The 43,630-nt window shown below is 60.2% G+C and carries 41 protein-coding genes and 1 pseudogene; 21 read left to right on the top strand and 21 right to left on the bottom strand.

Annotated features, from left to right (window positions below):
* Positions 1–88 precede the first annotated feature (88 nt).
* Together rimK and rimB are read right to left on the bottom strand one after the other, a co-directional pair.
* Positions 89–994, bottom strand: a complete 906-nt coding sequence (rimK, locus tag PMI32_RS25755) for a 30S ribosomal protein S6--L-glutamate ligase (RefSeq protein WP_007949201.1) — start codon at positions 992–994, stop codon at positions 89–91.
* Positions 991–1,470, bottom strand: coding sequence for a retropepsin-like aspartic endopeptidase RimB (gene rimB / locus PMI32_RS25760; RefSeq protein WP_008025065.1), 480 nt, complete (start codon positions 1,468–1,470; stop codon positions 991–993). The genes rimK and rimB overlap by 4 nt, the downstream gene beginning before the upstream one ends.
* Before the next feature lie 214 nt (positions 1,471–1,684).
* Here rimB and PMI32_RS25765 point away from each other — a divergent pair, with 214 nt between their 5' ends.
* Positions 1,685–2,092 (top strand): RNA-binding S4 domain-containing protein, encoded by a 408-nt coding sequence (locus PMI32_RS25765; RefSeq protein WP_008025063.1) that lies wholly within the window; start codon positions 1,685–1,687, stop codon positions 2,090–2,092.
* Positions 2,093–2,279: 187 nt separating this feature from the next.
* On the opposite strand, the pseudogene PMI32_RS30555 reads toward PMI32_RS25765, so the two are convergent.
* Positions 2,280–2,508: pseudogene (locus PMI32_RS30555) on the bottom strand (phosphatase PAP2 family protein); the annotation flags it as partial.
* A gap of 103 nt (positions 2,509–2,611) precedes the next feature.
* Between PMI32_RS30555 and hslO the strand changes: the two are divergent.
* A complete protein-coding gene (gene hslO / locus PMI32_RS25770; RefSeq protein WP_008025061.1) occupies positions 2,612–3,514 on the top strand; it encodes an Hsp33 family molecular chaperone HslO in 903 nt (300 codons plus the stop codon).
* 179 nt (positions 3,515–3,693) lie between these two features.
* Positions 3,694–5,235 (top strand): phosphoenolpyruvate carboxykinase, encoded by a 1,542-nt coding sequence (locus PMI32_RS25775; protein ID WP_008025058.1) that lies wholly within the window; start codon positions 3,694–3,696, stop codon positions 5,233–5,235.
* Positions 5,236–5,439: 204 nt separating this feature from the next.
* Here PMI32_RS25775 and PMI32_RS25780 read toward each other — a convergent pair whose 3' ends face one another.
* The 5 genes from PMI32_RS25780 to PMI32_RS25795 all read right to left on the bottom strand — a co-directional run bounded on the left by PMI32_RS25780 (position 5,440) and on the right by PMI32_RS25795 (position 8,050).
* Positions 5,440–6,294, bottom strand: a complete 855-nt coding sequence (locus PMI32_RS25780) for a DMT family transporter (protein ID WP_008025056.1) — start codon at positions 6,292–6,294, stop codon at positions 5,440–5,442.
* A 43-nt stretch (positions 6,295–6,337) separates the two neighbouring features.
* Positions 6,338–6,691 carry a DUF1493 family protein gene (locus PMI32_RS25785; RefSeq protein WP_008025055.1) on the bottom strand — a complete coding sequence of 118 codons (354 nt, stop codon included), beginning with the start codon at positions 6,689–6,691 and terminating at the stop codon, positions 6,338–6,340.
* A 219-nt stretch (positions 6,692–6,910) separates the two neighbouring features.
* Positions 6,911–7,207 (bottom strand): hypothetical protein, encoded by a 297-nt coding sequence (locus PMI32_RS25790; protein WP_008025053.1) that lies wholly within the window; start codon positions 7,205–7,207, stop codon positions 6,911–6,913.
* Positions 7,208–7,541: 334 nt separating this feature from the next.
* Complete coding sequence (gene relB / locus PMI32_RS29510; protein WP_081501747.1) at positions 7,542–7,742, bottom strand: type II toxin-antitoxin system RelB family antitoxin; 201 nt, start codon at positions 7,740–7,742, stop codon at positions 7,542–7,544.
* A gap of 32 nt (positions 7,743–7,774) precedes the next feature.
* Positions 7,775–8,050 carry a hypothetical protein gene (locus PMI32_RS25795; RefSeq protein WP_008025051.1) on the bottom strand — a complete coding sequence of 92 codons (276 nt, stop codon included), beginning with the start codon at positions 8,048–8,050 and terminating at the stop codon, positions 7,775–7,777.
* Between the two features lie 297 nt (positions 8,051–8,347).
* Here PMI32_RS25795 and PMI32_RS25800 point away from each other — a divergent pair, with 297 nt between their 5' ends.
* The 4 genes from PMI32_RS25800 (at position 8,348) to PMI32_RS25815 (ending at position 13,077) form a co-directional block, all read left to right on the top strand.
* Entirely contained in the window at positions 8,348–8,851 is a 504-nt protein-coding gene (locus PMI32_RS25800) for a hypothetical protein (protein WP_008025049.1), read from the top strand.
* A gap of 287 nt (positions 8,852–9,138) precedes the next feature.
* Positions 9,139–11,073 carry a RecQ family ATP-dependent DNA helicase gene (locus PMI32_RS25805; protein ID WP_008025048.1) on the top strand — a complete coding sequence of 645 codons (1,935 nt, stop codon included), beginning with the start codon at positions 9,139–9,141 and terminating at the stop codon, positions 11,071–11,073.
* Positions 11,074–11,296: 223 nt separating this feature from the next.
* The gene (locus PMI32_RS25810; RefSeq protein WP_008025046.1) at positions 11,297–12,523 is read left to right on the top strand and encodes a 3-hydroxyacyl-CoA dehydrogenase; all 1,227 of its coding nucleotides are present in this window, start codon (positions 11,297–11,299) and stop codon (positions 12,521–12,523) included.
* 134 nt (positions 12,524–12,657) lie between these two features.
* Positions 12,658–13,077: an acyl-CoA thioesterase gene (locus tag PMI32_RS25815; RefSeq protein WP_008025044.1), complete on the top strand. Its 420-nt coding sequence runs from the start codon at positions 12,658–12,660 to the stop codon at positions 13,075–13,077.
* A 70-nt stretch (positions 13,078–13,147) separates the two neighbouring features.
* Here the strand turns inward: PMI32_RS25815 and PMI32_RS25820 are convergent, their stop codons facing one another.
* From PMI32_RS25820 to PMI32_RS25835, 4 genes are all read right to left on the bottom strand, one after another.
* Complete coding sequence (locus PMI32_RS25820; protein WP_008025043.1) at positions 13,148–13,633, bottom strand: glycine zipper domain-containing protein; 486 nt, start codon at positions 13,631–13,633, stop codon at positions 13,148–13,150.
* A 348-nt stretch (positions 13,634–13,981) separates the two neighbouring features.
* Entirely contained in the window at positions 13,982–16,330 is a 2,349-nt protein-coding gene (locus PMI32_RS25825; protein WP_008025041.1) for an FdhF/YdeP family oxidoreductase, read from the bottom strand.
* Positions 16,327–17,166, bottom strand: coding sequence for a formate dehydrogenase accessory sulfurtransferase FdhD (gene fdhD, locus PMI32_RS25830; RefSeq protein ID WP_008025040.1), 840 nt, complete (start codon positions 17,164–17,166; stop codon positions 16,327–16,329). The genes PMI32_RS25825 and fdhD overlap by 4 nt, the downstream gene beginning before the upstream one ends.
* Positions 17,167–17,261: 95 nt before the next feature.
* Complete coding sequence (locus PMI32_RS25835) at positions 17,262–18,149, bottom strand: LysR family transcriptional regulator (RefSeq protein WP_008025038.1); 888 nt, start codon at positions 18,147–18,149, stop codon at positions 17,262–17,264.
* Between the two features lie 135 nt (positions 18,150–18,284).
* Here PMI32_RS25835 and lysM point away from each other — a divergent pair, with 135 nt between their 5' ends.
* A complete protein-coding gene (gene lysM / locus PMI32_RS25840; protein WP_008025037.1) occupies positions 18,285–18,725 on the top strand; it encodes a peptidoglycan-binding protein LysM in 441 nt (146 codons plus the stop codon).
* A 124-nt stretch (positions 18,726–18,849) separates the two neighbouring features.
* Here the strand turns inward: lysM and yrfG are convergent, their stop codons facing one another.
* Positions 18,850–19,512 (bottom strand): GMP/IMP nucleotidase, encoded by a 663-nt coding sequence (yrfG, locus tag PMI32_RS25845; protein WP_008025036.1) that lies wholly within the window; start codon positions 19,510–19,512, stop codon positions 18,850–18,852.
* 90 nt (positions 19,513–19,602) lie between these two features.
* On the opposite strand from yrfG, the gene nudE reads away from it, so the two are divergent.
* Both nudE and cysQ read left to right on the top strand, forming a co-directional pair.
* A complete protein-coding gene (gene nudE, locus PMI32_RS25850; protein WP_008025035.1) occupies positions 19,603–20,169 on the top strand; it encodes an ADP compounds hydrolase NudE in 567 nt (188 codons plus the stop codon).
* Positions 20,166–20,993 (top strand): 3'(2'),5'-bisphosphate nucleotidase CysQ, encoded by an 828-nt coding sequence (cysQ, locus tag PMI32_RS25855; RefSeq protein ID WP_008025034.1) that lies wholly within the window; start codon positions 20,166–20,168, stop codon positions 20,991–20,993. The genes nudE and cysQ overlap by 4 nt, the downstream gene beginning before the upstream one ends.
* 122 nt (positions 20,994–21,115) lie before the next feature.
* Here cysQ and PMI32_RS25860 read toward each other — a convergent pair whose 3' ends face one another.
* Genes PMI32_RS25860 through rfbB form a run of 7 tightly spaced genes read right to left on the bottom strand, consistent with a single transcriptional unit; the run spans position 21,116 to position 28,201 of the window.
* On the bottom strand, positions 21,116–21,571 hold the full coding sequence (locus tag PMI32_RS25860; RefSeq protein WP_008025033.1) for a thioesterase domain-containing protein: 456 nt from the start codon (positions 21,569–21,571) through the stop codon (positions 21,116–21,118).
* 31 nt (positions 21,572–21,602) lie between these two features.
* Complete coding sequence (locus PMI32_RS25865) at positions 21,603–22,997, bottom strand: sigma-54-dependent transcriptional regulator (protein WP_008025032.1); 1,395 nt, start codon at positions 22,995–22,997, stop codon at positions 21,603–21,605.
* Complete coding sequence (locus tag PMI32_RS25870) at positions 22,994–24,802, bottom strand: sensor histidine kinase (RefSeq protein WP_032828580.1); 1,809 nt, start codon at positions 24,800–24,802, stop codon at positions 22,994–22,996. Before PMI32_RS25870 ends, PMI32_RS25865 begins: the two co-directional genes overlap by 4 nt.
* Positions 24,803–24,838: 36 nt before the next feature.
* Positions 24,839–25,708, bottom strand: a complete 870-nt coding sequence (gene rfbD, locus PMI32_RS25875) for a dTDP-4-dehydrorhamnose reductase (RefSeq protein WP_008025030.1) — start codon at positions 25,706–25,708, stop codon at positions 24,839–24,841.
* The gene (rfbC, locus tag PMI32_RS25880; protein ID WP_008025028.1) at positions 25,705–26,250 is read right to left on the bottom strand and encodes a dTDP-4-dehydrorhamnose 3,5-epimerase; all 546 of its coding nucleotides are present in this window, start codon (positions 26,248–26,250) and stop codon (positions 25,705–25,707) included. Before rfbC ends, rfbD begins: the two co-directional genes overlap by 4 nt.
* A complete protein-coding gene (gene rfbA / locus PMI32_RS25885; protein ID WP_008025026.1) occupies positions 26,247–27,122 on the bottom strand; it encodes a glucose-1-phosphate thymidylyltransferase RfbA in 876 nt (291 codons plus the stop codon). The genes rfbC and rfbA overlap by 4 nt, the downstream gene beginning before the upstream one ends.
* The gene (gene rfbB, locus PMI32_RS25890; protein ID WP_008025025.1) at positions 27,119–28,201 is read right to left on the bottom strand and encodes a dTDP-glucose 4,6-dehydratase; all 1,083 of its coding nucleotides are present in this window, start codon (positions 28,199–28,201) and stop codon (positions 27,119–27,121) included. The genes rfbA and rfbB overlap by 4 nt, the downstream gene beginning before the upstream one ends.
* A 177-nt stretch (positions 28,202–28,378) precedes the next feature.
* Between rfbB and PMI32_RS25895 the strand changes: the two genes are divergently transcribed.
* The 4 genes from PMI32_RS25895 (at position 28,379) to PMI32_RS25910 (ending at position 34,029) form a co-directional block, all read left to right on the top strand.
* Entirely contained in the window at positions 28,379–31,291 is a 2,913-nt protein-coding gene (locus PMI32_RS25895; RefSeq protein ID WP_008025023.1) for an aminotransferase, read from the top strand.
* A 287-nt stretch (positions 31,292–31,578) separates the two neighbouring features.
* A complete protein-coding gene (gene aguB / locus PMI32_RS25900; RefSeq protein WP_008025021.1) occupies positions 31,579–32,457 on the top strand; it encodes an N-carbamoylputrescine amidase in 879 nt (292 codons plus the stop codon).
* Between the two features lie 4 nt (positions 32,458–32,461).
* Positions 32,462–33,568, top strand: coding sequence for an agmatine deiminase (aguA, locus tag PMI32_RS25905; protein WP_008025020.1), 1,107 nt, complete (start codon positions 32,462–32,464; stop codon positions 33,566–33,568).
* Positions 33,569–33,813: 245 nt separating this feature from the next.
* Positions 33,814–34,029, top strand: a complete 216-nt coding sequence (locus PMI32_RS25910; protein ID WP_008025019.1) for a hypothetical protein — start codon at positions 33,814–33,816, stop codon at positions 34,027–34,029.
* Positions 34,030–34,239: 210 nt separating this feature from the next.
* Here PMI32_RS25910 and PMI32_RS25915 read toward each other — a convergent pair whose 3' ends face one another.
* Positions 34,240–36,333 carry a TonB-dependent receptor gene (locus PMI32_RS25915; RefSeq protein WP_008025017.1) on the bottom strand — a complete coding sequence of 698 codons (2,094 nt, stop codon included), beginning with the start codon at positions 36,331–36,333 and terminating at the stop codon, positions 34,240–34,242.
* Positions 36,334–36,591: 258 nt separating this feature from the next.
* Between PMI32_RS25915 and PMI32_RS25920 the strand changes: the two genes are divergently transcribed.
* The 7 genes from PMI32_RS25920 (at position 36,592) to PMI32_RS25950 (ending at position 43,617) form a co-directional block, all read left to right on the top strand.
* Entirely contained in the window at positions 36,592–37,263 is a 672-nt protein-coding gene (locus PMI32_RS25920; RefSeq protein WP_008025015.1) for a DsbA family protein, read from the top strand.
* Positions 37,264–37,281: 18 nt separating this feature from the next.
* On the top strand, positions 37,282–37,677 hold the full coding sequence (locus PMI32_RS25925; protein WP_008025013.1) for a nuclear transport factor 2 family protein: 396 nt from the start codon (positions 37,282–37,284) through the stop codon (positions 37,675–37,677).
* A gap of 240 nt (positions 37,678–37,917) precedes the next feature.
* Positions 37,918–39,204: an OprD family porin gene (locus PMI32_RS25930; protein ID WP_008025011.1), complete on the top strand. Its 1,287-nt coding sequence runs from the start codon at positions 37,918–37,920 to the stop codon at positions 39,202–39,204.
* A 286-nt stretch (positions 39,205–39,490) separates the two neighbouring features.
* The gene (locus PMI32_RS25935; RefSeq protein ID WP_008025009.1) at positions 39,491–40,504 is read left to right on the top strand and encodes a 2-keto-3-deoxygluconate permease; all 1,014 of its coding nucleotides are present in this window, start codon (positions 39,491–39,493) and stop codon (positions 40,502–40,504) included.
* Positions 40,501–41,781, top strand: coding sequence for a four-carbon acid sugar kinase family protein (locus tag PMI32_RS25940; protein ID WP_008025007.1), 1,281 nt, complete (start codon positions 40,501–40,503; stop codon positions 41,779–41,781). Before PMI32_RS25935 ends, PMI32_RS25940 begins: the two co-directional genes overlap by 4 nt.
* A gap of 5 nt (positions 41,782–41,786) precedes the next feature.
* The gene (gene pdxA / locus PMI32_RS25945) at positions 41,787–42,788 is read left to right on the top strand and encodes a 4-hydroxythreonine-4-phosphate dehydrogenase PdxA (protein WP_032828579.1); all 1,002 of its coding nucleotides are present in this window, start codon (positions 41,787–41,789) and stop codon (positions 42,786–42,788) included.
* Positions 42,789–42,843: 55 nt separating this feature from the next.
* Positions 42,844–43,617: a DeoR/GlpR family DNA-binding transcription regulator gene (locus PMI32_RS25950; protein ID WP_008025004.1), complete on the top strand. Its 774-nt coding sequence runs from the start codon at positions 42,844–42,846 to the stop codon at positions 43,615–43,617.
* Positions 43,618–43,630 lie beyond the last annotated feature (13 nt).

Genomic DNA, 43,630 nt, shown 5'->3' with positions numbered 1-43,630 from the left:
CAAGCCCGCTCCCACATTGGAATGCGTTTCCCCTGTGGGAGCGGGCTTGCTCGCGAAGGCGGCATCCCTGCCACCGCAAAGCTTAAGTTCAGCCCTTACCCTTGGTCCGAGTCATATTCGGCCCACCATTCTTCTCAAGATGCTCAATGATGATCCCCGCCACATTCTTCCCGGTGGTGGTTTCAATCCCTTCCAGCCCCGGCGACGAATTCACTTCCATCACCAACGGCCCGTGATTCGAACGCAGAATATCCACACCCGCCACCGCCAGCCCCATCACCTTCGCAGCGCGTAATGCAGTCATGCGTTCTTCCGGCGTGATCTTGATCAGGCTGGCGCTGCCACCGCGATGCAGGTTGGAGCGAAACTCCCCAGGCTTGGCCTGACGCTTCATCGCTGCAATCACCTTGTCGCCGACCACGAAGCAGCGAATGTCCGCACCGCCGGCTTCCTTGATGTACTCCTGAACCATGATGTTCTGCTTGAGGCCCATGAACGCCTCGATCACCGATTCCGCCGCCGTCGCGGTTTCGCACAGCACCACGCCGATGCCCTGGGTGCCTTCCAGCACCTTGATCACCAGCGGCGCGCCGTTGACCATGTCGATCAGGTCGGGGATGTCATCCGGAGAGTGGGCAAACCCGGTGACTGGCAAACCGATCCCGCGGCGCGAGAGCAATTGCAGCGAACGCAGTTTGTCCCGCGAGCGGGCAATGGCCACCGATTCGTTAAGCGGGAACACCCCCATCATTTCAAACTGACGCAGCACCGCGCAGCCATAGAACGTTACCGACGCACCGATCCGGGGGATCACCGCGTCGAAACCTTCCAGCGGCTTGCCGCGGTAGTGGATCTGCGGCTTGTGGCTGGCAATGTTCATGTAGGCGCGCAGGGTGTCGATCACCACCATTTCATGGCCACGCTCGGTACCGGCTTCGACCAGACGACGAGTGGAATACAGACGCGGGTTCCGCGACAGCACAGCGATCTTCATGCAACACCTGTGGAGGAGGTAGATACCGGGAACACCGGCTTGTCTTGTACATATTTAATGCCCGGATTGACCACCAGTTGGCCGTCGATCAGGGCTTTGGAACCGAGAAGCAGGCGATAACGCATGGACTTGCGGCAGGCGAGGGTGAACTCGACCCGCCAGACCCGATCACCGAGGGCCAGGGTAGTGCTGACCACGTAACGCTTCTGCGCCTGGCCGTTGGAGCTTTTGATGGATTTCATCGTCACCAGTGGTGCTTCACAGCGCCGGTGTCGCAACTGCACTACCGTGCCCAGGTGCGCGGTGAAACGCACCCACTGTTCGCCGTCGCGCTCGAACGGTTCGATGTCAGTGGCATGCAGGCTGGAGGTGCTGGCACCGGTGTCGATTTTTGCCCGCAGGCCCGCGACTCCCAAACCCGGGAGCGCCACCCACTCGCGCAGACCGACAACGGTCAAATGGTCAAATGTCTTCAAAGGTACTCAACCGGTGGATACCGCTGGGGCCGCACGCGGCCGGATTCGCGGTATTCACGCAGAATAATGGTTAAAAGGCGACAGATATCTACAGCCCGGAATTCCACCCCTGCAAGCGAGGTGTGGCGTGCGCATTGTAGTACGGGTCGGTGGAAATCCTGGCACGACAGAAACGGTAGTACAGTTCACCAATATTTCAGAATGAGGAAATTCCATGGCACAAAAAAGCGAAGAGGACGACAAGGTCCGTCTCGATAAGTGGTTGTGGGCCGCGCGTTTTTATAAGACACGTGCCTTGGCGAAAGCGGCGATTGAAAGTGGCAAGGTGCATTGCCGGGGTGAGCGTTGCAAGCCGGGCAAAGAGCCGCGGATCGGCGACGAGTTTCAGATTCGCGCAGGGTTCGAAGAGCGCACGGTGGTAGTCCAGGCGTTATCGATCGTGCGCCGTGGTGCGCCGGAAGCTCAGACCTTGTACGCCGAAACTGAAGCCAGCATCGCCAAGCGCGAAGCGGCTGCGGCGATGCGCAAGGCGGGCTCGCTGGGCGTGAGCACTGACGGCAAACCAAGCAAGAAGCAGCGGCGGGATCTGTTTAAATTTCGTGGGAGCAGCAACGACGAGTGAGTCGGTTGTTTCTGCGTTGTCTGGGCTGACGCTATCGCTGGCAAGCCAGCTCCTACAGGAGATTGCGTTACGTTTGAACGACGCGGTCACTGTAGGAGCTGGCTTGCCGGCGATCGAGTGCGCAGCACTCGCCCTCCAACGAAAAAATCGGGCGCTACGCACCATATTTCTCCGACGACTAGCATCCCCCAACCACCGCATCGAACGGTCGCAGACTTGCAATTACCCGAGTGCGCAGCCATATCGGGTGAATCGCCAGCGGCGAATCGAGTGGATGGAAAGCCACTCGTCGAAAATCGCACACAGCCTCTGACCTGTAGGCCATAACCAGAAGGCCAGCAGCGCCAGCGGCACAAAATTGCACAACGCCGCCGGCGGACGTTCCACCTTGCTTGGAACAAAACCGGATTGTTCATAAAATGCCTCCCATGGCTGAACAGTGCGCACCAAAACGGTGCTACAGAGGCGCGATTTTCTCGTTTGTAACCTTTTTATCATTTACTTCAGATACCCAGACCTATGACCGATCTACCGGATACCGACTACACCCAACGCTTCATCTTCGATGACAGCGACACCCGCGGCGAGCTGGTTTCGTTGGAGCGCAGCTACGCCGAGGTCCTTGCCAAACACCCGTATCCGGAGCCGGTCGCGCAACTGCTTGGCGAACTGATGGCCGCGGCATCGTTGCTGGTCGGCACCTTGAAGTTTGATGGTCTGCTGATTCTTCAGGCGCGGTCCGACGGCCCGATCCCGTTGCTGATGATCGAATGCTCCAGCGAACGTGACATCCGTGGTCTGGCCCGTTACGAGGCCGACCAGATCGCCCCCGACGCCACCCTCGCCGACCTGATGCCAAACGGCGTATTGGCGCTGACCGTCGACCCGACCGTGGGCCAGCGTTATCAGGGTATCGTCGACCTGGATGGCGAAACCCTCTCGGAATGCTTCACTAACTACTTCGTGATGTCGCAACAGGTGGGCACACGTTTCTGGCTGTACGCCGATGGCCGTCGCGCCCGCGGCCTGTTGCTGCAGCAACTGCCCGCCGATCGCCTGAAAGACGAAGAAGAACGCGCCGCCAGCTGGCAGCACATCACCGCGCTGGGCAGTACCCTGACCGCCGATGAATTGCTCGGCCTGGACAACGAAACCGTGCTCCATCGCCTCTACCACGAAGAGCAGGTCCGGCTGTTCGATGTGCAGAAATTGCGCTTCCGTTGCAGCTGCTCGCGCGAACGTTCTGCCAATGCTCTGGTCAGTTTGGGTCTGGAAGATGCGCAGAGCCTGGTCGTCGAACACGGTGGCAACATCGAGGTCGACTGTCAGTTCTGCAATGAACGTTACCTGTTCGACGCCGCCGATATCGTTCAATTATTCGCCGGTGCGGGCGTCGACACGCCGTCAGATACCCGTCACTAAAACGGTTCAGCGCAGGTAAATTCACTGGAAAGTGCCGGAATAACGCCGTTACGACGGGAGGGCCCTACTTTTTTTGGGCGTTTCTGGCATAATCCGGCCCACTTTTTTCGCGGTAGTAGTGCACGACTTTCTACTACAAAACGTTTGGAGCACTCGGCCACTGGCCGACGGGGAACCTCATGACGCAAGCCAATAACGCCGTGTACACCGATCTGAGTGTTGATGATCTGGTTAAAGAAGCCCTGAATCGCGGTGAAGGCGAGCTTGCCGATACCGGCGCGCTGGTTGTTCGCACCGGTCACCGTACCGGTCGCTCGCCAGTCGATCGTTTCATCGTTGAAGAGCCGACCACCCAGGCCGCTATCGCCTGGGGCCCGATCAACCGCAAGTTCCCGGCCGACAAGTTCGATGCCCTGTGGGCTCGCGTCGAGGCGTTCAACAACGCGCAAGATCATTTCGTTTCCCACGTGCATGTAGGCGCGGCCGAAGATCACTACCTGGCCGTGAAGATGACCACCCAGACTGCCTGGCAGAACCTGTTCGGTCGTTGCCTGTTCATCAACCCGGCCCAGTACAACCCGGCGGGTCGTGCTGAGTGGCAAGTGCTCAACGTTGCCAACTTCGAGTGCGTGCCAGAGCGTGACGGCACCAACTCCGACGGTTGCGTGATTATCAACTTCGCACAGAAGAAAGTGCTGATCGCCGGCATGCGTTACGCCGGTGAAATGAAGAAAGCCATGTTCTCGGTGCAGAACTTCCTGCTGCCGGCCGCTGACGTACTGCCGATGCACTGCGCCGCCAACATCGGCGAAGCGGGCGACGTGACCCTGTTCTTCGGCCTGTCCGGCACCGGTAAAACCACCCTGTCGGCCGACGAAAGCCGTTACCTGATCGGTGACGACGAACACGGCTGGGGCGAAGGCGTTGTCTTCAACATCGAAGGCGGTTGCTATGCCAAGTGCATCGACCTGTCCGAGAAGAACGAGCCGGTCATCTGGAAAGCCATCAAGCACGGCGCAGTCCTGGAAAACGTCGTGATCGACGACGCCAAGCACGCCGACTACGCCGATGTCAGCCTGACCCAGAACAGCCGCGCCGCCTACCCGCTGGAGCACGTTGCCAAGCGTTCCGAGAAGAACCTCGGTGGCGAGCCAAACGCTGTGATCTTCCTGACCTGCGACCTGACCGGCGTACTGCCACCAGTGTCGATCCTCAGCGAAGAACAAGCGGCCTACCACTTCCTGTCCGGCTACACCGCACTGGTGGGCTCGACCGAAATGGGTTCCGGCAGCGGCATCAAGTCGACCTTCTCCACCTGCTTCGGCGCACCGTTCTTCCCGCGTCCGGCCGGCGAATACGCAGAGCTGCTGATCAAGCGCATCCGCGGCTTCGGCTCCAAGGTCTACCTGGTCAACACCGGCTGGACCGGCGGCGGCTATGGCGTCGGCAAACGCTTCAACATCCCGACCACTCGCGGCGTCATCGCTGCGATCCAGAGCGGCGCGTTGATCGGTGCTGAAACCGAACACCTCGACACCATCAACCTCGACGTGCCACTGGCCGTACCGGGCGTTGAAACTGGCCTGTTGAACCCACGTAACACCTGGGCTGACAAGGCTGCTTACGATGAAGCGGCTAAAGCACTGGCCGGGTTGTTCGTTGAGAACTTCAAGAAGTTCGAAGTGAGCGACGCGATCAAGGCTGCTGGGCCGAAGTTGTAAGATTGGTTTGATGTAATGAAAAAGCCGCCCTTTGGGGCGGCTTTTTTGTGGCTCACGCATTACCTGTAGGAGCCAGCTTGCTGGCGATAAACTCAAGTGCGCCGCGTTTATCCAGACAGCACGCGTTATCGTTAAGGGCCATCGCCAGCAAGCTGGCTCCTACAGGTATTGGATTCCGTAAGGTGCCTTTTTTGTGAGGGCGGCTCAGGTTTTCAGGTGCAAAAAGAACGCGCCCACCAACACCAGAACCACGCCAAGTACCTGTAACTTTGCCAGCCTTTCCTTGAAAAATACGTACCCCAGAATCGCCGCAATCCCTCCAGACAACGTACTGATCACGGTCACCACCGAAACCGATCCTGCCACCGCGCCCCAGGCGAACGAAGAAAACCCACCCAGGTTCATCAAGCTGGCGCCGGTCAGCGTCATGCAGTTTTTCAACGGTGGAATTTTCAGCCCGTCCTCGATCCTCAGGACGATAACCACCAGCACGATCAGACCAACCAGATAGGCGAGCCAAAGCATCGTTACCGGACCAAGTACCGGAAGCACGAAGTGGCCTTGCAGCCAGAAACTGGTGCCGTAAAAAACGGCGGCCAGCAGCGCATAGGCAATCGAACTGCTGGCTTGAGTGGTGTGTGGGATTTTCGAGTCGGAATGAATGCTGGAGAGAATCACCCCGATCACGCACAGAGCAATGCAAAGCAGCTGAATCAGGCTGATCTGCTCACCTCCGGCCCAGGACAGCAACGTCGTCACAACGCCATAAGAAGTTACCAGCGGCGCAACGATGGACGCTTTACCGAGGGCAAAGGCTTTGGACAACGCGAGGGCACCAGACACCGTCAGCACGGCGGCGACAACGCCGAACAGCCAGACAGTGAGTGACGCCGACATCGACTTAAGGATGAACGCGGGGAAGGCGACCAACAGCAGGCTCATGATGCTGAACCCCAGCGCCTGACCGAAATACACCGCGCGTTTTACGCCCACTGCGCGGGCATTCAAACCCACCAGAAAATCCGTGCCGCCCCACAGTAAGGCGGCGAGTAAACCCATCAGTACGTCCACGCTATGTCCTTATAGGTGTGTGCTGCGGACGTTAGAAGCCTTCCAGCGTCTGAGTGTCCCAGCGTCGGGCCTTAATGGCCTGGTAGAGCATGCCGATGGTAAGCGGGACTTTGTCGCCACGCCCCTTGGCCCTGCGTTTGAGGAAGACATCGTAGCCTTCGGGTTGGAAGTAGCGATAGGCGTCGTAATCGATGAGGTCGATGGCGAACTGTTCTTCCAGTGCTTCCATCAGGTTTTGAGCATCGGCACCGTCGCAGCCCAGGTCGAAGTTGATCGAGGTGGTGAGGCTGATGGTTTTGCGTTCGGGCAGGCCGAGTTCCTCGTGCAGCAGCTGCATGAGCAGGTGCATGGTTTGGTCGTCGGGGAAATTGGAGGCGAGGTTCATTTGGGGACGTCCGGTTGGGCTTGGGCGGATCTTATTGGTCGTCAGGTTTGGTGGGAAGGGCATGAGCAGATTGTGACGGATTGTCTTCCCGGTATTTGGCGAGCACTCCCTCTCGCGCAGGAAGTGGAGTGAGGATGTCCTCTGGCGACGTGTCGAATCCTGCGAGGCGCAGGCAAGCCGGCTCCCACAAGGGTGCGGCTTACCTGTTAGCGCTTAGCGTCAGGCAGGCGCTTTCCAGCCCATCATGCGTTGTTGGGCGACTTTTAGCAGGTCGCAGCCGTCTTGGGTCAGTAGGTAGAGCGCGTGGGTGATGTGGGGGATGTCTTCTAGATCGCCTTGCTCGAAGGATTGGCAATGCAGGGTTCGGAGTAGTTCGCTGGAGGCTCGGATGCGCTGGAGGGCGGCTTCGAGGATGTCTTGCGGGTTGGCTTCTGTGTCGATGATCAGGGGTGGGGAATCGGTGAGGTTGGTTTGGAGTGGGCGGTAGCGATCGGTGAGCGGGTTCCAGGTATTCATTTGAATTTTCTCTTTTATGTAGCTGAAGACCCGCCACTATCGTGACCAAACGATGGGTGGCGGACTGTGTTCAGGTTGGTCAACCAGGGAGAGAAAACCCGGGTACGCAGAAGCGTCCCAAACACAGCCGCCATAAAGCGTGCCGACACAAAAGAAGTCGGCAGCATACAAGGGCATGCATAAGTTTTCTCTCAAATTCAGGTGACCAAACCTGAGTCGCTGAATTGGCAGCGACGGTCCGACTATAGATTCGAGCCACCGGTTGGCGATAGGCGACAAGGTGTCTTGTGTTGTAGGACCGGGATGAAGCTTTGATAGGGCGTTGCCTACGGACTTATCTTTTGCGTAATTTTTCGCGTTTGACTGCCATCAGTTGTCTGGCTTCTTCGTCGGGAATGCTTGGGCGTGGGTCGTCGAGACTGGCTTGTACCTGTGCTCTGAACCATGCGTCGTAGGCTGCTTTTTCTCGAGATGATTGGGTTTCGGGGATTTTGGTTTTCATCAGATTCACCGCGTTATCGTTCTTCGCGGGCAAGCCTCGCTCCTACAGGGAGGGGGTGGTGGGCATTAGCCGGCGGTGAGTTTTGGGAGGCGTTGGCGGGCGATGTCGAGGAGTTCGTTGCCGTCCTGGGTCAACAGGTAGAGGGCGTTGACGATGTTGGGGATGTCGCTTGCGTCTGCCTGTTTGAAGCACAGGCAATACAGGGTTTCGAGCAGGTCGCTGGCGGCGTGGATGCGTTGGCGGGCGGCGTCGAGGATTTCGTGTGGGTCGGCCTCGGTGTCGATGACCAGGACCGGGGTGTCGCTGTAGCTGCTTTTGAGGGGGCGGTAGCGGTCTTGCATCGGGGGCAGTCCTTTGGGAAGTCGGGCAGGCCGACACACTGTTTCAGCCGCGCCGAAAACTATGAAGGGGACGGCGTGCTGCGGCAATACAGCCGCAATCGACAGAATGTGTAGGGGATTTACTGGTCTTCGGGCATTGGCCCTACGCGTTTCCCGAGGTTTTTTTGATCGAAACCCCTACTGGTGAAATTTCCTACGTGTTTATCAGGCGCGACGCAGTAAACCTCTGTATGGTGCGCGCCAGAATCTGTAGGGCATTTCGAAAATGCCTGGTTGGGCACTTAAAGGGAATTAGGTATGCAGTGGCTACGTATGGCCTCGGTTTTGTTGTTGTGGGCGGGTGTTTGTCGTTTGACGGGCGCAGCCGACGCTGGCAGTTCGATGATGCTTGCCAACATGGCCCGCACCGGTTGGCCGGACGCCCTCACCACTCAGGCGAACATGGACACCGCGTCTCGTGCGGAGGTGTTGATGTTCGGCAAGGCGTTGCTGGCCAGCGAATCGCTGGACGAGCAAGGGCTGAAACAGCGTCTGGGCGTGCAGGCAGTGAAGCTCAAGTCTGTGCGACAAGTGCGTGACGGGTTGTGGGATCGGTTGCTGACCACCTACCGCAACGCCAGTCAGAACTGCGACGGCGAACCGTTCTGCCCGCGTGTGCGAAGCGTCGCTGATTTGCGTCAGTTGGCGGCGGCGTTCACCGGCGAAATCAGCCCGGCCCATGCGGTGTGGGCGAGCAAGAGCCAGGTGTTTCATGAGCAGATGTTGAATGAACAGCTGCGGGTGGCGGTGTTGGTGCCCTGAAGGGATCAACCATGATTTTTTGGTGAGGCTGCAGGCCTCATCGCTGGCAAGCCAGCTCCTACAAAGGGCAGGTGCGCCTATAAAATCGCTGTCCGCCGAAGCCCAACTGTAGGAGCTGGCTTGCCAGCGATGGCGATCTACCGGTCGCCATTTTCCTCAAGCCCCGCCATCCCCCCCGCGCTATCCGCTGTATCATCCCGTATCGTTTTTGCCCCCGACCTTTTCTCGACTCGCTGCGATCACCGGCTAGGCTTTGGGCTTCGCAGCGGTCAACGGAGTGACAGCTTATGCACAACACCCTGGAACAGGTTTTCGGTTATCCACAGTTTCGACCCGGCCAGGAGGCGGTGGTCAGCGCGGTGATGGCCGGGCGCTCGGCGGCGGCGATTTTCCCCACGGGTTCAGGCAAGTCCCTGTGTTACCAGATGTCAGCGGTGTTGCTGCCGCACCTGACGCTGGTGGTCTCGCCGCTGCTCGCGTTGATGCAGGATCAATTGGCGTTTTTGCAGCGCCATGGCATTTCGGCAGGCAGTATCGATTCGGCTCAAAGCCGCGATGACGCGGGTGACGTGATGGCTCGCGCCAAGTCCGGCGAATTGAAGATTTTGATGATTTCCGTGGAGCGCCTGAAGAACGAGCGCTTCCGCAATTTCTTGCAGCAAGTGCCCATCTCGCTGCTGGTGGTGGACGAGGCGCATTGCATCTCGGAGTGGGGTCATAACTTCCGCCCCGACTACCTCAAACTCCCGGATTACCAGCGTCAGTTCAACATTCCTCAAGCGTTGCTGCTGACCGCCACCGCGACCCCGAAAGTGATCGCCGACATGGAGGCGAAATTCGCCATTGCCCCCCAGGATGTGGTGACCACCGGTTTCTACCGGCCGAACCTCAACTTGTTGGTGGAACCGGTGCGTGGTCAGGACAAACGGCGACGCTTGGTCGAATGGATGAGCGAGCGTCCCAACCAGCCGAGCATCGTCTACGTCACGCTGCAGAAAACCGCTGAACACATCGCCGAACACTTGGATCGCAACGGTATTCAGGCCGAGGCCTATCACGCCGGTTTACCCCACGAACAACGTGAAGCCATTCAGAAACGATTCATGGGCGGCCAGTCCAATTGCATCGTCGCCACCATCGCCTTCGGCATGGGCATCGACAAGAGTGACATACGCAACGTGGTGCATTTCGACCTGCCCAAATCCATCGAAAACTACAGCCAGGAAATCGGTCGCGCCGGGCGTGACGGGCAGCCATCGGACTGCCTGGTACTGGCCAACCGCGACAGCCTCAACGTGCTGGAAAACTTCGTCTACGGCGACACGCCGGAGCTGGAAGGCATCCGTCATGTGCTCGACGAATTGCAAGCCGCCGTGCCCGAGGGGCATTGGGAGTTTCTGCTAGGGCCGTTGGCCGATCAGAGCAACATTCGCCAGTTGCCGCTCAAGACCTTGCTGGTGCAATTGGAGCTGCGCGGGATCATCGCCCCGCGTTACGCCTATTACGCTGAATATCGCTTCAAGTATTTGCTGGAGCCGGAAGACTTGCTGGCCCGCTTCGAGGGCGAGCGCAAGGATTTCGTCGCGGCCATCATCCAGACCTCCAGCCGCGCGCGGACCTGGGCGACGGTGAATTTCGATGCGCTGTACGAGCAGCATCAAGCCGAGCGCAATCGGGTGGTCAAGGCGTTGGATTACTTCCAGGAAAAGGGTTGGGTCGAGCTGGAAAGCAAGCAGATGACCGAGGTCTACAGCCTGCTGCAAACGGCATTCGACATTCAGGCGCTGAGTGCCGAACTGCATGATTGTTTCACCCGGCATGAACGCACCGAGATTGCGCGGATTCACGCCATGCTGGACCTGTTCGCCACTGACCACTGCCTGGGTAATCGCCTGGCCGAATACTTCGGTGACGAAAACTCGCCGCAGCGGTGCGGGCATTGTTCGGTGTGTCACGGGCATGTGGCGCGGCTGCCCGCACCGCCGGAGTTGCCGACGCTTGTGGATAAAAACTTCGAGGCGCTGTGTGGTGGTTTTATCCACAGGCACGAGCAGCACACCGGCAGCATTCCTCCCGCTGAGCGGGTGACACGGTTTCTGTGCGGGATCAGCGTGCCGCTGTTCACCAAGCTCAAGGCTCGGTCGATTCCGGGGTTTGCGGCGCTGGAAGAGTATCCGTATGGCGAAGTACGGACTTGGGTTGAGCAACACCTCTCAGGCTGACCCGTACCTTTGTAGGAGCCGGCTTGCTGGCGATTAGGCCATCAGCCATTGCGATGACCTTGAGGACGCCTTCGCGGGCAAGCCTCGCTCCTACAGGGATGTCAGTGTCTGGCGGACGTGCATCCATCCGCTGAATGTCCCCCATCACAGGAATAAATTTCAAAAAAGCCGGGTGGCTGACTATGGTGGGGTCTGTCTTTGGATCGCCAATAAGAGAACAACAATGAGCCAGACACCGTTCAACATTCAGCGCGCTGCCGTCATCGGTGCGGGTACCATGGGCCGTGGCATTGTCATGTGCCTGGCGAATGCCGGGGTGCCGGTGCAGTGGGTCGATAACAATCCGCAGATGCTTGAGCAGGCACTGGCCACCGTGGCTCAGACCTATGCGCACAACGTGCGGCAAGGACGGATTGATCAGTCTGAAGCGGATGCGCGCATTGCACGGGTCACGGCGGCTGCCGATTATGCAGCGATCCGCGAGGTCGATCTGGTGATCGAAGCGGTTTACGAAAACCTCGAGCTCAAGCAGAGAATCTTCCGCGAGCTGGATGGCCTGCTCAAGCCCGAAGCCATATTGGCCAGCAACACGTCGGCGCTGGATATCGACGCCATTGCTGCGGCCACCCGCCGCCCGAAACAAGTCCTGGGCCTGCACTTCTTCAGCCCGGCGCACATCATGAAACTGCTGGAAATCGTTCGTGGCGCACAGACTTCACCGGCGGTGCTGGAAGCCGCGCTGGACCTGGGCAAGCGCATGGGCAAGGTCAGCGTGGTGTCGGGCAACTGCGAGGGCTTCATTGGCAACCGCATGCTCAAAACCTACGTGCTGGAAGCACGCAAGATGCTGCTTGAAGGCGCTTATCCCTATCAGGTGGATGCGGCGTTGCAGGGGTTCGGTTTCGCCATGGGGCCGTTCCGCATGTACGACGTGGTTGGTATCGACCTCGAATGGCGGGCTCGGGAGCTGGCGGGCAAGGGGCAGGATGCGCCACAGGTTCAAGTGGATAACCGTCTGTGCGAACTGGGCCGTTTCGGGCAGAAGAGTGGCAACGGCTATTACCACTACGAAGCGGGCAGTCGCCAGGCTGAGCACGATGTGCAGGTGGATGCGCTGGTGCTGGAGGTCAGCGAAGGATTGGGTTTCCAGCGTCGCGAGATCGGGCCTGAGGAAATTCTGGAGCGCTGCTTGCTGGCACTGGTCAACGAGGGCGCGAAGATTCTTCAGGAAGGGATTGCGGCGTCAGCGCATGACATCGATCTGGTGTATCTCAACGGTTATGGCTTCCCAGCGGACAAGGGCGGGCCGATGGCCTGGGCGGATCAACAGGGGTTGGCGGATATTCATCAGCGGCTACTGCAGCTGGAAACCAAACAGGGTGATCACTGGCAGCCGGCGCGGTTGATTGGGGAGTTGGCGGCGGTGGGCACGGGGTTTGGTGATAGGTAAGTGGTGTATTGACCGTGGTGGCGCCATCGCTGGCAAGCCAGCTCCTACAAGGTCCTCGCTATCCTGTAGAGCTGGCTTGCCAGCGATGATAGCGACACGGTCTACTGGCCATCCAACTTCAGGAACCGACGCTGATGTCCCAACGCACCGACTACCCGCACTTCCAGCCCATCACCACGCGCTGGCACGACAACGATGCCTACGGTCACGTCAACAACGTCACCTACTACAGCTTCTTCGACACGGCGGTGAACACCTACCTGATCGAAGTCGGCGGCCTGGATATTCATGACGGCGAAGTCGTGGGGTTTGTGGTGAGCTCGGCTTGCGATTATTTTGCTTCAATCGCTTTCCCCGACCGGATCGAGATCGGTTTGCGCGTGGGCAAGTTGGGCAACAGCTCGGTGCAATATGAATTGGCGGTGTTCAAGGCCGGTGAAGACGAAGCCTGCGCCGCGGGGCGTTTCGTGCATGTGTTTGTGGATCGGGTGTCGAATCAGCCCGTGGCGATTCCTGCCGGGTTGCGCGGTGCGCTGGAGCGATTGGTGGTTTGAGGGGCAAAAAAAATCGCAGCCATTGGGCTGCGATTTTTTTGAACTACCGGTAAACGAGGCGATTCAAGCCTCAGTCGTGATAGCGATGTTTGTGCTTGCGGTGGCCATAAGCATGGCCGCGACCCGGATGGTCATCCCGGTAATAGCGACGATCACCATGACCGCGATAGGAACGACGATCATCGTCATCATCATCGCTTTTGTTGCCCATGTAGTTACCCAGCGCGCCACCGGCGCCGCCGCCTGCTGCGGAGCCGATCAGGCTGCCGGTGGTGCCGCCCATGCTGCGGCCGACCACGTTACCGCCTGCTGCGCCCAACGCACCGCCAATGGCCGCTTCGCCACGGCTGCGTTTGTCTGCGCCGACTGCGCTACCACCCGCGCCGCCCAGGGCCGCGCCAATGGTTGAACCTGTGTTGCCGCCTAGCGATTGACCGACGACCGAGCCCAAAACCCCGCCCAATGCGCCGCCCACACCTGCTTCGGTGGTGCCTCCGGCAGAAGCGAAGCCACTGACCAGGCCAAGGGACAACAAGAGAATCGAGGAGAACTTCATTTGAGGAACCTCAAGGGGATGACGGCGCGATCCTGAGGCTGTGTCGTAAGGCTGACAATCGAAATCCGACGAGTAACACGACTTCAGCACATTTCTATAAGTTACTGTTTTTTAGCTGGAACTTAAGTGTTTTTCGCCGGTCTTTAGCTACTTCGGAATGGCCGTTTTTGTGAAAAAACGGCCTTTTTTGTGGGCGATTGGAAAGTGCCGAAGGGAGTTGCTCATGTGTTGTCATGTGGGACGCCTTCGCGGGCAAGCCTCGCTCCTACAGGTTTTGCAGTGACCGTGAGATCACTACTGATCTGTAGGAGCGAGGCTTGCCCGCGAAGAGGCCAGACCTGCTGCGCGTTACGCAGACTTCGCCAAAATCAACCCGATCTCACTCGCCGCTTCCAACCGGATCGCCACAAACTTCGACGTCGGCGTATGGCTGCCATCCCCAGTGCTTTCCAGCGGCACCAGCGGATTCACTTCCGGATAGTACGCCGCCGCTTGCCCCGCAGGAATATCAAACGCCAGCAGTGTGAAGCCTTTCACCCGACGCTCACGGCCATCGTCCCAGATCGAAACGATGTCGGCCTTCTGTCCCGGTTTGAACCCCAGTCGAATAATATCCGCCTCGTTCACAAACAACACATCACGCTGACCTTTCACGCCGCGATAACGGTCGTCGAGGCCATAAATGGTGGTGTTGTACTGATCGTGGGAGCGCATCGACTGCATGATCAGGTCCGGCAACACGCCTGTGGAGCGTGTGCGCTCGTGCACCAGATCCTTGGGCAGGACGTTTGCACGGAAATTCGCCCGGCCCGACGCGGTGTTCCAGCGACGGGAACCGGCACTGTTGCCGAGGTAGAAGCCGCCCGGATTCTTGATCTTCTCGTTGAAGTCCTTGAAGCCCGGAATCGTATCGGCAATCAGGTCACGGATGCGCGAGTAATCGGCCACCAGCCAGTTCCAGTCCACCGGTTTGCTGCCCAGGGTCGCGGCGGCGATACCGGCGATGATCGCAGGCTCGGAGCGCATCTGGTTCGACAAAGCCTGCAACTGGCCGTTGGAGGCGTGGACCATGCTGAACGAATCTTCCACGGTCACCGCTTGCGGGCCTTCGGTCTGGATATCGATGTCGGTGCGGCCCAGGCACGGCAGGATCAGTGCTTCCTTGCCGTGAGCCAAATGGCTGCGGTTGAGCTTGGTGCTGATCTGTACGGTCAGGTCGCAGTTGCTCAGAGCCTGGAAGGTGCGCGTGCTGTCCGGAGTGGCCTGGGCGAAGTTACCGCCCAGAGCGATGAACACTTTTGCACGACCTTCGGCCATGGCATGAATCGCCTCGACCACGTTGTGGCCGTTTTCGCGCGGCACTTTGAACTGGAAGCGACGTTCCAGGGAATCGAGGAACGCCACCGGCGGACGCTCGTTGATGCCCATCGTACGGTCGCCCTGCACGTTACTGTGGCCACGCACCGGGCACAGGCCGGCGCCGGGGCGGCCAATGTTGCCGCGCAGCAGCATCAGGTTGGCGATTTCCTGGATGGTCGCAACCGAATGGCGATGTTGGGTGATACCCATCGCCCAGCACATGATCACGTTCTTGCCTTTGGCATACATGCGCGCCGCTTGCTCGATTTCCACGAGCGTCAGGCCGGACTGCTCGACGATTTGCTCCCACGGCGTATCGTCGACGGTGCCCAGGTACTCCAGCACGTTGACACTGTGTTCATTGAGGAAGTCGTGGTCGAACACGGCAGGCTCACCGGCTTTCTGCGCGTCGCGCTCCCATTGCAGCAGGAATTTCGCCATGCCGCGCAGTACCGCCATGTCGCCGCCCAAGGCCGGACGGAAATAGGCGGTGTTGGTCGGTTTGTCGCCGTTGGTGAGCATTTCGATCGGGTGTTGCGGGTGCTGGAAACGTTCCAGGCCGCGTTCTTTGAGCGGGTTGATGCACACCACTTGCGCGCCACGTTTCACGGCTTCACGCAGCGGTTCGAGCATCCGTGGATGGTTGGTGCCGGGGTTCTGGCCCCAGACGAAAATCGCATCGGCGTGTTCGAAGTCGTCGAAGGTCACGGTGCCTTTACCGACGCCAACGCTCTGCGCCAACGCGACACCGCTGGCCTCGTGGCACATGTTCGAACAGTCGGGGAAATTATTGGTGCCATAGGCGCGCACGAACAATTGATAGAGGAAAGCCGCTTCGTTGCTGGCACGTCCCGAGGTGTAGAACTCGGCTTGATCCGGGCTCGACAAACCGCGCAGATGCTTGGCGATCAGGGTGAAGGCCTCATCCCAGCTGATCGGTTGGTAGCGATCGGTTTCGGCGTTATAGCGCATCGGCTCGGTCAGGCGCCCCTGATATTCAAGCCAGTAATCGCTTTGTTCTAGTAGCGAGGTGACGCTGTGTTTGGCGAAGAATGCCGGGTTGACGGCCCGTTTGGTCGCTTCCCAGTTCACCGCTTTGGCGCCGTTCTCGCAGAACATCACCATGCCCTTTTCCGGCGAATCGCCCCAGGCGCAACCCGGGCAGTCGAAGCCGCCGTTCTGGTTGGTCTTGAGCATGATGCGCAGGTTTTTCAGCGCGTTGTCGCTGGTCAACCAGGCCTGGGCGACGCTGATCAGTGCGCCCCAGCCACCGGCTGGGCCCTTGTAGGGCTTATAGCGGGGGACAGGTTTCTGGTCGGCTTGACGGTGTTGACTCACGCTTGATTCTCCAAAGCTGGGCTGTAGACCCGCGGCGCATTCTTCTGTGGCAGATGGATAAGGTTCAGGTTGTGACGACGGGCCCATTGCACGGCAAGGCCCGTGGGCGACGACAGGCTGACCAGGGTCTGGATGCCTGCGCGCAGTACTTTCTGGATCAATTCGAGGCTGCAACGACTGGTGACAATCGCCAGGCCGCCAGTGGTCGGGATCTTTTGCCGGATCAGCCCGCCAATCAGCTTGTCGAGCGCGTTGTGCCGGCCAATGTCCTCGCGGCCCAGCAGCAATTCGCCATGAGCGTTCATGAACACCGCCGCATGCACCGCGCCGCAATGCTGGCCGAGTGGCTGGAACGCGCCGATACGCTGGCGCAAACCGTCGAGCCATTCGGCGGGCGGCAATGGCGCACCGGGCAACACTTTGAGGTCCGGCAAGGCCTGTTCGACCGCTTCCACGCCGCAGAGCCCGCAACCGCTGGTGCCGGCCAGTTGCCGACGTTGCTGCTTGAGGTTCCAGAAGGCGCGGTTGGCGATGGTCACTTGCGCGTACTGCGCCGACCCCGAACCGCTCAGTTGCAGGTCATAAATGTCGGAGGCGTCTTCGATGATGCCGCTGCCGAGGCTGAAACCGACGATGAAGTCTTCCAGGTCCGTCGGCGTCACCAGCATCACTGCCTGACTGATACCGTTATAGGCAATTGCCAACGCGACTTCCTCGGCGAGCGCGGTGCTGGCCGATTCGGTGTATTGAAAATCGCTGTAACTGTACGTTTGGCTGGCGACGGGCGCGGGCGTTTCGAGGGCTGGCGTCGCGCAAACAGGACGCTTGGCGTTCATGGGGGCATCACCGACGGTTTAGTCAGCTTTAAGCCTATGCGCGACAAGTTGTCGCGTCTAATCGCTATTACTGATCTGCCGATAGATGGCGTCGATCAAGAGCTTGTCATTGATTGTTGATAGATCGCGAAACAGGCCTCCGCCAACGCCGAGCGCGGTGCGCTGCGCCGCATGATCAGCCCCAGCCGGCCGAGGGTCTGGGCGTTTTCGATCGGTTGCAGGCGCAGATGGTCAGTCAGGTTTTCCAGGCCGCCTTCGAGCGGCATCACGGCGCAACACAACCCGCCATGAACAGCTTGTAACAGTTGATGCACGGCATCGGTTTGCAACAACGGCTGCGGAGTAAGGCCGCGGCTGTGGAAATTGTGGTCGATGGACTGGCGGAAATGCATGCCGCTGGTGAGCATGCCCAGCGGCAATTCGATCAGCGACTCCCAGCTCAGCGGCGCCTCACCGAAGGTGAAGAAGCGCTGATCGTAGAGCAGGCCCATGCGGGTTTCGCTGAACGCCAGGGAATCGAAACGTTCGGCGTCCAGACGCTCCAGGTACGACACGCCAAGATCCAGGCGATTGTTCGCCAGTTGTTCGAGGATCTGCTCGGAGCTCAGCGCCGAGAGTTCGAAGCGCAGGTTCGGGTGTTCGCCGTGCAAGCGTTGCAGCAGCGGCAGCGGGTCGAAACTCGACAACGGCACCACGCCCAGACGCAGCGTACCGACCAGGTTGCCGCGACAGGCGGCGGCTTCGGCCTGCAAACCGTCGTAGGCCGCGAGCACCGTGCGCGCCCACGCCAGCACCCGCTCGCCCGGCGCGGTGAAGCCTTCGAAGCGCTGGCCACGGTTGACCAACGGTAGCTCGAGTTCTTCTTCAAGGCTGCGCAAGCGCATGGACAGGGTCGGCTGAGTGACGTGACAACGTGCAGCGGCCTGGCCGAAATGCCGGGTTTCGTCGAGGGCGATGAGGAATTTCAGCTGCTTGATGTCCATCTTCGCTCCAGGGCGCGGGAAGGTCGGGATTCTAGCGCCTGGGGGCAAGCGGCGTCATTGGTCGGGTAGGAACCGGGTGTTGCAACCTTGGTCTAGGCTTTTGCGTCTGGAACCAAAAACCAAGGAGAGTGCACCATGAGTATTTTTAGCTTTGTGAAGGAAGCAGGCGAAAAGCTTATCGATTTGCTGACGCCGGGTAACGCCAATGCCAGCGAGCAGTTGAAGGAACACATCAGCAAGGTCGGCCTGGGCAATCCGAATGTGCAGGCGACGGTAGATGGCGACAAAGTCACGGTGACCGGTGAGGTGGCGACCCAGGAAGAGAAAGAAAAAATCCTGCTGGCCGTGGGCAATATTGCCGGTGTTGGCAGCGTGGATGATCAGATTGCGGTGACCGGACCTGCGGTCGTCGCCGCGAAATTTGTCACGGTCGTGAAGGGCGACACCCTCAGCGCGATTTCATTGCGCGTGTATGGCAATGCTAATAAATACAACAAGATTTTCGAGGCCAACAAGCCGCTGTTGTCCCATCCAGACAAGATTTATCCGGGGCAGTCGTTGCGGATTCCTGAGTAAGGTTTAAGACCGTGTGATGGCTATCGCCGGCAAGCCGGCTCCTACAGGATTGAGTCGTACGCATTATTTGTGAACGACACAAAACCTGTAGGAGCCGGCTTGCCGGCGATGCAGACACCTCGGTCTAAAGCCCCGCAATCAACTCCCGATAATCAACCACCGCCGCAAACTCCGCCGTGTCCTTCGGCCCTTTGCGGCTATCCGGCTCCTTCACCGCCAACAAATGCGCGACCCCAAAATCCCGCGCACTGCGCAAGATCGACAACGTATCGTCGATAAACAGACTGCGCGCCGGATCAAACCCGATATCCGTCTGCAATGCCTGCCAGAACTGCGGATTCTCTTTGGGAAAGCCGTAATCATGCGAGCTGATCAACCGCTCGAAATACGGCGCCAGTTCAATTCGTTCCAGTTTCAGTGACAGCGAATCCCGATGTGCATTGGTGATCATCACCACCCGCTTGCCGGCCTGCTTGATCGCCTCCAGAAACGTATCCGCGTCCGGGCGCAACGCGATCAGGTGCGCGGTCTCCAGTTTCAGCTCACGCACCGGCAGCTTCAGTTCGGCGCTCCAGAAATCCAGGCAATACCACTGCAACTGGCCGGCATGGCGTTCAAACAGTGGCTGCAATTCCATCTCGGCCATGGCCCGGCTCACACCGTGCAATTCGGCGTAACGCTGGGGCAAGTGTTCCAGCCAGAAATGGTTGTCGAAGTGCAGGTCCAGCAGCGTGCCGTCCATATCGAGCAGAACGGTGTCGATGTCTCGCCAGGGCAGCAGGGACATAAAAAACTTCTCCAGCGGTAAAAGAGATATCCGAGGTCAACAATCAGGATAGGCCGGGTATAGTAACGCGTTCACGCCAAGGAGCTTTTCATGCGCCAGAAACCCACCATCCTCGCCCGCGAGATCGTCGCCACCAGCCGCTTGTTCTGCGTCGAAGAGCTGAAATTGCGCTTTTCCAATGGCGTGGAGCGCACCTATGAGCGACTGGTCGGCAAAGGCGCCGGGTATGGCGCGGTGATGATCGTGGCGATGCTCGACGCAGATCATGCGGTGCTGGTCGAGGAATATTGCGGCGGCACCGATGAATACGAGATGTCGCTGCCCAAAGGTTTGATCGAGCCGGGTGAAGACGTGCTGGCGGCGGCCGAGCGTGAGCTCAAGGAAGAAGCCGGGTATGGCGCGCGACAACTGGAACACCTCACCGAGCTGTCCTTGTCGCCGGGCTACATGAGCCAGAAAATTCAGGTGGTGTTGGCCACGGAGTTGTACGAAGAACGGCTTGAAGGCGACGAGCCTGAACCGATGCGCGTGGACAAGATCAACCTGCGAGAGCTGTCGGCCCTGGCCCAGAACCCGAAATTCACCGAGGGCCGTGCCTTGGCGGCGTTGTACCTGGCCCGTGACCTGTTGACCCAGCGCGGGGTGTTCCTGCCATGAATTTCCCGCATCCATTGATGGCGCCGGTGATTGAACTGGCATTGAAGGCTGGCGACGCGATCCTGCCGTTCTGGCGCACCGGCACGACCGTGACCGCCAAGGCCGATGATTCACCGGTCACCGCTGCCGACCTGGCCGCTCATCATCTGATTCTGGCCGGGCTGACCGCGCTGGACCCGAGCATCCCGGTGTTGTCCGAAGAGGACGCCAACATCCCGCAGAGCGTGCGCGCCGGTTGGCAGCGCTGGTGGCTGGTCGATCCGCTGGACGGCACCAAGGAGTTCATCTCTGGCAGCGAAGAATTTACCGTCAACATCGCGTTGATCGAGCAGGGGCGAGTGGTGTTTGGCGTGGTGTCGATGCCGACCAATGGACGCTTCTACGTCGGTGGTGCCGGTCTGGGCGCGTGGCGTGGTGATAAGGACGCCGAGCCGCTGCCGATTCAGGTTCGCACTGTGCCCGCCCCAGGCGAGGCCTTCACGGTCGTCGCCAGCCGTCGGCATTCGAGCCCTGAACAGGAACGCTTGCTCGCCGGGTTGAGCGACAGCCTGGGTGAGCTGCAACTGGCCAATATTGGCAGTTCGCTGAAGTTTTGTTTGTTGGCGGAAGGGGCGGCAGATTGTTACCCACGGTTGGCGCCGACTTCGCAGTGGGATACGGCGGCGGCCCAGGGTGTGCTGGAAGGGGCGGGCGGTGAAGTGCTGGAGTTGAGCGGAAAGCCGTTCAGCTATCCGGCGCGGGAATCGCTGTTGAATGAATTTTTCCTGGCGTTACCGGCGAAGGCCGTCTGGCGCAAAAAGTTGCTGAAGCTCGCTACCTTGTAGGAGCCGGCTTGCCGGCGATAGCGGTGTGTCAGGCGCACCGTGTTGCCTGGATCGCCGGCAAGCCGGCTCCTACAAAGATGGATCGTCCCACGCGGAGTGTGGGAGCGATCAGCCGCTGAGATTTACCGGTGCAGGACGTACTGCCCGGCAAACCTCACGGCGTCGTCATCGCTATCGGCATTCACAATCCGCGAATGCAGCGTCAACCGCGCTCTTCCATAGCGCTGATACATCGCCAGAAACTTCTTCCACACCGCCGCACTCGGTGCCTGGCAAATCGCGGTCGCGTCCATGGTCACCGGCAGCGGATAGCTGATTTGCCCTTCGTGAATCACGATGTGCCCGTCTTCAATCCCTTCTTCACGCAAACGCAAATGCAGCCACCCCCAACCCGCCAGCACCGCGCCGCAGTACAGGCTGCCGCCGAACATGGTGCTTTTGTGATTGACGTTGGCTTCCAGCGGCAAGTGCAGGCGCAGTTGCTGGTCGTGCCAGTCGAGCACTTTGATACCCATGGCCTGCGTCAGGGGGATATCGCGGTGGAGGACTGATTCCAGATGACGACTGTCGCGGCTCATGCAGGGCCCCTTGTTTGAAGTGATGACGGATTCAATCGAGTTCGTCGGTGTGGCTGCTGGCGCCGCTGTCGGCGAAGTTGAGGCCGTGCTTGCGCAGTTTGTCGTGCAAGGTTTTGCGCGGAATGCCGAGGGCTTCGGCGAGGCTGCGCACCGAGCTGTGAGAGCGTGCCAGTTCGGCGGCAATCAGCGTTTTCTCGAAGTTTTCCACCTGCTCGCTCAAGCCGCCGCTGACCGCTTCAACCGTTGTGCCCGCCGTGCCATCCGGCGCGTTGTTGTCCAGCGCCAGTTCGAGGCCCAGGGCGAAACGTTCGGCGGCGTTTTGCAGTTCCCGCACGTTGCCCGGCCAGGTGTGACGCAGCAGCAGCGCCCGTTGCCCCGGTTGCAGTTCGTGGGGCGGCAAGCCATGGCGAGCACTGGCTTCATCGGCAAAGTGCTGGAACAGCATCAGCGCATCTTCACCGCGTTCGCGCAGCGGCGGAATGCGCAGCGGGGCGACGTTCAGGCGGTAATACAAGTCGGCGCGGAAGCGGCCCTGATCAGCGGCCTGGCGCAGGTCTTCCTTGGTCGCGGCGATGATGCGGATGTCCAGCGGGATCAACTGATTGCCGCCCAGACGCTCGACTACACGTTCTTGCAGCAAGCGCAGCAGTTTCACCTGCACGTCCAGGCTCATGCTTTCGATTTCATCGAGGAAAACCGTGCCGCCGCTGGCGAATTCGAATTTGCCGATACGGCGCTTCTGCGCACCGGTAAACGCGCCCGGCTCGTGACCGAACAACTCGCTTTCCACCACGGATTCGGCCAGAGCCCCGGCGTTGATCGCTACAAACGGGCCATTACGCCGGTTCGACAAATCGTGCAGCGCCCGCGCCACGACTTCTTTGCCGGCGCCGGTTTCGCCGAGGATCAGCACATCGGCCTTGGTCGCCGCCAGTGCACCGATCTGCTCGCGCAGACGCAGCATTGGCGCCGATTGCCCGACCAGTCTTGTGCTCAGTTCATTGCGGTCGCTGAGGGCCAGACGCAAGCTGCGGTTGTCCAGCACCAGTCGGCGCAGGGCCAACGCGCGGCGCACGCTGTCGAGCAAGGCGTCGCTGGCGAACGGTTTTTCCAGAAAGTCATAAGCCCCGGCACGCATGGCTTGCACCGCCAGCGGCACGTCGCCGTGACCGGTGATCAGCAGCACCGGCAGTTCCGGGTCCTGGGCGTGCAGTTCGGTCAGCAGTTCGAGACCGTCCATGCCGGGCATGCGGATATCGCTGACCACCACGCCCGGCCAGTCGCGTTCCAGTTGCCCGGCCAGGCCCTTGGCTTCGGCCAGCGGCAGGATTTTCAGGCCGGCCAGATCCAGCGTCTGGCTCAGGGCCTGGCGCAGATGGGGATCATCGTCGATCAGCACGACCTGGATGCGGTTGTCGATGGTCATGCACTTCGGTCCTCGGACGGTTGCAGGCTCACGCCCGGTGCGCCTGCGCGCAGTTTCAGGGTAATCAGGGCGCCGCCTTCCTTGTGGTTGGCGAACGACAGTTCACCGCCGAAGGCGCGCATCAGGGTTTCGCAAATCGCCAGCCCCAGACCGAGCCCCTGCGTGCGGGTCTTGGTGGTGTAGAAGGGCTCGCTGGCGCGGCCAAGGGCCTCCATGCAAAAGCCGGGGCCGTTGTCGCGAATGTACAGAATGACGCCGTCGGCGGTGGATTGGGCACTCAACCAGAGTTTACGCGGCGGGCCCTTTTCCGTCAGCGCGTCCAGTGCGTTGGCCAACAGATTGCCGAGCACCTGGCGCAGACGGGTTTCCCCGGCCTCGACCCACAGCGTGGCGGCGGGCAAATCGCGGATCAGCTCGACTTCCATGCTCCGTCGACGCTTGGCCAACAGCGCCAGCGCGTCGTCGAGCGCCGGTTGCAGCGCGACGCTTTCCGGCGCGTGGCGATCACGCCGGGCAAAGGCACGCAGGTGCGCGATGATCGAAGCCATGCGCCCGGTCAGTTCGCTGATCAGTTTGAGGTTGCCGCGCGCATCGTCGGTGCGCTGATGATCGAGCAGCACTTCGGCGTTTTCCGCGTAGCTGCGGATGGCGGCCAGCGGTTGATTCAGTTCATGGCTGATGCTTGCCGACATGGTCCCGAGCGCCGACAGCTTGCCGGCCTGCACCAGGTCATCCTGGGCGCGCACCAGTTCCTGTTGGGCGTGCTCGCGCTCCAGCACTTCCTGTTTCAGTCGGCGGTTCAGGCCTTCGAGGTCGCTGGTTCGTTCAGCGACCCGGCCTTCCAGTTCGCGCCGGGCCTTGGCTTCAAAGGCGATCCGTTCAAGGTAGTGACGGCGCCGTTGCATCATCAGGCCGAGCAGCAGCATCAACACCAACAGCGTCGCACCGCCGATGGCGACCACCGTGCGCACAGGGCGATCGATCAAGGTGCGCGGTGCAAGAATGCTGACGCTCCAGCCGGTTTCGTCGATCTGCCGGGTCTGGGTCAGCCAGGCGTCAGGATTGAGATTCAACGGCTTCGGGTCGCGGGTCGGATAGGGTTGAATCGCAGTGATTGCCTCGCGCTCGCCCTCGCCCAGTGGCCGGGTCGAGCGGAATCGCCACTCTGGCCGCGAGGTGAGGATGACCACGCCGTTGTGGTCGGTGACCAGCAGTTGTTCCGGGGTTTTACCCCAAAGGCTTTCGGTGTGGTCCAGGTCGACCTTGACCACCAGCACGCCGAGGATTTTTTCGCCGTCACGCACGGCCGCCGCAAAGAAGTAACCGCGTTTGGCCGAGGTGGTGCCCAGCCCGAAAAACCGCCCGAGACGCCCGGCCATGGCTTCGCTGAAGTACGGGCGGAACGAAAAATTCCGGCCGACGAAGCTGTCGTGTTTGTCCCAATTGGACGCCGCAAGGGTCTTGCCGGTGGTGTCCATGAGGTACATGACTTCGGCACCGGTCTGCGCGCTGATGTTCTTCAGCAAGCGGTTGGCATTGCCTTGGGTCACACCGTCATCAGGGGCCCCGAGCGTGGCGCGCAGGGCCGGCAGGTCGCCGAGGATCTGCGGCAGCACTTCATAGCGATGCAGGGTGCCCAGCAGGTTGGCGACGTACAGGTCGAGGGTCTGCCGGTTCTGCCCGGCCAGTTCGCTGCGGTAATAACGCTCGGCCAGATGCTCCAGCGGCCAGAGCAACGGCGCCAGGCACAGCGCCAGCAGGGCGAGGCTACGCCAACGGGGTCTGCGGGGGAGGGTCGGAGTCATGAGCATCAGGCGCCTGAGGGTACAGGCGCATTATGCCTAGGCTTGCCCGGCAAGACACTCGCGCAGCGCGGTTTGCCAGTCTGGCTGACTGACGCCCCATTCGCGGAGCAGCCGACTGCAATCGAGGCGCGAGTTCAACGGTCGGGCGGCAGGCGTCGGGTAATCGCTGGAAGGGATGGGCAACAGGTGCGCGCAAGGCTTGCCCTGTTTGCGCAGCGCTTCGCCGATGGCCTGGGCGAAACCGAACCATGAGGTTTCACCCTGAGCAGTCAGGTGATAAGTGCCCCAGGCGCCCTGCTCACCAGCCTGCCAGCGCTCGATCAGGGCGAGGGTGCTGTTGGCGATCGTGCCGGCCCAAGTGGGCGCGCCGATCTGGTCGGCAACGATGCGCAACTCGGGTTTTTCTTGCAGCAGACGCTGCATCGTCAGCAGGAAATTGTGGCCGAGGGCCGAGTAAACCCAGCTGGTCCGCAGAATCAGATGCTTGCCCCCCACCGCCGTGATGGCTTGTTCGCCGGCCAGTTTGCTCTGGCCATAAACGCCCAGAGGGTGAGGCGCATCGTCCTCGTTGTAAGGCTCGCCCTTGCTGCCGTCGAACACGTAATCGGTGGAGTAATGAATCAACGGGATGCCCAGCGCCAGTGCTTCTTCGGCCAGTATGCCCGGCGCCTGCGCGTTGACGGCGAAGGCGGGTCCCGGCTCGCTTTCAGCCTTGTCGACCGCTGTAAAAGCCGCCGCGTTGATGATCAGATCGGGACGAACGTGCCTGACCTGCTGACGAATTTGCTCCGGTTGACTCAGATCGAGCTGATCGCGACCTGGAACGACCAACTCGCCGAGAACACCCAGGCGCTTCTGCACTTCACTTGAAACCTGTCCATGTTGACCGCTGATAAGAATTCTCATGGAAACAGATCGATCTCTTGCAAGGTTTTTCCCAGTTTGTCTTTGGCCGAAAGCTGGGGTGCTTCGTCCAGTTGCCAATCGATGGCCAGCGTCGGATCGTCCCAACGGATGCAACGCTCAGCGGACGGGTTGTAATAGTCCGTGGTCTTGTAGAGAAACTCGGCGACGTCGCTGAGCACCACAAACCCGTGGGCGAAGCCTTCCGGTACCCACAGTTGGCGACGATTTTCTGCGGACAAGCGCACCGCCACCCACTGGCCGAAATTCGCCGAATCACGACGTACATCGACGGCGACATCCAGCACTTCACCGACGGTCACTCGCACCAGTTTCCCCTGGATGTTTTCCAGTTGGTAGTGCAGGCCGCGCAGCACGCCTTTCTGCGAGCGGGAATGGTTGTCCTGCACGAATTGCCGGTCCAGTCCTGTTGCCTCTTTGAACGCCCTGGCGTTGAAGCTCTCGTAGAAAAAGCCACGCTCATCCCCGAAGACTTGGGGTTCGAGGATCAGCACTTCGGGCAGATCGGTTTCAATCACTTTCACTTTTCTACCCCGGCCAGCGTGTAGAGGTACTGGCCATAACCGGTCTTGCCGAAATAACGGGCGCGCTCCAGTAAAAGCTCACGGCTGATCCAGCCATTGTCGTAAGCAATTTCTTCGAGGCAGGCCACTTTGAGCCCTTGGCGGCGCTCGATGGTTTGCACGTACTGAGAAGCATCGAGCAAGCTGTCGTGGGTGCCGGTATCCAGCCAGGCGAAGCCGCGACCGAAGCGCTCGACCTGCAGATCGCCGCGTTTGAGGTAGGCATTGTTGACGTCGGTGATCTCCAGCTCGCCGCGAGGCGAAGGCTTGATCGTTTTGGCAATCTCGATCACATCGTTGTCGTAGAAATACAGACCGGTCACGGCATAGCTGGATTTCGGTTTTTCCGGTTTTTCTTCGATCGACAGGGCGCAGCCTTCGCTGTCGAAATCAATCACGCCGAAGCGCTCCGGGTCTTTGACCCAATAGCCGAACACAGTGGCGCCGGAGGGGCGTTTCGAGGCGTTCTTCAACTGGTCGCCAAAGTGCTGGCCATGGAAGATGTTGTCGCCGAGGATCAGGCACACCGGGTCATCGCCAATGAACTCTTCACCGATCAGAAAGGCCTGTGCCAGGCCATCCGGTGAAGGCTGCTCGGCGTAGCTGAAGTTCACGCCGAACTGACTGCCGTTCCCCAACAGGTTGCGATATTGCGGCAGATCCTGTGGTGTGGAAATCAACAGAATGTCTTTGATGCCGGCCAGCATCAGTACCGAGATCGGGTAGTAGATCATCGGTTTGTCATAGACCGGCAACAACTGTTTGGAGACGCCGAGCGTGATCGGGTGCAGACGCGTGCCCGTGCCGCCGGCCAAAACAATTCCTTTCATCATGCGAGTAACTCCTTGATGTCGATGGCGCCCAGGCGTTCACCCTGATAGCTGCCGTCCTGAACGCGACGGCACCACTCCAGATTATCCAGATACCACTGAACGGTTTTGCGCAGGCCGGTTTCGAACGTTTCTTCGGGCGTCCAGCCGAGCTCGCGTTCGATCTTGCTCGCGTCGATCGCGTAACGCAGATCGTGGCCGGGACGGTCATGGACAAAGGTGATCAGGTCGGTAAATTTCGCGACGTGTGCAGGTTTGTTCGGGGCCAGTTCTTCGAGCAGCGCGCAGATGCCGCGTACCACGTCGATGTTCTTCTGCTCGTTGTGACCGCCGATGTTGTAGGTCTCGCCAACGACGCCTTCGGTGACCACTTTGAGCAACGCCCGGGCGTGATCTTCGACGAACAGCCAGTCGCGCACTTGCAAGCCATCGCCATACACCGGCAGCGGCTTGCCGGCCAAGGCGTTGAGAATTACCAGCGGGATCAGTTTTTCGGGAAAGTGGAACGGCCCGTAATTGTTCGAACAGTTGGTCAGCAGCACCGGCAGGCCGTAGGTACGCTGCCAGGCGCGGACCAGATGGTCGGAGGCCGCCTTGCTGGCGGAGTACGGCGAGCTGGGCGCGTACGGCGTCGTTTCAGTGAACAGATCGTCGACGCCGTGCAGGTCGCCATAGACCTCATCGGTGGAGATGTGATGGAAGCGGAAGGCGTTTTTTTCAGGCGTAGCCAGCGTGTGCCAGTAGGCGCGGGCAGCCTCCAGCAGGCTGTAGGTGCCGACGATGTTGGTCTGAATGAAATCCGATGGACCATCGATTGAGCGGTCGACATGGGATTCCGCCGCCAGGTGCATGATCGCATGAGGCTGGAAACGTGCCAGGACCGCGCTCACGGCCGCCTGATCGACGATATCGGCCTGCACGAACTCGTAGCGCGTGTCGGTGGCGATGCTGGTCAGCGATTCGAGATTGCCGGCGTAGGTCAGTTTGTCGAGGTTGAGCACTTCGTGCTCGGTGGACCGAATCAGGTGGCGAATCAGGGCAGAGCCAATGAAACCGGCACCGCCGGTGATAAGTATGCGCATGTTGACCAGCCTTTTTTCGAAAGACGATGTAGCGAGTGATCATAGCTTGTCGGCAGCATAGTAGAGGTGCAAGAGGGCAGTGACTGCTATTTAAGGTTTGCCGCGTCAACAGGGGGGTTGATTATCGACCGATGCAGTGGCGATATAAGCGCCTAATAACATTTCAGGGGTTGTTGTATGCCGCTCGCCACGTTGATTCATCGCGCCAGTTTGCCCAGCCCGCAAGTGTCTGCGGAGCAAGCGCTAGAGCTGCTCGAGGGGCATTACGGGCTGAGCGCAAAGCTGCAGGCGCTCGGCAGCCAGCAGGACCTCAACTTCCGCGTTGACAGTCAGCATGGGCGTTTCGTCCTGAAAATCTGCCGGGGCGACTATTCGGTGCTGGAGCTGCAAGCCCAGCATGCCGGGCTCAAGCATCTGGCCGACCACTCCAGTGTGCCGGTGCCGCGAGTGATTGCCGCGCAAAGCGGCGCCGATTTGCTGTCACTGGATATCGGCGGGCAAGCGGTGCACGTACGCCTGCTCGAATACATCGAGGGCCAGTCGCTTACGCATCTCGATCATCTGCCCGGATCCGTGGTGGCCGGTTTCGGCCGGCTCTGCGGCGAAATGGACCTGGCGCTGGCCGCTTTCGATCATCCGGGCCTTGAGCGCACCCTTCAGTGGGACGCCCGCCACGCGAATGCGTTGATCGCGCATTTGCTGCCGGTGATTGCAGATGACCGACAACGCGCGTTGATCGCCGAAGTGGCCGAACAGGCCGAGCGGCATTTGCAGCCGCTGGTGGACAAGTTGCCGGTACAGGCCATTCACATGGACATCACCGACGACAACGCGGTCTGGCAGCGCGATGCGCAACGCCAGTGGCAATTGCAGGGCGTGATCGATTTCGGCGATCTGGTCCGCACGTGGCGCATTACCGACCTGTCGGTGACCTGCGCGGCGCTGCTGCACCATGCCGGTGGCGATCCGTTCTACATTTTGCCGGCGGTTCAGGCCTATCACGCGGTCAATCCGCTGCAACACGAAGAGCTGCTGGCGCTGTGGCCATTGATCGTCGCGCGGGCGGCGGTGCTGGTGCTCAGCGGCGAGCAGCAGGTCAGCATCGACCCGGGTAATGCCTACAGTCGCGACAACCTGACCCATGAGTGGGAGATTTTCCGCGTGGCCACGTCGGTGCCGTTGGCGTTGATGGAAGCGGCGATCCTCACCTCGGTAGGTCACAGCCTGCCGGACATCGGCAGCGAAGGCTTCGCACCGCTGCTGCCGAGCCTGGTCGGGCGCGAATTTGCCTTGATCGATCTGGGCGTATTGAGCCCGCATTTCGAGGCCGGTAACTGGGAGCAGGAGGGGATCGATCAGCGTCTGTTGAGCGAAGCGGCTGCGGCCCACGGCTTGGCAGCGAGCCGTTACGGACAATACCGTTTGTCCCGCACCCGTCCGGACAGTGCGTCGGAGCCAGACACCTGCCCGTTGCATGTCGAGTTGCGGGTGCCTCATGGCACTGCGGTCGAATCGCCGTTTGCCGGGGTTGTTCATCAACCGGCGCCGGGTGTGCTGCAACTGGACGGCCCGCAGTTGAGCGTGCGGTTGTGGGGCGTGACGCCATCGCTGCACACCGGTGCGGCACTGGTCAAAGGCCAGGTGTTGGGTTCGGTCAGCGGCCCGTTGCGGGTGCAGTTGTGCCGAGGCGCGGCGCTCGATGCGCCGTTGTTTTGCACACCTTCGCGCGCGGCGGCCTGGCAAGCGTTGTGCCCGTCACCGGCGGCGTTGCTGGGGCTGGCGTGCGATGCCGAAGCAGAGCTTGATTCGCAGACCTTGCTGGCGCGCCGCGACGCCAGTTTTGCCCGAACGCAGAAGCACTATTACGTCGACCCGCCGCGCATCGAGCGCGGCTGGCGCAATCACTTGATCGACATGCAGGGCCGCTCCTACCTCGACATGCTCAACAACGTCGCGGTGCTTGGCCACGGTCATCCGCGCATGGCCGCGGTCGCCAGTCGTCAATGGTCGCTGCTCAACACCAACTCGCGGTTCAACTACGCAGCGGTTGCCGAGTTTTCCGAGCGCTTGCTGAAACTGTCGCCGGAGGGCATGGACCGGGTGTTCCTGGTCAACAGCGGCAGCGAGGCCAACGACCTGGCGATCCGTCTGGCGTGGGCCTACAGCGGCGGTCGCGACATCATCAGCGTGCTGGAGGCGTATCACGGCTGGACCGTGGGCGCGGACGCGGTCTCGACCTCGATCGCCGACAACCCCAAGGCCTTGAGCAGCCGTCCCGACTGGGTGCACCCGGTGACAGCGCCGAACACCTATCGCGGCGAATTCCGTGGCCCGGACAGTGCGCCGGATTATGTGCGCAGCGTCGAACACAACCTGGCGAAAATCGCTGAGCAGCAACGCCCGCTGGCCGGTTTCATCTGCGAGCCGGTGTATGGCAATGCCGGTGGTATTTCGCTGCCGCCGGGTTACCTGAAACAGGTCTATGCAATGGTCCGTGCGCAGGGCGGCGTGTGCATCGCCGACGAAGTGCAGGTGGGTTACGGCCGCATGGGCCATTTCTTCTGGGGCTTCGAAGAGCAGGGCGTGGTGCCGGACATCATCACCATGGCCAAAGGCATGGGTAACGGCCAACCGCTGGGCGCGGTGATCACCCGTCGGGAAATCGCCGAAGCGCTGGAGGCCGAGGGCTACTTCTTCTCGTCGGCGGGGGGTAGCCCGGTCAGTTGCCAGATCGGCATGGCCGTTCTGGATGTGATGGAAGAGGAAAAACTCTGGGAAAACGCCCAGGTCGTGGGCGGGTATTTCAAGGAGCGTCTTGAGGCGCTGATCGACAGTCATCCATTGGTAGGCGCGGTGCACGGTTCCGGTTTTTATCTGGGCGTGGAGTTGATCCGCAACCGCGAAACCCTGGAGCCGGCGACCGAGGAGACGACGGCGCTGTGTGACCGGTTGCGGGAGCTGGGGATTTTCATGCAGCCGACCGGTGATTACCTGAACGTCCTCAAGATCAAACCGCCGATGGTTACGTCGCGCCAGAGTGTGGATTTCTTTGTCGACATGCTGGCGAAGGTGCTTGACGAAAACCTGTAGGAGCCGGCTTGCCGGCGATAGCGGCAGGTCAGTCGACGTAAATGTTGAATGATAAGACGCCATCGCTGGCAAGCCAGCTCCTACAGGAGGTGGGGTGATTAAGTTCGATTGTTATCGGGTTTAAGTGCTGTTGTTTTCGACAGAAGGAAGATTAATCGCTTTTAAAGCCGATTTTTATCGGCTATAAAGTCGCCATTGCCGCGGCGTGTCTCTTCACGTCCGGCGCTTCCCTTTCTGTCATCGGTCGATGCCAAGCTCGACCCACAGCACTTGCCCGGAGATGATTCATGAGCCGTATCGTTACCGTCGCCGCCACCCAGATGGCCTGTTCCTGGGACCTTGAAGCCAACCTCGAAACCGCTGAAAGGCTGGTCCGTGAGGCTGCGGCCAAAGGCGCGCAGATCATCCTGATCCAGGAACTGTTCGAGGCGCCGTACTTCTGCCAGAAGCCGAACCCGGATTACCTGCAGCTGGCCACGACGGTTGAAGACAACGTCGCCATCAAGCACTTCCAGAAAATCGCCAAAGAGCTGCAAGTGGTGCTGCCGATCAGCTTCTACGAACTGGCCGGCCGCGCGCGTTTCAACAGCATCGCGATCATCGATGCCGACGGCTCCAACCTCGGGATTTATCGTAAAAGCCACATCCCGGACGGCCCTGGCTATCACGAAAAGTATTACTTCAACCCGGGCGATACCGGCTTCAAAGTCTGGAACACCCGCTACGCGAAAATCGGCGTGGGCATCTGCTGGGATCAGTGGTTCCCGGAATGCGCGCGCAGCATGGCGTTGCTGGGTGCGGAAATTCTGTTCTACCCGACGGCCATCGGCAGCGAGCCGCACGACAAGACCATTTCGTCCCGTGACCATTGGCAGCGTGTGCAACAGGGCCATGCCGGTGCCAACCTGATGCCGCTTATCGCCAGCAACCGTATCGGCAATGAGGAGCAGGACGGGTACGACATCACCTTCTACGGCTCGTCGTTCATCGCCAACCAGTTCGGCGAGAAGGTTCAGGAACTCAATAAAACCGAAGAAGGCGTATTGGTTCATCGCTTCGACCTCGACGAACTGGAGCACATCCGCAGCGCATGGGGCTCGTTCCGTGATCGCCGCCCGAACCTATACAATGCGCTCAAAACCCTCGACGGTTCCCTGGAGTCCTGACCGCATGACCACTTTAAACAGCACCCCGCGCGCCGACGGCTTCTACATGCCCGCCGAGTGGGCGGCGCAAACCCAAACCTGGATGATCTGGCCCGAGCGTCCGGACAACTGGCGCCTTGGCGGCAAACCGGCGCAAGCCGCACACGTGGCGGTGGCCAAGGCCATCGCGCGTTTCGAACCGGTGACCGTGGCGGTGTCCGCCGGCCAATACGAAAACGCCCGGGCGCGTCTCGACGTGCCGAATATTCGTGTGGTCGAGATGTCCAGCGACGACGCCTGGGTCCGCGATACCGGCCCGACATTCGTCATCAATAACAGCGGTGAAGTCCGCGGCGTGAACTGGGATTTCAACTCCTGGGGCGGCTTTGACGGTGGGTTGTATTCGCCTTGGAACCGCGACTCGCAGGTCGGCGGCAAGATCCTCGAGATCGAACGCAGCCCGCGTTATCGCACCGAGGGTTTTGTGCTCGAGGGCGGTTCGATTCATGTGGATGGTGAAGGCACGCTGATCACCACTGAAGAATGCCTGCTCAACCGCAATCGCAACCCGCACATGAACCGTGCGGAAATTGAAGCGATGCTCAGCGCGAATCTGGCTGTGGATAAAATCATCTGGCTACCGGACGGTTTGTTCAACGACGAAACCGACGGCCATGTGGATAACTTCTGCTGCTACGTGCGACCGGGCGAAGTATTGCTGGCCTGGACCGACGATCCGCAAAACCCGAATTACCCGCGCTGCCAGGCGGCGATGAAAGTGCTGGAAAGCAGCACCGACGCCAAAGGTCGCCCATTCACGGTGCACAAGATGCCGATTCCCGGGCCGCTGTATGCGACCGAAGAAGAGTGCGCCGGCGTCGACCCGGTGGACGGCACCCAGGAACGCAATCCGACCGTTCGTCTGGCCGGTTCCTACGTGAACTTTCTCATCGTCAACGGCGGCATCATCGCGCCAAGTTTCGACGACCCACTGGATGGTCCGGCCAAAGAGATTTTGCAGAGCCTGTTCCCGCAACACGAAGTGGTGATGGTGCCGGGCCGCGAACTGTTACTGGGAGGCGGTAACATCCACTGCCTTACCCAACAACAGCCCGCGCCACACAAGGAGTGAGTGGGGTTGTAACAGCTTGAGTTGATTGCTAAATCGTTCAGGCAAACGTTTTCCCCGTACGCCTCGCAGAAAGCCCGCAGCCCGTCAGGACTACGGGCTTTTTTTGTATCCGCTTGTCGACCATCCAGACACATTGGCACAGCTCTTGTATCTCTCCTGGTGTAGACAGGGAGGGGGAGGACTTCGATGTTCTGTCATAAACCTTGGATAAGTTAGCCGCTCACAAACCAGGAGAGAGCGCGGAAATGAACGCCGAAATGAATGTGGTGGGCGAGCGGGCATTGCATCCCCTGGCAGTAAAGAACAGCGATTCGCTCCAGATTCTGGCGCACTGGTTGAAGTCCAATGGAACGCGTCAGATCAGGGAACCTGATCCGCGCCGGATGATGATCGAGCGTTACCCCGCTGGTTTATTCAGCGAAGCGGAACTGGAAGCGTTGTGGGATGTGATGGAAGGATAAGAAGAAAAACAACGGATTGATAAAAGCGCTGCCGGGAGGGCGGCGCTTTTTTTATGCCTGCAGGTTTTTCCGGTATTACACAAATCCCTGTAGGAGCTGGCTTGCCAGCGATGGCGGTTTTTCATCCAGCTTCAATGTTGAATGTTATGGCCTCATCGCTGGCAAGCCAGCTCCTACAGGGAGGTAGTGTGAAGTCTGGATCTTTGGTGTTTAGAAGCTGTAAGTCCCGGTCACCACCACGCTGCGCGGTTCACCCGGTTGAATCTGCGCCGCGCTGGTGGCCGACGAGTAATAGGTTTTATCGCTGATGTTGTTCAGCGCCGCGCGCAAATCCCAATCCTTCTGACGGAACCCGGCCAACGCATCCCAACGGCCATAACCCGGTAGCACGGTGGTGTTGAGGTTGTCGGCGTAACGCTGGCCCACCAGGGTCAAACCGGTTTCGGCGTACCAGCCCATTTCCGGTTTCCAGGTCAGGAACAGGCTGCCGTTGTGCTTGGCCACGTTGCTGATGCGCTTGCCTTCAAAGCCGTTGTTGTCCTTCTCGACCGTCGCGTCCTGCACGCCCACGCCACCGCGCACGTACCAGTTGCCGACAATCTTGCCGGTGCCGGTCAGCTCGATCCCGCGGGAACGTTGCTTACCGGAAAGCAAGGTAATGGTCGGGTTGAGCGGATCGCTGGTGCGACGGTTGTAGAGTTCCAGTTCGTAGACCGCCAGCGTGGTGCTCAGGCGATCGTCGAGCCAGTCGCTCTTCACGCCGATTTCCTTCTGCTTGGTCAGCTCGGGGCTCAGGTCGTTGGTGTTGCCGGCAGCGCCAGGCGTGATGCCGATCAAGCCACCGCCCACCGGGGAAAAGGTCTTGGTCCATGACGCATAGAAGGAATGATTCTGCAGCGGCGTCCAGACCAGTCCTACACGTGGGCTGGTGCTGTGGCTGTCGCGGTCCTCGGAAATGCCCCGCAGGTTGTTGGTCGATTCGATGTCGAAGGTGTCATAGCGCAGACCGCCCAACAGTTGCCATTCGTCGTTCAGGCGCAGTTGGTCCTGCACGTACACTGCACGGCTTTCGACTTCAGTGTGGTTGTCGCTGGACACCTGCATGCGTCCGGTGTGACGCAAATTGCGATTAGGGCTGTTCAGGTTCAGCGCCGGAACGGGCCGACTGCCGGGGCCGGTCGTGGCGGCGGTGTACAGGATCGGGTCGCGGCGCTGGCTGCCGATCTCGATGCCGGTCAGCAATCGATGCTCAAGGCCAAAGGTATCGAAACCACCCTCCAGCTCAACGTTGTTAAACACGTTGCGGGTATTCAGGTCCTGCTGCCAGTGCTGGCGCGTGACCGAGTTGGTCGCCGGGGTGTAGCCCGTCAGGTAGGTGTTGTCGAAATCGCTGTTGAGCTTGAACACACCCAAGGTCTGACGCAGCTGCCAGTTCTCGTTGATGTCATAGCTGAGTTTCGAGCGCAGGGATTGCGACTTGTCATCGATGAAATCGTTATCGCTGCCGTAGGTCGTATCCCGTCCGACATCTGCCGGGCGTCCGTTGACACCGGGAATTCCGCGATCCGGCGTACGGTTGTAGCGGCTGTATTCGTACTGCACCAACCAGTTGAGGTCGGGTGTCAGTTGCCAGCTCATCGACGGCGCGAACAACTGGCGATTGCCGCTGACGCCATCGCGGAAACTGTTCTGATCCATGTTGCCCATGTTCAGACGCAGGCTGATGTTCTCGCTGGGGTCAGTGCTCAGGTCCGCGTAAAGGCTGCGCAGATCGTTGCTGCCACCTTGGGCTTCGATGGTCGAACGGCGGCCGAATTCCGGCAGCTTGCTGACCCGGTTGACGATCCCGCCCTGACTGCCACGGCCGTACAACACCGCCGCCGGCCCCTTGAGGACTTCGATGCGCTCGATGTTGTGCAGGTCGCGCACGTACTGGCTGTCGTCCCGAATACCGTCCAGGTAAAAGTCGTTGCTGGCGTCGAAACCGCGAATGCGCAAGCTGTCGAAACGGGTGTCGGCGCCGCTGCTGACGTTGGGCATTCCGCTCAGCGCCGTGCCCAGATCGTTGGTCCCGTAATCGACGACGTTCGAGGTTTTTATCGAGTCGATGGCTTGTGGCACGTAGCGTACCGGCGTGGCCGTGCGGGTCGCTGTGCTGGTTTCTTTCACACGTGGATCGTCGGCCTCTGCTTCGGCGCTGATCGAAGTTGCCGGCAGGGTTGTAGGCGCGGCGTAGGAAAAACCGGCAGATAGCAAGGCAGAGAGCCCAAGACTGAAGGGCGTAAGACGAAATGGGGCAGGCATTAAGGACGCATCCGTAGGATTTTGGGTAGTATCGTGAAGGGTGCGAATGGTAATGCTTGCTATTTACTTTCGTGAATTATTCCTGAGAAGTTCCTTTGTTTGATTGTTTCAATTTGTGTCGTAGTTGTTACAGGAAGGATTTGCAGCATTCGACCGATTCATGAAACAGACTGAAAGCCATTCCGGCGTTTTTTAGAAACTGTCGCAGGGCTAACCTGCCGGCATCGATTTTTCCTACCTTATCGCCGGAGCCTTCCCATGATCCTTCACTACATTTACGACCCGTTGTGCGGCTGGTGCTGCGGCGCAAAACCACTGGTGCAAGCCGCTCAGGCCGTTCTGCCGGTGATTGCCCATGGCGGCGGCATGATGACCGGCGCCAACCGCCAGAGGGTCTCGCCACGTTTGCGTGACTACGTGATGCCCCACGACCGACGCATCGCCGAGTACACCGGTCAGCCATTCGGCGAAGCGTATTTCGAAGGGTTGCTGCGTGACGAAACGGCGGTGTTCGACTCCGCTCCGCCGATTGCCGCCGTACTCGCGGCGCAGCAGGTGGCTGGCCGTGGGCTGGAGTTGTTGGGCCGTTTGCAGAGCGCGCATTACGTGCAAGGGCGGCGTATCGCCGATGAAGCCGTGTTGATCGAACTCGCCAACGACATCGGCCTGGAGCCCGAAGCCTTCCTGTCAGCGTTTGAAAACGCCGATACCGATCGCCACATCAAAGCCAGTCGCGCCTTGTTGGCCAGCGTCGGCGGCCATGGTTTCCCGACTTTCGCCCTGGAGCAGGATGGCCAGTTCACGTTGATCGACATCAGCCCGTGGCTCGGCAAGCCGCAAGCTTTCGCGGCATGGCTGAGTCAATCGCTTCCCGCAGACGCCGCGACATCCGAGTTTCAAGCCTGTGGCCTCAACGGCTGTGCCCACTGAATTCTCCCGGAGCCTCTCATGGATAACCTGAGCCTGATCAAAAGCACCTACGAAGGCGCCAACTCCCAGGAAAATGCGCGCAACACCGCCGCAGCCCTGGCCGATGACGCTCGCTGGACCGAAGCCGCAGGCTTTCCCTACGCCGGCACCTACGTTGGTTTTGACGCCATCGTCGAGAATGTCTTCAAGCGTCTGGCCACGGAATGGGAAGGTTTTCAGCTGAAGATCGAGGACTACGTCGCACAGGGAGACAAGGTGTTTGCCTACGGCAATTACAGCGGAATCTACAAAGCTACCGGCCGGCCGATGAATGCTCGCGTCGCCCATTTGTGGACCATCGCCAATGGCAAAGTTACCCATTTTGAACAATTCGTCGACAGCCACACCGTGCAACGGGCAATCGTGGACAAGTAATTTCTTAGACGATTTTCACCTATTCACAGACGATTCATGAAATTGACACATGGTTAAGGGCGCGGATAGGATTCGCCCCAACGCCTGTGGCTAACCGCCATGACTCAAAAAAATAAAAAGGCCCGCTCCGCGATTTATCGTGGGCGGGCCTTTTTGTTTTCGGGTGAAAAAAGAGTGCGATAGCGCCGTTTCAGCCGTTCGACACAGCGCGTATCAACCCGAAATAAGGAAAAGAACAAAATGTTGAATAAGCGAATCAGCCTGATCGCTCTGGGGATGTTGAGTGCGACACAGGCCATGGCTAACGACCAGGCCGAATCCAAGGGTTTTGTTGAAGACAGCAGCCTCAAAGTGCTGCTGCGCAATGCCTACATCAATCGTGACTACAAAGACAGTCGTGAGGACAAAGCCGAGTGGGGCCAAGCGGCCATCGGCACGTTCTCGTCCGGTTTCACCCAAGGCACCGTCGGAGTGGGTGTGGATGCGTTCGGTCTGTACGCACTGCGTCTGGATGGCGGCAAGGGTCGCACCGGCGCGCAAGGCATCGACTTCTTCAAGAAGGGCGACAGCGGCAACGCGGCTGACGACCTGTCGAAGGGCGGCGCAGCGGTCAAATTCCGTCTCTCCAGCACCACGCTGACTTACGGCGACCAGATGCCGGCCCTGCCGGTGCTGAACTACGACAACGCACGCCTGCTGCCGGAAAGCTACACCGGCACGCTGATCACCTCCAAGGAGATCAAAGGCCTGGAACTGAACGCCGGTCGTTTCACCGCCGAATCGCGCAAAAGCGCGGAAGGTCGTGACAGCGGTGGCCTGAAGTCGATCAACGTATTGGGCGGTAGCTACCAGTTCACCGAGCAGTTCAAGGCGGCGGTGTACGCGTCCGACGTTGAAGACGTGTTGAAGAAGCAATACGTGAACGCCAACTACGTATTCCCGATCGACAAGGATCAGTCCCTGACCCTCGACTTCAACGGCTACCGCACCAAGCTGGACGATTCCTACGTCCGCGAAAGCGGTGCCACCGGCGACGACAACAAGATCTGGAGCCTGGCAGCCACCTTCGCCACCGGCCCGCACTCGTTCACCGTCGCTCACCAGCGCAGCACCGGCGACAGCAACCTGGGCTACGCCTACGGCGGCTATCAGAAGGATCAAGGTCGCGTCGGTGACGGTGGCAACACCATCTACCTGGCGAACTCCTACTGGTCCGACTTCAACGCTGAAGACGAGCGCAGCTGGCAGGTCGGCTACGGTCTGGATTTCAGCACGTTCGGCGTTCCGGGCCTGAGCTACAACGTGGCTTACGTGCGCGGCGACAACATCACCACTTCCACCAGCGAAGGCGGTACCGAGCGCGAAATCTTCAACCAGTTCAAGTACGTCGTGCAAAGCGGCCCGGCCAAAGACCTGAGCGTGAAACTGCGCAGCTCGATCCTGCGTGTTTCGCAGAAGTCCAGTGAGTACAACGTCAGCGGCAACGAAGTCCGTGTGTTCGTCGATTACCCGATCAACATTTTCTGATGATCGGTTGCCGTATCGAGGCCTGATTAGAGGCTGAGAACGAAGAAGCCCCGACTGGTTCGGGGCTTTTTTGTGGGCGGCGCGAGGCTCTAGGTCGCGGCAAGCGCATCAGGTGCTCAACGACTAACGACGCAAAATGATCAAAACGAGCATCCAGAATGATTGATTTGCGCAATCTGTAAGGGTGGCATAAGATAATTTTGACTGAATCAATCACTCTTGTGATCGATTCAGTCAGTTTCGAGGTGAAACACGTCTTACCCCACAATTATAAAAGGAGACCCTCGTGGCCCAATTTCCTATCAAGCGCACCATAGAACGCATCCCCGGCGGCATGATGATCGTGCCCCTGCTGATCGGTTCGCTGGTCGCCACCTTCATGCCTGATACGCCCAAGTTTTTCGGCTCCTTCACCAACGCACTGTTCACCGGGGCGTTGCCTATCCTCGCGGTGTTCTATGTGTGCATGGGCGCGAGCATCAACATCAAGGCCACGCCTTACCTGCTCAAGAAGGGCGGCACGCTGCTGATTACCAAAGTCGGCATCGCCGTGCTCATCGGTATCGTGCTCGGGCATTTCCTGGGTGAGCAGCCGATTTCGTCAGGCCTGTTCGCCGGCATCTCGACGCTGGCGGTGGTTGCCGCGATGAACGACACCAACGGCGGCTTGTACATGGCGCTGATGGGGCAGTACGGTCGCTCCGAAGACGTTGGTGCCTATTCGGTCATGTCCCTGGAGTCAGGCCCGTTCCTGACCATGGTCACCCTCGGCATCGCCGGCCTGTCGGCGTTCCCGTGGCCGACGCTGGTGGGCAGCATCCTGCCGCTGGCGCTGGGCATGTTGCTGGGCAATCTCGACCGCGACATGCGCGACTTCCTGGCCAAGGCCGTTCCGGTGATGATCCCGTTTTTCGCTTTGGCGCTGGGCGCCAGCCTGGATCTGCACAACGTCTGGCAGGCCGGTTTGCTGGGTCTCGGCATGGGTGTCGCCGTCGTTGTGTTGACTGGCATTCCGCTGTTCTTCGCTGATCGTTTGACCGGTGGCACGGGCGTCGCCGGTGTCGCTGCAGCTACCACCGCCGGGAACGCCGCAGCCGTTCCTGCGCTGATCGCGGCAGCCAATCCGGTGTACGCCGAAGCGGCCAAGAGCGCGACCATATTGGTAGCCGCCTGCGTGGTGGTCACCGCGATTCTTGCGCCGATACTCACTGCAGCCGTCGCCAAGCGCGTACAAAAGCGCAACCCTGTCGTCATCCCTGAGCAGGAGATCGAACCTCAAAAGCAGGAGGCGTTGCGATGAGGATTCTGATCATCGCCGATGATCTGTCCGGCGCGGCGGATTGCGCCATCGGCTTTGCGAGTGTGGGGCTGCAAACGGTGGTCACGCTCGATCCGCTGAACGACTCGGCCGATGCTCAGGTGATCGCTGCTGATACGGACACTCGCCGCCTCTCTGCGGCGCAGGCCGCCGAGCGCACCGTCGCTGCGTTCAAGGCGCTGCATCAGCCTGGGCAGCGGTTGTACAAGAAAATCGATTCGACCCTGCGCGGTAACTGGGCAGCGGAAGTCGCTGCCCTGCAACCCTTGGCCGGCCTGGCGATCGTTGCCCCGGCATTCCCTGCTACGGGGCGCACGTTGCGCGGCGGTCGGGTCTTCGTGAACGGTCAACCGCTGGAAACCACCGATACCTGGAAGCTCGAAAACGCTGATCGCCCAGCTGACGTAGAAGCGATGCTCATCGCCGCCGGCCTGAGCACTGCGACGCTGGATCTCGACACTTTGCGCGGCAACGAAAATGCGCTCGCGCAACACATCACCGAAGTCGCCCGCAGCGGCACGCAAGCGCTGATCGTCGATGCACAAATCGAAGACGATCTGCTGACCCTCGCTCGCCTGACGGCGTCGATGGATCAGCCGCTGTTCTGGATCGGTTCGGGAGGCCTGGCGCGGGAAATCGCCAGTCTTCCGGATTTCGCCGAAACGCGGTTTACGGCCATCGAACCGACCGCTCAGGAAAAAAACCAGGCGCCGATTCTGATCCTCGTCGGCAGCCTTTCCGGCGTCTGCGAGCGGCAATGCGCGCTGCTCAAGGAGCGCGGCGGTGTCAGCGAATTGGTCGTCCCGCCTGAGGTCCTTCGCCAGGGCGTCGCCCATGAAGATTGGGCAACCTGGCAAACACGCATCGGCGAACAACTTGATGGCTGGAGCGATCTGCTGCTTCGCATCGGCCGCGATGACGCTTTCGATCCGCACGAAGGTGCACAACTCTCGACGATGCTGGCCGTGCTGGTCGAACCGCACTTCGCCAAGGTCGGCGGCCTGATCGCCACAGGCGGCGAAACGGCGCGGGCCATTTTGACCACCGTCGGCATCGACAGCCTGCAACTCATCACCGAAATCGAGGCCGGCGTTGCCTTCGCCCGCCCGACTGTTTCCCGGCAAGGCCATCGTCCCGGCATCGTGACCAAGGCCGGCGCGTTCGGCACCGATCACGCTTTGTATGCGGCATGGCAACACCTGAGCGACAGCGCCGATCGCTCCTCGCCCCAACGCACACGAATCCAAGGACTCGAATGAACACTATGAGCAATTACCTCCCTATCATCGGCATCACCATGGGCGACGCCTCGGGTGTCGGTCCGGAAATCGTGGTCAAGAGCCTGACTCACGACATCGTCTATCAACAGTGCCGACCGCTGGTGATTGGCGATGCGCGCCGTCTCGAACAAGCCAATGTGATCGTCGGCGGCAGCGCCAAAGTGCGCCGCATCAAGGACGCGTCCGAGGCACGCTACGAGACCGGCGTGATCGACTGCATCGACCTCGACCTGATCCCCGACGACCTGCCATTCGGCGAACTCTCGCCCATCGCCGGTGACGCCGCTTACCAATACATCGCTCGTGCCGTAGAGCTGGCGCAGGCCAACCAGATTGACGCGATCTGCACCGCGCCGCTGAACAAGGAAGCGCTGCACGCCGGCGGCCACAAGTACCCTGGCCACACCGAAATGCTCGCGCACCTGACCAACGTCGATGAAGTTTCCATGATGCTGGTGGCACCGCAGCTGCGGGTGATTCACGTAACGACCCACATTGGCATCATCGACGCGATCCGCAAGATCGAGCCGGGCCTGGTCCAGCGCACCATCGAGCGCGGCAACGCGACGCTGATCAAGGCCGGCATCGCTCGCCCGCGCATTGGCGTGTGCGGGATCAACCCGCATGCCGGTGAAAACGGCCTGTTCGGTTATGGCGAAGAGGAAGAAAAAATCATCCCTGCGGTGAAGCTGTTGCAGGAACGCGGCCTCGACGTCACCGGCCCGCTGCCAGCCGACACCCTGTTCTTCCGCGCCGGACGTGGTGACTTCGATCTGGTGGTCGCGATGTATCACGACCAGGGTCACGGCCCGGTCAAGGTGCTCGGCCTGGAAGCAGGCGTGAACGTCACCGTCGGCCTCGACGTGATCCGCACCTCGGTCGATCACGGCACCGCGTTCGACATCGCCGGCAAAGGCATCGCCGATGAGCGCAGCCTGCTTGAAGCGCTGCGCCAGGGCGCGGAACTGGCCACGCGACGGGGATGAGCCGCAGGGGCGCTGTCGTGTAAGATCGACCACCGTCCACCGTGCGAGACCCGCCATGAAAGCCTCCGAACGCCACCGCGCCATCCTTGACCTCGTACGCATCGGCGATGCCAACGTCGAGCAATTGAGCGCGGCCCTCGGCGTTTCGGAAGCCACGGTGCGACGCGACCTGACCATGCTCGCCAAACAACGGCACCTGGTGCGCACCTACGGCGGCGCCACCGCCGTGGTCGGCGTGCATGAACCGGAAGCTTCGCTCGAAGAGCGCAAAACCAGCCAGTGGGAACAGAAAGACGCCATCGCCCAAGCGGCGGCGGCGCATGTCCAGGACGGCGACACCGTCCTGCTCGACGGCGGCACCACCTGCGCCGCGCTGGCCCATCACCTGTGCTCGCGACAAGACGTGCACGTGGTCACCAACAACCTGCTGGCAGTGATGACCCTGGCCAATGCGCCGGGCATTCGCCTGACCTTGATCGGCGGTGACTTGCGCAGTTCGAGCATGAGCACGCTGGGGCCGTTGGCGGAGTTGACCTTGAGCCGGTTGAGCGTCGACAAAGCCTTCCTCGGCGCGGACGGTGTGGTTGCAGAGTTTGGTTTGTGCGAGGCGAGTGCGCAGCAAGCGTATCTCAAGGAATGCATCATCAAACGCGCGGCGCAGATTGTGGTACTCGCCGACACAGACAAACTCGGCCGTGCGCGGCAACAGCACTGGACGCCGATTGAGCGGGAGTGGCGGTTGATTACCGGCGCCGCTGCCGATGACGCTGCGCTCGCACCGTTTCATGCCCTCAAGCAAATCACCGTTGAAACCGTGATCGTCGATTAAAACACCGATCTGT

The sequence above is a fragment of the Pseudomonas sp. GM60 genome (assembly GCF_000282415.1).
GTDB lineage: Bacteria > Pseudomonadota > Gammaproteobacteria > Pseudomonadales > Pseudomonadaceae > Aquipseudomonas > Aquipseudomonas migulae.
This window is presented reverse-complemented; position numbering and strand designations above follow the sequence as displayed.

Coding starts and splice junctions, on each gene's coding strand:
- rimK (WP_007949201.1), bottom strand. CDS start 994: ATGAAGATCGCTGTGCTGTCGCGGAACCCGCGTCTGTATTCCACTCGT.
- PMI32_RS25765 (WP_008025063.1), top strand. CDS start 1,685: ATGGCACAAAAAAGCGAAGAGGACGACAAGGTCCGTCTCGATAAGTGG.
- hslO (WP_008025061.1), top strand. CDS start 2,612: ATGACCGATCTACCGGATACCGACTACACCCAACGCTTCATCTTCGAT.
- PMI32_RS25775 (WP_008025058.1), top strand. CDS start 3,694: ATGACGCAAGCCAATAACGCCGTGTACACCGATCTGAGTGTTGATGAT.
- PMI32_RS25780 (WP_008025056.1), bottom strand. CDS start 6,294: ATGGGTTTACTCGCCGCCTTACTGTGGGGCGGCACGGATTTTCTGGTG.
- PMI32_RS25785 (WP_008025055.1), bottom strand. CDS start 6,691: ATGAACCTCGCCTCCAATTTCCCCGACGACCAAACCATGCACCTGCTC.
- PMI32_RS25790 (WP_008025053.1), bottom strand. CDS start 7,207: ATGAATACCTGGAACCCGCTCACCGATCGCTACCGCCCACTCCAAACC.
- PMI32_RS25795 (WP_008025051.1), bottom strand. CDS start 8,050: ATGCAAGACCGCTACCGCCCCCTCAAAAGCAGCTACAGCGACACCCCG.
- PMI32_RS25800 (WP_008025049.1), top strand. CDS start 8,348: ATGCAGTGGCTACGTATGGCCTCGGTTTTGTTGTTGTGGGCGGGTGTT.
- PMI32_RS25805 (WP_008025048.1), top strand. CDS start 9,139: ATGCACAACACCCTGGAACAGGTTTTCGGTTATCCACAGTTTCGACCC.
- PMI32_RS25810 (WP_008025046.1), top strand. CDS start 11,297: ATGAGCCAGACACCGTTCAACATTCAGCGCGCTGCCGTCATCGGTGCG.
- PMI32_RS25815 (WP_008025044.1), top strand. CDS start 12,658: ATGTCCCAACGCACCGACTACCCGCACTTCCAGCCCATCACCACGCGC.
- PMI32_RS25820 (WP_008025043.1), bottom strand. CDS start 13,633: ATGAAGTTCTCCTCGATTCTCTTGTTGTCCCTTGGCCTGGTCAGTGGC.
- fdhD (WP_008025040.1), bottom strand. CDS start 17,166: ATGAACGCCAAGCGTCCTGTTTGCGCGACGCCAGCCCTCGAAACGCCC.
- PMI32_RS25835 (WP_008025038.1), bottom strand. CDS start 18,149: ATGGACATCAAGCAGCTGAAATTCCTCATCGCCCTCGACGAAACCCGG.
- lysM (WP_008025037.1), top strand. CDS start 18,285: ATGAGTATTTTTAGCTTTGTGAAGGAAGCAGGCGAAAAGCTTATCGAT.
- yrfG (WP_008025036.1), bottom strand. CDS start 19,512: ATGTCCCTGCTGCCCTGGCGAGACATCGACACCGTTCTGCTCGATATG.
- nudE (WP_008025035.1), top strand. CDS start 19,603: ATGCGCCAGAAACCCACCATCCTCGCCCGCGAGATCGTCGCCACCAGC.
- cysQ (WP_008025034.1), top strand. CDS start 20,166: ATGAATTTCCCGCATCCATTGATGGCGCCGGTGATTGAACTGGCATTG.
- PMI32_RS25860 (WP_008025033.1), bottom strand. CDS start 21,571: ATGAGCCGCGACAGTCGTCATCTGGAATCAGTCCTCCACCGCGATATC.
- PMI32_RS25865 (WP_008025032.1), bottom strand. CDS start 22,997: ATGACCATCGACAACCGCATCCAGGTCGTGCTGATCGACGATGATCCC.
- PMI32_RS25870 (WP_032828580.1), bottom strand. CDS start 24,802: ATGACTCCGACCCTCCCCCGCAGACCCCGTTGGCGTAGCCTCGCCCTG.
- rfbD (WP_008025030.1), bottom strand. CDS start 25,708: ATGAGAATTCTTATCAGCGGTCAACATGGACAGGTTTCAAGTGAAGTG.
- rfbA (WP_008025026.1), bottom strand. CDS start 27,122: ATGATGAAAGGAATTGTTTTGGCCGGCGGCACGGGCACGCGTCTGCAC.
- rfbB (WP_008025025.1), bottom strand. CDS start 28,201: ATGCGCATACTTATCACCGGCGGTGCCGGTTTCATTGGCTCTGCCCTG.
- PMI32_RS25895 (WP_008025023.1), top strand. CDS start 28,379: ATGCCGCTCGCCACGTTGATTCATCGCGCCAGTTTGCCCAGCCCGCAA.
- aguB (WP_008025021.1), top strand. CDS start 31,579: ATGAGCCGTATCGTTACCGTCGCCGCCACCCAGATGGCCTGTTCCTGG.
- aguA (WP_008025020.1), top strand. CDS start 32,462: ATGACCACTTTAAACAGCACCCCGCGCGCCGACGGCTTCTACATGCCC.
- PMI32_RS25910 (WP_008025019.1), top strand. CDS start 33,814: ATGAACGCCGAAATGAATGTGGTGGGCGAGCGGGCATTGCATCCCCTG.
- PMI32_RS25915 (WP_008025017.1), bottom strand. CDS start 36,333: ATGCCTGCCCCATTTCGTCTTACGCCCTTCAGTCTTGGGCTCTCTGCC.
- PMI32_RS25920 (WP_008025015.1), top strand. CDS start 36,592: ATGATCCTTCACTACATTTACGACCCGTTGTGCGGCTGGTGCTGCGGC.
- PMI32_RS25925 (WP_008025013.1), top strand. CDS start 37,282: ATGGATAACCTGAGCCTGATCAAAAGCACCTACGAAGGCGCCAACTCC.
- PMI32_RS25930 (WP_008025011.1), top strand. CDS start 37,918: ATGTTGAATAAGCGAATCAGCCTGATCGCTCTGGGGATGTTGAGTGCG.
- PMI32_RS25940 (WP_008025007.1), top strand. CDS start 40,501: ATGAGGATTCTGATCATCGCCGATGATCTGTCCGGCGCGGCGGATTGC.
- pdxA (WP_032828579.1), top strand. CDS start 41,787: ATGAGCAATTACCTCCCTATCATCGGCATCACCATGGGCGACGCCTCG.
- PMI32_RS25950 (WP_008025004.1), top strand. CDS start 42,844: ATGAAAGCCTCCGAACGCCACCGCGCCATCCTTGACCTCGTACGCATC.